Genomic DNA, 57,671 nt, shown 5'->3' on the forward strand with positions numbered 1-57,671 from the left:
CGTCATCCATGGTTTTCAAGTTATTTTCTTTTACAAAAGCCTTCACTTGGTCTTTGTTAAATCGAGCCATTTCAGCCATCCTCTCAAACCAACCTTTCTTCCATTTTAATGTATGGTTTGAGAGTTTACACAAAATATTTTACAGACTCGGTTTTAACCAACTAATACAGAACCCAAACAACGTCCACATGTTCCCGCATACGGTGCATTTGTTCTTCTTACCAACCTGTGACTGGAACTACACGTCTGGTCTTACTAATCCCGGCCGACCTCGACTAAATCAATAATCTCACGAATATCGCTGATGCATAAGGCTTCAGCGATTTTTTCTATGTGTGAAAAGTTAATATTGGAACGTTTGCCGCTAGCCAGTTCACTGAGTGCCGCGTGCCTAACGTCAGCTAATCGAGATAGCTCCCGCAATGATATGCCTCGTTGCTTTGTTAACGTCTGTATTTTTACTTCAACCTTCTTCACTGATCACAGCACCTCCGCACAGACATTGACTATACGCGATAACGTACCATATAATTGTTTCCAGGTTGGTACGCAAATACGTATCGCATTAATGCATAGTTAGAAGGAGTGATCATGTGCACGGACTAATCAAACAGATGGTGTTGGACAGATTCGATGTGCTCTCGCACGAAGTTGAAACATTACCACAATACGCGGCAATAAAGGAGGAATCAAACGCAATTGAGCACATCATCTTCGCCCAGGTGTCCCCAGACACAACAGATAAGCTTAAAGCCTGGCTGGAGCTCCAGACCCAGATGGATGCGCTGCAAAGGGAATGGCTTTACATAAAAGGAGTAAAGGACGGCATTGAAATGCTGATGTATTTGCTTCATGCTGACGAGACTCTGGTTTCAAAATAATTCATGCTCTGTGAAGAGCGAGGGATAGCCATTTCCGAAATTGTGTACCTGACTTCCGTGATGATACATCTTGCTACTAGGTTTATCCACAACGTTATCCACAGAATCAACAACATTTAGGATGCTGATGTGCATATCTTTTTATATGGTTATTAACATATCCACAAAGTAACTTATCCACACATTGTTTAGCTTCAAATGAGAAGCTATCCACAACATTGAGCCGATATCATGTAAGCGAGTTGGAGCCGCGCTCCCCGTTTTGTTAATTCGAAATTTTCCATTCATTCTATTTGCTAGTGTTATACAAACCGCTCGGCCATGATATGGACATTTGCCACTCAACATGAGCGAATGAACGCACAATGAACAATGTGGATAATTACATTAACTGCGGCTGAGGCAAGATCACGTGATGCCGATGTGACGAATCAGATGTTATACGCAATCGAACATACTAGCCCAAAACTGCTCGAGCTATGCTTGCCGAGGCTAATCAGAACCGCAAGCAATTTTGCAAGTCCACCCAGCTGCACTGGAAGCAATGTTAGGCACTGGTGGAGTGCCTATTTTAATGCACCCCTGCCAAATGAATGATTTCACGCGATTTAAACGCCTGAATCCAGGCTTCAACCGACTGTAACACAGTCTACCAGAATCAGACTAACTCGCCATGCGATACCGAAATTGCGTTCAGTTAGCACAATCGAGATGAAATACTATATACAGAGTGAATACCGGGCGGTTGCCACATTATTACCATATCTCAGTGAAAAACACCTACAGCGAAAGTAGGTGTCTTTCATTTCACCACTGTCGGTCACGGGCCAGAATATCGGAATTCGTTTTAACATAGAATTCCTTTATTAATGGATTCAAGAGTTGGGATGGGGGAACAGGACAGATACGGTATACATAATGTCCATCTGGTGAGCAAAAGCATTGCAGAAGCATAGCCACAATTTCATTACAGCGAGCGCTGCAGCTGTCCTTTCAGAAAAGACCAATGTAAAGAACCTTCCCTTTGCGCAGAAAACATCAGCCAGTTATTGTCAACCTATGATACAATAGTTGCATAAGCAGGCGTCAAACGAATGCTCGATTTCAACTTTGTGTAATCGGTTTCAATCCCTCCCTTTGGCGGTCAGCAAGCAGTTCACGCATCTTTGAGGCTGCGAATTGATGTTGAAACTCAAGCGAAATCTTAAATAAGGAGCTATAACCAATGAACGTATCTTATCACTTCGATGAAGTCGGTAGACTTCCCTTACCAGGAGATAATGTTGCTATTGCCACTCGACAACTGGACGCGGGCACCATCGTTCACTATCAGGGTCAAACCCTGACTTTGGATTACACCGTCATGGAAGGTCATCGCTTCGCGGTGAAGACGGTCGCCCCAGGCGAAGACTTACTTTCCTGGGAATTACCCTTTGGTGTGGCTCTGCGCGCGATTCAGCCCGGCAATTATGTGATCAACAAGGATGTGTTGGAGGCGCTTAGTGTGCGTTCGCTGAAATTTACGCTGCCGGAGACGCCCAATTTTGCGGACCAAGTGCCACCGTATGTCCTTGACGAGGGGAGTTTCCAACCGGCACCAGCATTGCCCGCTTACCCGGAAACTCGCACCTTCATGGGCTATCGGCGCAGCCAAGCCCGCGGTGTCGGTACCCGTAACACGATAGTTTTGTTGGGCACCACCTCACGTACGGGCAGCTATGTGAAGCAGCTTGCCGCTCGTTTACAAGGAGAATTGACGAATTATCCCCAAGTGGATGGGATTGTCCCCGTGGCACATACGGAGGGCGGTACGGAACAACCTAACAACCGAGAGCTGTTGCTGCGCACGTTGGCTGGTTTTATCGTCAATCCCAATGTGGGTGCGGTCTTGATAGTAGATTACGGTATTGAATCCGTGACGAACGAGATGGTAGAAGCGTATATGCGCGAACACAACTATCCATTGGAGGATGTGCTGCATCGGTTCCTGTCCATTGCAGGCGGCTTTCAGGATAACTTGACCATAGGGGAAACTATTGTGCGTGATTGGCTGCCAAAGGTTAACGCCATGGTTCGGACACCAGAATCCATTAGCAATCTAAAGATTGGACTACAATGTGGCGGCTCAGACGCATTTTCCGGTATTTCTGCTAATCCGCTGCTGGGCTGGATCGTGCAGGAATTGATACGCTACGGCGGCGCCGCCAGCCTGGCTGAAACCGATGAATTAATTGGTGCTGAGCCCTATGTCTTGCAAAAAGTGCGTGATGTTGAAACCGCTCGTAAATTCTTAGCACTTGTAGCACAATTCAAGGAGCGTACGTCGTGGCATGGCGCTAACGCTGAAGGAAACCCATCGGGTGGTAATAAATACCGTGGCCTGTATAACATTTACCTCAAGTCCATTGGTGCTGCCCGCAAAAAAGACCCAGCCACTCGCCTTGACTATGCGATTGATTATGGTGCGCTCATGAAAGAGTCTGGATATTATTTTATGGACAGCCCCGGTAATGACCTCGAGAGTATTGCGGGGCAGGTGGCTTCCGGCTGCAATCTGATTTTTTTTACGACAGGCAATGGCTCGATCACTAATTTTCCTTTTGTGCCGACGGTCAAGGTGGTGACAACGACGCGTCGTTTCCAGTTACTAGCCAATGATATGGATATCAACGCCGGCCAGTACCTGGATGGTGTCTCCATGGATGAGCTGGGGAAGCAAGCATTTGAGCTCTCGATAAAAATAGCCTCCGGTCAGCGCACTGTTGGTGAAAAGGCCGGCCATTCCCAGGTACAGATCTGGCGTAACTGGCGGCAAACCGATTCCAGCCAGCTGGACACGCTGCTGAACGCGCCTCAGCCAACGGGTGAACCGATCGCCATTCGGACGGATGCAGCGGCCGTGGATACCGGCTCCATCCGATTCACATTAAAACGGCACCAAAACCATCGCGCGAGTGACCACATTGGCTTAATCCTGCCCACCAGTCTGTGTGCCGGGCAGGTGGCGAATATGATTGCACTACGACTGAACAAAAAGGGGCTTGGGCAGCCCTCGAATATCTCGCGCTTTGTGGCCTTGGCTCATACGGAAGGATGCGGTAATTCGGCTGGTCAACCCGAGCAGTTGTATGCCCGCACTATGATCGGCTATGTTACCCACCCGCTAGTCCAGCACTGTCTGCTACTGGAACATGGCTGTGAGAAAACACATAACGACTATATGCGTCACGAGATGGAGCAGATGGGGGTGGATCCAAGCCGCCTTGGCTTTGCTAGCATCCAGCTTGACGGCGGGATTGATAAGGTCACTAAGAAGGTGGAAGCGTGGTTTGCTGAACGTCTGGCAGCAACTGGACCATCCACGAAAGAGACTGTCGGGCTGGACGCGCTGCGAATTGGGATATTAAGCGACGGCTCGGTGACAGACGCAGTTGGTGAACAACTGTCGATGTTGACGAAAATGATTGTCGGTGCAGGCGGTATGGTGGTTGTCCCCGAGAACAGCGGATTGCTTGCAACTGCCGCTTACCATGGCAATTTATTCGATACAGCCAACGTCCCGCCGTCATTGGCTTATGGCGAACATGCCCGTCGCTCCGGTTTCCACATCATGGAGACGCCGACCGAGCATTGGGTTGAGACCGTCACGGGCTTAGCAGCAACGGGTGTGGAATTAATGATAGCGTTGGTCCACCGCCCGATGCAGACGCATCCGTTCGTGCCTATGCTCCAAGTGGCTTCGGAACCGACTATGCCGGAAGCGTATGCGACTGATTTGGATCTGCTGCTCAGTGGGAATCCCGCTACCTGGAACGACCAGATTGTCGAGAGCTGTAAGCAAACCATCGAGCATAGTTATACTCCTCGTCTGTTTCAACAGGGTAACGTGGATTTTCAGTTAACACGTGGGCTCCTGGGCGTCTCGTTGTGAACAGGACATAAGCTGAGGTTCACTCCTGGCTTGAAAATGCGTAGGGGATGCAAGGGTGCAGTAATGCACCATCTGGGAACCGAATGTGAACAGGCTGTTCAGTAATAGATGATCTTGCTCGAGGGCAGCTCGGCGTGAACTGAGTTATTTGTTTTCGATAGGGAAGGGGAAGCAGAGGGGTTATTTCTGCTCGCTCCTTTTTTCGTTTTATCGATTGCCATGCAAAGTTTTGAGTAAAGATGGAAAGGAAACAGCCGACCTGTGGCACTTTGGTAAGCCACAGCGCCGGACGTTTTGTGACCTTGGGCGGCATTGCCGCATTACACGGTCCGCTTCCAGTCGCGGATTTTATCGCCTTAGTAGGGGCAGCCGCGGTAATAAGCTATGCTATGGCTGATGTAGCGGCCCATGACACGGCAATCGTGGACAACAGTGGGGTGTACGAAGCTAGTACTTACAAAGCCGACGCCGCGAAGTCTACGGCTCAGACAAGAACACTGGTCTACACTAGCAGTAACCAGTATAGGCACTTTGTAACAGAACCCAGATGGGCACCAGGTGACGGCAATCTGATTGGTTCACCAATCTCTTCGGAAGCCGCGGCGCTAAGGGCATTTTATGACATGAACACCTACTCCCCTGTGTTAACAAATGCGAGAACCGTTGCTAGTACGGCGACAGGGGCGGGCTATTGTCCGCTGTGGGACAGTGCACATCTCTACGCCGATAGGCGTTATGAGCCATTAAATAAGCCTCATTGGCACACAGTCCAATTTGGTCAAAGAGTGAGAGCACATCACTGGCACTCAGTCCAATTTGGTCAGAGAATAGACCACATCACTGGCATAATTGAGTGGAAATAAGGGATTAAATCCCGCAAGGCATAGTCTACGGCTACCCCTTTATCATTGTAAGAGGAGGTGGATATTCACATGAACAGAGATTTCTCATTAAATCGCCTAAACAAAGTGGAAACACCAAAAACAGACGTGCTCAGACGGACATATATCACAAAATTCATAAATACCAGCAGCGTATATTTCAACGATTATACATATGTCAAGTGTGGATATTTCCTGTGGTGCTGCTACAAGCAACAAGAAGGACAGCGTGCCATTTTTCCTATCAGTGCCCTTAGCACACTCTTAGACGACAAAAACATTCAAAATTTTATATTGTTTTGGGATTATGATATTTCGGATGAAATAATGGAGCTAGGTCGCAATCATATGTTCTATTGTTCAAAGGGCGTATTGTTGAGCAACATAAACGCCTTTCCCCAAGATATGTATCTGCTCGATGAGACGCTCACATGGACAATTGCGCTTACGCATGAACAACAAAATGAATCTGGTGACACCGCGATAATCATTGAAGATGAATGACAACGCAGCCCCGTCACGTGCAGGGAACATAACAATTAGATGTCGTAATAGACATATTACTAACATGATTGGATTTATCTTTTTTGTTTTGCCCTGTAAGTCGACCTTCGCCTTGGCCGGTGATTTCACAGCAGCACAGAATGTTCTTGCTGAGGGTGAGCACGCCCTCTCGTACTGCATACAGGGCCTCATTTGTGATAATACGCGTGACTGTATCCATGGTCTGATGCTTGTTGTTCCACTCCCTGTAGACAAATCATCCTCCAGCTCTCGGTGCTCTTTTCACATCGGGTCGGACATTGTTACATCTCTGTTTCACGCGGGTTTACACAAATGTTTCATCGGAAAAGCTTACGCATTCCATTTCAACGCTTCTTTTATATGTTTAATCTGACCTCTGGTATACTCGTATCCGGCATCGATACAATGGCCAAGCTTTGCAAAATCGAAAACGCCGATAGGACCGACCTCCGGACGTAATACGATGTCAGCACTTTTTGTATGCTGCTTGGACTTCAGGGCGAGGTTGATCGTTACCGACCGGGCGACAATCGATCTTAATGAGTCGACCGGCACTTTCGACGGAATCGTACTAATCAAATCCACCGCGATGACCTGGTCAGCTCCCAAAGCACGCACGGCATCAACCGGGCAATTATCCATTAGTCCGCCATCGATTAATACGCGCTCTTTGAAAAAATACGGCTTGAACAATACCGGTATCGACAAGCTTGCCCGCACGGCATCAGCTACCCTAATATCATGGACAACATCCACATCTGTGTAATCCCGCTGTAAAGGCCGCGAAGCGAACAGAATCTGCTTGCCATAGCTCAAATCGGTGGCCGTGATCGACACAGGCAGCTTCAGATCGCTCATGTAGGCTTCTCCGGTTTTGTCCGCAATGAAATTTAGTATTCTTTCTCCTTTAATTAGTCCCTTCAATTTTGGCCGGCGCTTGATCATGGCTGGTATGAAATTGAAGTAGTCATAATCAAGGCACTTGCGGTTAATGGTTGGAATCATTGTCATAAGTTCGCCGGCGGAATAACCATACGAGTACAATGCGGCGATTATGGCACCGGAGCTGGAGCCCGCAATGCAATCAATACGGATGCCGGCTTCCTCCAAAGCGGACAACACCCCGATATGGGCGGTACCGGCGACGCCGCCACCCCCTAATGCAATTCCCACCTTACCCATAACAACAAACCCTTCGCATTGTTTTTTTTATTATGCACTGCCAATTTGAAGGTAATCCCCACATATATAAAAATTTAGCATGCGTAATAACAACATGTTAAAAGTGGCCATTTTTACTGATCAGAGGGATTTTACTGTAAAATAATAGCACACAAAAAGGGGAGCAATTGCCCCTTTTCTTAATATAAAAATATGGGCGGTGGGAATCGGAGCACGCCGACGGCGGAAAGTTAAGCGGAAGATGTGGCACAGATAGAGCCGGTTGAGCCTAGGATCCGTGCGTATTTGAGCAGGAGACCGTCAAAAATGGCTTCCCATGATTGGGTTGAAGCATACAGCCTGCCCTCATGTCCAAAGTTCATTAACTTATCGGGCTGCTCCAGCACGCTGACAATGGCACGGACGAAAGAATCCGTATCGCGCGGCGCACAGAGCAGGCCTGATTTGCCGTGGTGTACAATCTCCTGCACGCCTCCGGATCTTGCGCCGATGACGGGTGTGCCCGAAGCCAGCGCTTCCAGCGCAACATTGCCGAACGTTTCGGTGCTGGACGGAAATACGAATAAGTCCGCTGAGGCATATAACTCGGCTAACGACTCGCCCTGCAGACATCCGGTAAAAGTGACATTGGGTGGTGCCGCGGCTCGCAGCTCTTTTAGCAGGGGGCCATCGCCCACGATAAACCAGCGGATCCTGCTGCCAAGAGCGGCGGGCATCCGATTCCAAAGCTCAATCATGATATCCAAGTCTTTTTCCGGTGCGAGCCGGCCTACATATAGGCACATAAACTGCTCCTGAAAGTTATATTTCTCACGAATGGCGGGGTTCTTTCTATCGGGATGGAACAGACGGCAGTCGATTCCCCTTTGCCATAGATCCAATCCCTGTATGCCCTGCTGCTGCAGCTGCTCGGCTGTTTCAAGCGATGGAACAAAGGTCACGAGACAAGATTGGTGGAACCAGCGGATATAGTGGCGAAATAAAGGAGCGGCAAACTGAAGGCGATAATACTGGAGATAACGATCAAAGTGGGTATGGTAAGAGGCAACGTGAGGTACGGCATGCTTTCTCCCATAGTGCAGACCACACAGTCCCATATTAAACGGGGTGGCGATATGAATCAGGTCCGGCTGAAACGTTTGTAGCTGCTTGTAGATTTTAAAATAGTTCGGCAGGGCGATCCGGCATTCCGGGTAAAGCATAAAAGGAAGACTGGAAAAACGCTGGATGCCATTGGTGAATATGTCCTCCTCTGTGCATTTGGGTACGAACGTCCGAAAAGGCACGTTACGATGCTCGAGATGTTCGGTGAACCTTTTTAACGTCAACGCTACGCCATTTACTTCAGGGGAAAAGGTATCGGAAAATAGAGCTATCCGCATCTGAACTCTCCTCCTTGCTGACTTCGGCTTATCGGATAACTCTAGCTTACCGTGCATTTATTACTCCATTGTCAGATGAATATAAATAAAAAATGAAATTGTGAAGCAGGGGGTGACAAACGCTCCGTGCGGCTGAGTATGGGATGGGGGCAACTCCGCCAGGTGTTAATTTTGTCCAGTAATTAGGTGTACGATATGGATATTTTTTGCGGTCGTGCTATAATGCACATGCAAAAGCTTTTCCGACCGTTTCCAACGATGTGATGGAGACGGGGCGGAATGATCTATTATATTGTCAAAACAGGTGCTCATAAGAAAGATGAATGCTTTTCCGCAGTGTTTGACGAGACATTATTATACTATCGCGCTAACGCGTGAGCAGCACAATCAGCATGGTGACACGGCCATTCTGCTTGAGCGTTAACCGGCTGGCGTTATCCGCCAAACTTTACCAGCAGTTGAACTACCAATTTTCTTTTTGCCACGGCCGTACAATCTAAGAACGCTGCGGGCCCACGATATTTTTACACTCTCTCCACCGATCACTCACTAGGATCACTCCCAGCCCACGGTAAAAACGCCCTGTGATGGCTGAAGCGTCAAAACAGTTGACACCCAAAATCTCAGTATGTTATATAAAAAATAAGAATTAGCACTCGAAACTGCAGACTGCTAACGCTGAGGGCAGTTGACTTTAGAAAGGAGATCCACTCATGGCAAAAAAACAGTTCAAAGCGGAATCGAAACGATTGCTGGACATGATGATCAACTCAATTTATACGCAGAAAGAAATCTTTTTGCGAGAACTCATTTCCAACGCCAGTGATGCGATAGACAAACTGTATTACAAGGCTTTAACCGATGAGCAGCTCGTGTTCAACAAAGAGGATTATTACATAAAAATCGCCGTGGACAAGGCCGCCAGAACGTTAACGATCACTGACACGGGGATCGGCATGACGCAGCCAGAGCTCGAGAACAATCTGGGCGTGATTGCGAAGAGCGGATCGCTTGCTTTTAAGAAAGAAAACGAAGTGAAAGACGGCCACAACATCATCGGCCAGTTCGGGGTTGGCTTCTATTCGGCGTTCATGGTAGCGGAGAAGATCACTGTTACCAGCAAGGCGTTGGGCAGCGACGAGGCGTTTAAGTGGGAATCGACGGGCGCGGACGGCTACACGATTACACCGCGCGAGAAGGATTCGGTTGGAACCGAGATCGTTTTGACAATTAAAGAGAACACCGAGGATGACCAGTACGATGAATTCCTCGAAGAGTATCGGCTAAGAGCGATCATCAAGAAGTACTCCGATTTCATCAGATATCCGATCAAAATGGACGTGACGAAGCAGCGGCCGAAGGAAGGCAGCGACGATGAATTCGAAGAGTACCACGAAGAGCAAACGATCAACAGCATGGTCCCTATCTGGCGCAAGAACAAGAATGAGCTGACGCAAGAGGATTATGAGAATTTTTACACCGAAAAACGCTACGGCTTCGATAAGCCGCTCAAGCATGTTCACATCAGCGCGGACGGTGCGGTGGTGTACAACGCGATCCTGTTTATCCCCGAAAACACGCCTTTCGACTATTACACGAAGGAATATGAGAAGGGGCTTGAGCTGTACTCCAACGGCGTGCTGATTATGAACAAATGCGGTGACCTGCTGCCGGATTATTTCAGCTTTGTCAAAGGTATGGTGGATTCGGACGATTTGTCGCTTAACATTTCCAGGGAAATGCTGCAGCACGACAGACAACTGAGCCTGATCGCCAAAAACATCAAGAACAAAATCAAGAGCCAGCTGCAAAGCATGTTAAAAGACGAGAGAGAGAACTACGAAAAATTCTACAAATCGTTTGGCAGACAGCTGAAATACGGCGTGTACAGCGACTACGGAGCCAACAAAGACGTGCTTCAGGACCTGCTGCTGTTTTACTCTTCCAAAGAGAAAAAGCTGGTCACTCTCGATGAATACGTATCTAGAATGCCGGAGGATCAGAAGTACATTTATTACGCGGCCGGAGAATCAATCGAGCGCATTGAGAAGCTCCCGCAGATCGAGGTTATCTCCGAGAAGGGCTACGAAATCATGTACTTTACCGACGATATCGATGAGTTCGCGATCAAAATGCTCATGAGCTACAAAGAGAAAGAGTTCAAATCCGTGTCCAGCGGCGACTTGGGCATCGACTCGGATGTGGAAAAAGATCAGGCTGAGGCCGAGGACAGCGGCAACAAGGACCTGTTCGAATCCATGCAAACCATCCTGTCGGGCAAAGTGAAAAAGGTGAAGACGTCCAAGAGACTCAGATCGCATCCGGTATGCCTGTCCGCTGAGGGCGAGCTGACGATTGAAATGGAGAAAATACTCAAGGCTATGCCGAACAACCAAGACATCAAAGCCGACAAGGTGCTGGAAATCAACGTGAATCATGAGGTGTTCCAGGCGCTGAAGCATGCTCATGAAAAAGACCAGGACAGACTGAAGCTGTATACTAATCTGCTGTATAATCAAGCGCTGCTGATCGAAGGTCTTCCGGTGAATGATCCTGTCGAATTCACAAACGACATTTGCAAGATCATGGTGTGAAAAAGGGTAGATAGAATAGGAACGTGTAAAACCCAAGCGGCTTTCCGGTACGCTTGGGTTTTTGGGCATTACATGGAGGGAGCCAGCTCTTTTTTGCAGTAACCGACAGGATACTGCTTTTTTTCGACATAGGTGAATCCCGTTTTGAACACACTAGAGTGCTCGTTGATTTGTACTAACTTTCGACAATGGAGGCAGTAATAAAGTTCGCTACGCGTCATTTGGCCGATACCTCTCACAGATATGGAATTATGTCCTTGTAAAATCTATATTACATCAGGTGAAACGGGATAAAAAGAACTAATTTTAGTTTTTGCATTTTTGTCGATTATTGTTGTATTATGTAGAATTCATCATTAGAACAATGAATTAGGGGCTACTTTCATCCATCTGCATTCGGATTCCCAAAAACCAAACCGGTTAAACTAACCAAAAAGCCGAGGGTGGTTAGTCTAGAAAATGGTAAAAACTTTAGTGCTATTGCTTTGCGTTTGCCTACCTCACGTAGGAACTGTGCATGCTCAAACACAACCGCAAGTATCGTATCCGTGCAGTGTGGTTCTTCATGCGGTGAATGATATACCTAACGCTCAGGGTACTGCTCTGATTACGCAAGTAAGAAAAACATATGCCGAATTGCCCACAAGTCCCGTCAGAGAAAGGCAGAGTGTCGGCATTTACGCCGATTGGCTGCCCTTGCCTTCCTCGTTTGGAGATTACGACCAGTATGAAGGTTTCGCGCAGATACCTGGAGTTATCAGTTGGCGATTCAAAATGTATTTGGTTAAGGAGGACGTGCCAAGTTGGTTCGGCGGCACGCCTTGGGTCGGCAAATTTGACGAGATATCAGCCGAGCTGCCTGTTAACACGATAGTTGAAGTGCGCCTTTCTAACTCGATGACCAATCAGTTAGGACCTGCTATTTTACAAAACACCCTGCAGGCATGCCGTTAACGAGGGAGAATAAAACATAAGCCACCGAGTAGGTGGCTTAGAGTTTACACTTTCGCAGATGCATGTATAGCTGGCAGCGCTTCTCTCTATGCGGGAGTATTACCGATCGGCGTTACCGTACAGGCGGAGGATTGTGACCGATCGGCGTGCCGTTCGGGCCGCGGGACTACTAGCGCCCGGCGTTGCTGTCCGGGCCGCGGGACTACTAGCGCCCGGCGTTGCTGTCCGGGCCGTAGGATGTCATTGATCGGCGTTACCGTCCAGGCCGTAGGATTGTCACCGATCGGCGTTGTCATGCGGGCCGCGGGACTGTCATCGATCGGCGTTGCCGTCCCGCCCGCGGGATTGTCACCGGCCGGCGTTACTGTCCGGTCTGTTCAATGTCGCTCCCCGGTTTAACACATCCGCTCGATCAGAGGTCTCACCTGTGTCGAACAGGCCGCCGGGATGAAGTGTGGCCTCCGCGTAGTTCTCCATCCGGCTGGCGGGCCCGTGTTCATCTTCAGTTTGCCTAGGCGGCGTGGTGTCTGCAGCCAGTGGCGGCGAGCCGACTTCCGGGTTTGACTCCAAGTCATAGTTGCGGGCCCCGACATCTGCATTTGGGGTAACCACAGCATCCCCTATTACAGGAATATTTTCACGTCTGAGTTGTTTTTCCGGCATGACGGCCACCTCTTTCTTCTCAAGTTGCTGCTATTTTTGGTCAGTTACACCTTTTTTATACCTCACATGACGTGTTGTTATGTTCACAAGCTCATGTCTGGTCACATAGCCACCGCATCCGCTACGGCTCTGCACGATATGACATTATTTTTCGCTCGCATGACGAGGGCCTGTCATCACTGGATGGTGTCGAGCCAACGCATCGTGTGACCATGTACGAGTGAAAAAGGCAGCTCTACTGAATGATCCATTTCGAATGCCATTGCTGTAACCATTTTCTTTGGTGTAAACTAAGAGGAAAGGACAAGAAAGTAGTGGGGCACTTGAACGCAGACGGTTTGATGGCAAACATCAGGAAATTATTCGTGAATTTAACGGTACGTCGCTTTTTTATTCTCACTCTGCTTTGCGTGCTGTTGTTTAGCATCAGGGACATGTTGAATCTCGTTCTGTTAACCTTTTTGATAGCGTACATCATGAACAGTCTTCAGAAATTCGTCACCAGCAAAATTAGCAGATACATCGTCATCAACAGTAAGGTTATCATCGTACTGCTGTACTTGATTATGGTGGCGACGTTCTCTATGGGCATCATTCATTATTTTCCGCAGGTTTTTCTTCAAATCATAGAGTTAAAAGATGTTTTGGTGGGTCTTTCTCACATGCCGGAGCCGAAGGATGAGTTCTCCCGGTATGTATACCGGACGGTGAAAGATTTGAATCTGCAGGATTACGCAAAACAAGGGTTCGAATACATTTTGCGCATCAGCAATTGGGGAACCACGTTTGTGCTGGCGATCGTTCTGAGTCTGGTCTTTATTCTTGAGAAAAATAGAATTATCGCATTCACCACCAGGATGCAAGCGAGCAAGCTTTCCTGGTTCTACGAGGAGCTGCGTTACTTCGGCACCAAATTCATTAAGTCTTTCGGCAAAGTCATTGAAGCGCAATTTCTTATTGCTTTATGTAACACCGTATTTACCGTGGTTGGACTTTGGATTCTCGGCTTTCCGTACCTTTTCGCTTTATCGATCATGATCTTTCTGTTAAGTCTGGTGCCAGTGGCAGGGTTTCTGGTGTCGTTGGTACCGCTGTGTATCATCGGCTACAATATTGGCGGCTTCACGATGGTCCTCTATGTGCTGGCCATGATCGCGCTGCTGCATGTGCTGGAGGGGTACTTCTTAAACCCGAAGCTGATGTCCGCTAAAATGAACCTACCCATGTTTTACACGTTTCTGGTCCTCATTTTTGCCGAGCATTATCTAGGGGTGTGGGGTTTGATCGTCGGAATTCCGATTTTCATCTTTTTGTTGGACGTACTTGAGGTCGATACGACGGATGCCAACAATAAGCTGGTCAGCAGGTCAAGTCCATAGCATTGCATGCAGCATATGGAAGCAGTGGCATAATTACAAATGACAAGGTCAACCTATAGGGTTGGCCTTGTTTATGTTGTCCAAGCAAACGGCACGAAGCGCCGCATTTGTGCTCAGTCGCGCGGTGTACTGCGACTTCTTACTCAGACCGCGCACTCAAATCCGCCGCTCGGGGTAAAGTCTCACTGAGATAAATCCGAACATTTTATAGCCGATTATTATGAAAGTTCGGAAAATAGCTGAAAAAACGCTCAAAAACCATTGACACCGCGCATCCGCTGGAGTAATCTAGTGGAGGATTTTAATTGAATACCGTGCAATGCGAAATTCGTATATCCTCAATAACATGGTTTGAGGGTCTCTACAAGGAGCCAAAGAATCCTAACTACGAATATAGGATAAGTGTAGCTGTGTCCTATGTTCGCGGTTAGGATATTTTTATTTGGAGGCGAGGATGAATGGACAGCTTTTTTAAACTGAAAGAACGGGGCACATCGGTTTCGACGGAAATCATGGCTGGGGTTACCACATTTTTGACCATGGTTTACATCGTAATTGTGAATCCCGGGATTCTGAGCCAAGCGGGGATGGATTTTCAAGGCGTGTTCATTGCAACTGTTCTGGCAAGCATATTGGCTACGCTGATCATGGGTCTATTTTCCAATTATCCTATTGTTCTGGCGCCTGGAATGGGGTTGAACGCTTTCTTTGCTTTTAGTGTGGTGGGCGGAAGCGGCGTTTCATGGCAGACAGCGCTCGGCGCGGTATTTGTGGCGGGAGTGCTGTTTGTGCTGTTGTCTCTCACGTCATTCCGCTACATGCTGTTGGATGCGATTCCTACGAGTTTGAAACACGCCATAACCGCGGGGATCGGACTGTTTATCACGTTTATCGGGCTGCAAAATGCAAAGATTATCGTGGATTCTCCGGCTACGCTGCTGACGCTCGGCAATTTGCGGGAACCAATGACCCTGCTGACGATTGTCGGCCTGGCGATTTCTCTTATTCTGATGGCCTATCAGGTAAGGGGCTTTCTGTTTGTCGGAATGCTTATTACCGCCGTTATTGCGTGGTGTGCGGGTATGCTTCATTTTCCAGACAGCTTCGTGGCGCTGCCCGGTGGTCTTTCCACCACTGCGTTGCAGTTAGATATTGGCGGCGTCTTCACGAATGGTTTGTATGCGGTTGTGTTCACGTTTTTACTCATCACGTTGTTCGATACGACGGGAACGATGCTCGGGGTAGCCGAGCAGGCAGGACTATTGAAAGATAATAAATTCCAGCGTGCACGCGGAGCGCTTATGGCAGACGCGGTTGGGACCACGGTTGGCGCTGCTCTAGGCACAAGCCCGACATCCGCGTATATCGAGTCGAGCGCAGGTGTAGCCGAGGGCGGACGGACCGGTCTGACCGCAGTAACTACAGCCGTGCTGCTGAGCTTGACGCTGTTTTTCTCACCGACGGTGGCTGTGCTTGCGAATATTCCGGCGATCACAGCGCCTGCACTCATTATAGTTGGTTTTCTCATGATGAATGTGCTGCGCAAGATTGATTGGCAGGATCTTGAAGAGGCTTTTCCCGCATTTCTGATCGTGGTGCTTATGCCGCTGACATATAGTATCGCGACGGGCATTGGCATCGGATTCATCGTATATCCGATCTTGAAGTTAGTTCGCGGTAAGAGGAAAGATGTGCATCCTATTTTTTATGTGTTTGCGGTGCTGTTCTTTGTTCAGATTGTGTTCTTTAGTCACTAAGGCTGGCCGGACGGCACAGGTGAGTGCAGGGGAGGCAAGGGCCACTGCCTAAAAAAATAGCTTTGTGGCAACGTTATGGAGGGAAGGGAAATAGCTATGGGGCTCCAATCGCTGTTGCAATCTTATTCCTTAATCTTTATATGTCAGTAGTGGGAATAAGATTGCAAAGGCGACCACTGGTGCTTTTCCACCCCATACCCATTTCCGTTGTGAACCGGATGAGCTGCCGTCTGCGGTTTGGTCTTTTGTCCAGCCGCTAGACAACGTGTATCTCCCGAACGGCGATCTCTGACGACGCAAGCTTGGCCAATGGCCAAGCTTTTTTTATATCCCCCGATGTTCCCGTTAAACCTCTGTCATTCCGTGGTCCGTGACGATGCAAAAAATACAGCCCATGGATACTAATTTGTCCCAGATTCTCGTATACATGTCATTTGGTATGTAGATGGTGACTGCGGCTGTTGCCGCCGGGATGCAGATTTAGTAAGCAAGTCCATTCAAAATTGAAAAACATGGGAGGTAGACACGCATGGCTGAGTTTAACGGATTGGAAATGAACTTGGGGAACTTGTCTCTCTTGTCCAATGCTAAAACCCGCTCGATTAGCGCAGAGAACTTCAACGGGGACAAGGGAAAAGGCGGCATGGCTGCGGAAGGCACCGGCGCGCATTGTGCACGCGATCTAGGTGTCGGATGGAAAGTTTCGCCCAGTGTGAGCATCAAGCCGGGTGAGGTGTTCACACTTGCCGACATCCAGGGGCCGGGGGCGGTGCAAAGCATGTGGATCACCGGTTATGTGGGCCGTGATTTTATACTTCGCATGTACTGGGACGGCAACGAAAATCCAGCGGTGGAATGTCCTTTGGCGGACTTCTTCGCCAGCGGTTGGATGCAATCCAGTGAACTCAGCCATTTTGGCGGGCCGCACGGTCAAATCAGCTCCCTGCCGGTCGCCGTGAATCCAAACAAGGGGCTCAACTGCTTCTGGGTCATGCCGTTTAGGAAGCACTGCCGCATTACACTGGAAAATCTGCATCCCGCGAAGGAACGGATTTGCTACTACCAGATCAACTACACCTTAACCGATGTGCCTCACAATGCGGCTTATTTCCACGCCCAATTCCGGAGGTCCAATCCGCTGCCGCATTTGCAGGACCATGTCATTGTGGATGGAGTGAAAGGCAGAGGTCATTATGTAGGCACGGCGCTGGTTGTCGGCTTGAACGGGGCAAACAACTGGTGGGGTGAGGGGGAAATCAAGTTTTTCATGGATGGGGATACCGATTATCCAACGATTTGCGGCACAGGGACCGAAGATTATTTCGGTGGTGCGTACGACTGGGATGTCGAAGGCAAATATACTACATACACCACACCGTTTCTTGGCATGCACCAAGTGATACAGCCGGACGGGCATTATATTTCCCAACAGCGCTTCGCCATGTATCGGTGGCATGTAATGGATCCGATCCGGTTCGAGCAGGATTTCAAGGTAACGATTCAGGATTTGGGCTGGCGAAGCGAAAAAGGCCCTGACCGGCGATACCTGGCGCGTCAGGATGACATCGCCAGCGTTGCGTATTGGTATCAGGTGGCGCCGGCCGCGCCTTTCCCGCCGCTGCCAGATCGAGATGGTTTGGAGATCATATAAAGAGGAGAGAGATCACCTGACAACGCTGGAACCGCCAGGTTTGAGACAATAGCAGCTCTGCTTGGGGCATGATTAGCTGTGGGAGAAGGGAATGGACATGGGCATCCCACCATTCCGTCTCCTCGCAACACCACTCCCTCGCTCCCTCTGCCGTAACGGCGGAAGGGAGGCGAAGGGGTAACGTCGCAACAGGCAATCAGTTCTGTCAGACCAGTCTGACAAATATAATAAAAGCAGATGGACGCGTCCGGCAGCATGACTCTGGGTTGGGTGGAGGCGGCGAAGCAAGTGTCGCAGCCAGTTTTCGGGAGTTTTTGTAAGCGCTTCCTATCGCGGGCATGGAAGGGGGCTACAAGCGCTGAGCATAACATGAAGCTGCATATCAAAATCTCTGCGAATAGATGATGCACCTGACTGGCTGGCGGTAGCGCACTGTTCCACACCGCTGTTGAAGCATCTGGCCAAACATGCCATTGGCACAACGCTAACCACACAATTGAGGAGGTATTGGCGATGGAAACGCAAAAACAGGCTCAAATCGACAATACAGGGTCCCTTCTGCAAAAAATGATTACCGCGATGCGACTTTATGGCCCAGGCATCGTGCTGGTGCTGACGATGATGGGCGCTGGTGATCTCATCACCTCGTCAGTGTCCGGGGCCAACTACGGCTACAGCCTAATGTGGCTGCTTGCCGGGTCTTTGCTGATACGCTACGTAATCGTAAACGTCATGGCCCGATTCCAGCTTTTCAACACCAGCGGCATGACGATTTTACAAGGATATGCCAAAATACACAAGGTATTTCCTTACTTTTTCGCGGTTGCGGCGTTTGTTTGCGGGCATCTCATTGTCGCAGTGATGATCAAGGGATCCGGTGAAACGTTAAGTGTAATGTTTAACTTTGGGTCTCCTTTCCTTTGGTCTGTTGTTGTACTGCTGGTCAGCTTTTTCATTCTCGGGCGTGATGTATACAACAAGCTTGAGATCGTGATGAAAGTGCTGCTCGCCGTACTGACATTGTCATTCCTCGGATTGGCGGTCTATTCCGTTCCCGATGTCGGGGCAATGCTGATCGGCACCATTGGTTTCGGCATGCCGGAGAACACAGGGGCGTACGGTACATTGTTGGTCGGCATCTCACTGGTTGGAGCGGTGGCCGGTTCTATGACGAATCTGATCTACCCTTATTTCTTGCAGGATAAAGGATGGGTGACTCCATCCCATAAAAGGATTCAACGGAATGACTTGCTTTTCAGTTTTTCCGTAGCTATTGTTATTAACCTTTCGGTTTGGGTGGTCGGTGCGGAAATACTGCGGCCCAACGGCATTCAGGTGGAGACGATCGACGATATATCCAAGGCATTATCTATTCATCTTGGCGCATTCGGTGCGTGGGTGTTCTATCTAGGGGTGTTCGGCATCCTGTACAGCACCGTCATCGGTACCGCTAACGGCTACGCAAAAGTCATCACAGACTGCATTTACAAAATAAAGGATCTGAGCTTCGATAAGAATCATAAGATAGAAGATGATAAAATTTTCAAGTGGTTCAGCTTACTGCTGTTGGTTACCCCGATCATTTGGTCGATACCGGGAGCGACCGGCTTCGTCGCGCTGACAATTTTCGTGAACGCGTTGAACGTGGTGGGTTTACCCGCGATTGCGATCGGGTTGTTAATCATTTCGAATAAAAGGAGTTACTTGGGCAGCTACACAAACAACTGGTTTGAGAATGCAGTTCTGGCGCTGACGACCATCTTAACCATTTGGTCCGCTTACGAGCTTCTGATTGGATTTTTTAGTTAAGACTGCCTGCATAGCGCAAGCAAAGAGAAGGCATACGACCGCGGAGAGCGCACAGTGTGCCTTTTTCTCTCATCAGTGTGCGTTCTGGTTTATAAACACAAGCGTTGCATCTGGTAAGTGTTAGGGGGGAAGCATCTGCATGTTAAAAACGTAGTTTTGTCACCAGCCGTACTGGCGTTTCTCCTGGGGCAGAAGTATTTTATTCAAGGCATAGCGATGACGGGGTTAAAGGGATAACTAAGTGGGAGGGGAACAAAATCATGCCGAATGCACAGCAATGCAATGAGGAACTTGCCAGACACATTATCACGGAGATTCGCCTGAAAAGGTTACGCAACCGGTATCCGCGATTATATGGTAAAAACGCGAGGCTTCCGGAACACGCCTACGGGAGCGAGTTTATGATCTACGAAGTCACGACCAGCCAGGGAGCTGTCGGATGGGGGATGCATCGCCACCGCATGCCGGGCGGGGTGCATATTATAAAAGGTACCACTTTCCCGGCCACGGATCATTTGATCGGGAAAGCGTTGGCTGAGCTGTTTGACCCTGCGGTTGGGGTTATCGCTGACGAGGCAATAGCGCTGGATTTCGCACTGCACGATCTGGCAGGGAGAGTGCTCGGCGTTCCAGTGTATGAAATGATGGGCAGTGGCGGACAGTTATCCGTTCCATGCTACGATGGTGCCATTTATATGAATGATATCAGTCCTGGCCAGGTGGATCGGGGCGTGGGCATTATCCTGGATGACTGCCAACAAGATTACGATATGGGTTATCGAGCGTTCAAGGTGAAAATAGGTCGCGGCAACATGTGGATGCCGCTGGAGGAGGGGATACGGCGGGATATTGAGGTGACCACCGCAATCCGCAAGCATTTCCCGGATTGTGATATCTTGGTGGACGCCAACGACGGTTACTCCGTTGACGATTTTCTACGGTACTTCAACGCGGTGGCGGACTGCGGTTTGTATTGGATCGAGGAGCCTTTTAGAGAGAACCGCGAGGATTTGCTGCGATTGAAGGAACAGATAACAAAAAGAAGTCCTAGCACCAAAATTGCCGATGGAGAAGCCAGACCTGATGTGCAGCAGCTGTTTGCACTGGCCGGGGAACGACTGGTTGATGTGCTGCTGATGGATATCGATTATTACGGATTCACCGAATGGCGCCGGCTCATGCCGCGGGTGATCGATTCCGGTGTACAAATTTCTCCGCACAATTGGGGATTGAAGCTGAAAACCCATTACACGGCTCAGTTCGCCGCGGGTACAGCGGGTGTGCTGACCATCGAAGGCGTACCGGACGAAACTGAAGGTGTCGATTTCAGCGGTTACCGCCTGCAGGACGGACTGCTGCATATTCCATCAGCGCCCGGATTTGGGATGGACCTCCACTGGGCTTTGGAGCTCAAGCCGTTGGATTAAGGAGCGCCGTGGTATCGGGGACAAGCCTTCACCGTTCCGCGGCGAAGGTTCTTTCTATTGTATGCCGACAATTACCTGCTTTGATGCACCAATCTGTGACCGGCTTCACTTTACAATTTGTAGTCGGAGATCTCTCCCAGCTCCCATAGGCCCAGCTTGCCTTTTGCGGGTATGAACTGCTCCAACATCTCGACATCCCGTACCCTCCAAGCAAAGCGGCCGACGCCAAAGTTGCCCAACATAAATTCATTACCGCTCACGACACTCCCGTCGTCCAATGTGGCTGACGTGCCGTGGTTGTCGATCACCTTATTGCAATCGACAAGCCGACAGGTGGCGATGACGAATCCGGTGGGCAAATTTTGCGCGGTGTAGCCATGCTTCGCCAGCAGAGAACGGACCGGTTCGTATTTACACACGGCTTTGTCCATAGTTTGGCTGGAGTGGATACCCAGTTGGCCCCTATACTTCGTGCGCCACGACCTGGTTTCGTATTGCTTTTCACCCAGAGCGACCAGTGTTGCCCAGGGCTGTCTGATCGATATCGCTTTCATTGCACAGTGCCTCCCCCTATCAAAAGTAGTGCCTGCTAACCGGCAGTCGCATACATCACCAGCATCCATAATATGTCACACAATCACCAAGATAACTCTGCAATCGTCCGGCGCATCTCGCCGAACGCTTCCTCGAACTGTCTATGCCGATGTCCGTTGGCACCCGACGGATGCGGGAATCCCCACAGGCATCGGCGCTCTTGGATCACTCCTGCCGCTGCCAGCAGGCGCAGTATATCCTGCACCGCCCTGCCCAGTGGGATGAGCAGCGGGTGCTTGATCTGCGTGAGTTCATCAGTCATCTCCGCCACCGCCCAATTCTTCAAAAAAGGGACGGCCTGCAGCGCCGGACTATGGCCGTTGTAGTTCCTGCCCGACACGAAAACGGGGTATCCCAGAATGGCTGTTGAATACAAAAGATGATCGGCATCGTCGAACAATTCTGCACAATCGCAGATACCGAGCCGGGCATGCAAGCCGAGCTTGTTAAGCATGGTCACAATGTTGGCCCTTGTCGGTCCGACGAACTGTGAGGCCATTTTTACCCGCTTACCGATCTCGTCTAAAGCAAGTCCCTCTTCCAGCCCGGCTCTCGCTGTGCGATATGCGAGCTCCATCTCATGCCAGCCCGGTGTAATTCCGATCAGCACGACCTTCGCGTCCGAATTCACATACTCATTATGGGGAGCGTAATACATCTCGATCGTGCCTTCGCGGCGCAGGAGAAATTGCTCGGTGAGTAATTGTTCCTTGGTATACGGCTGTCCGACGGGTAGTTCCATGATCGCCGGCGCGTATTGCAGGAAGAGGTTTGTGGCGCGCATAAGTGATCCTTCCTTGCATCGTATATGGAACTATAATAGGCAAAAATCAACGTTGAAATACACATGCTCGAAGCGCGATTGTGGCACCGGCAACAACGCATCCCGAATACACGGGTGATCGCGGTTGTATTGCCGGAAAGGGAACTGGGGGAACCGATAAGAGGCGACAGTTTTTTTCCTTTTTTGGTTTTTTTTCGCGAATGAACGTAGATATCGTGTATAATTTGTGTAACAACTCCAGGGGGATACATGGATGCTTTTCGAGCTAATCATCTACATCAGCCTGCTTCTATCATTGCTATTTCTCATCTCACGATATGTTCTCAACCGCAAGCAGCCATTAAATCGTCAGTCTCCTACGTCGATCAAACTATTGATGGGTTTTTTTTACGGGTTAATCGGCGTTTGCTTGATGTATGTGCATGAAGCGGTAAAGGGTGATACGGCGGATCTGCGCCAAATTGTCATTCTGCTCGCCCTGTTTTACGGTGGATGGATTCCAACGGTGATCGCCAGTTTGCTGCTAATTGTATACCGCGTGATTTTAAGTGATGGGAATACCTTACTTTCGGTATCTATTTTCATCATGAGTCTAATGAGTACGGTCGCAATCGCAAGCATCGTTATGAGATCGCAAATGCCACGACCCCGGCAGTGGAACCTGATCGCCGCGGCGGCAGCGGTTGAAATTTATATATTTTTGTGGCTGCGGGGCGATTATTCGAGCTTTTTTGACACGGATCTGCTGCATTTCGCCGGCGCATTCATACTCGGCTGTGTGTTGTCCTATCATTTTATTGAATCATTGTGGAATTCCTACGAGGTGGTGGAAGAACTGCGCCAGTCCAAAGAATATCTGCAGCAGAGCGAAGCCAATTATCGTCTGATCGCAGAGCATTCGTCCGATTTGATCGGAGTGTTTGATGTCAACGGGAATGCATTATATCTTTCCCCGTCCTTTCTCCCGCTGATTGGTTTGCGTACCGAGGAATACATAGGGAGAACCCTGGTGGATTTGATACATCCTGACGACCGTGATCAAGTGATTCAGTGCCGTACGCAATCGCTGCAGGCGAACAAGCCCGGCCGGATCGAGTACCGTTATCGTCACGCCGACGGTCACTGGGTATGGATTGAATCACATTACATGCCTGTTGCCGGAGACTCAGGCCGCGCAGAGAAGGTTATTCTCATCAGCCGTGATGTTACGGAAAGAAAGCAGGCGGAGGAGATCATCCGGGACGCGGAGAAGCTATCGGTCGTCGGCGAACTGGCCGCCGGGATCGCTCATGAAATCCGGAATCCGTTGACGACGCTGAAGGGCTTTGTTCAGCTCATGCGCAAAGGCACGTCCGACAGCTACTATTTGGAAGTCATGCATGAGGAACTGAATCGGATCGAATCCATCACCAGCGAGCTATTATATTTAGCGAAGCCGCAAGTGCTAGACATAAAACAAACGAACGTGAATGCTATGCTGGAGCAAGTGATCACCCTGCTGCAGCCTGAATGCTTACTGCACAGCATCGTGTTAACCAGGGCATGGGCAAACAGCCTCCCGCCGTTGTCGTGCGTGGAAAACCGTCTCAAGCAAGTTTTTATCAATCTGCTGAAGAATGCGATAGAGGCGATGCCTGGTGGCGGAGAGATTGTGATAGCAACCAAGCATGGAGAAGAGGGTGCAATGATAGTCTCAATCCGAGACGAGGGTCCGGGCATCCCGAAAGAGCGCATCGAAAAGCTGGGCCAACCCTTCTACAGCTTGAAAGAGAAGGGCACCGGACTGGGGCTCACGATATGCAAGCAGATTGTCCAAGAGCACAACGGCAGTATGATATTCAACAGTGAGTTAGGTGTCGGAACGACCGTGGAGGTGCGGCTGCCTGTTGTACATTCCGCGGCGATTCTCAGTTCCTGAGCTTACGCAGCGCATCCAAAGTTTACACTGCCTTTACGTGCACAATACACCGGCTTAATGCAGCTTTGTTACGATCGACTGCGGGAATATTGTCAGGCTCATCGCCGATAAATGGCGTGTGAACAATTTGTAGAAGGGTGATGCTTACATGAACAACCGGATCAAACTCTCCTCGCTAAACAAGATTTTATCTGCGGCAGTTGTTATCAGCCTGCTGTCCGCGCCTGTGCTGTCGAACCCGGTTTCAGCAAAAGGGAAGTTCGGCTCTTCCGAAGTAAAGCTTCGTATTATGGAAACCACCGACATCCATTCAAATCTTTTGAACTATGACTACTATAAGAACCAGCCCGCTGAAAAGCTCGGATTATCCAAGACCGCCTCACTCGTCAAGCAGGCGCGCAGCGAGGCCGCCAACAGTGTGCTGGTCGACAACGGCGATTTAATCCAAGGCACCCCTCTCGGCACATACAAAGCGAAGATCGATCCGCTGCAGGAAGGGGAAGTGCATCCTGCGATTCAGGCGATGAATCTCATGGGATATGACATGGCCACTCTGGGCAACCACGAATTCAACTATGGTTTGGATTTTCTGGATGAAGTGTATGATGATGCGAAATTCCCATTTATCAATGCGAACGTATATGTAGATGATCAAGACAAAAATCCTTGGAACGACCGCACCAAGTATACCCCATACAAGATCGTGAACAAAAAAGTGGTAGACGAAAACGGCCGTACGCAACACATCAAAGTTGGGTTCATTGGCTTTGTGCCGCCACAGATTAATGAGTGGGACAAGGCGCATTTGGACGGCAAAGTCATTACCAAAAACATCGTGTCCACAGCAAAACGATTCATTCCCGAAATGAAGCTGAAAGGTGCGGATATCATCATCGCGATGGCCCACTCCGGCTTCAGCGCCAGCGATGAGAGCACGGAAGACACAGTGTATCAACTGAGCAAGGTGTGGGGTATTGACGCGATCACCTTCTCACATACCCACAAAGTATTTCCCGCCAAGAGTGAGGGGGCCCTCGATGGATTATTTTTAGGCCCCGACAAGAAGCCCTTGCCTGGCGTAGACAATGCAAAAGGCACGATCAACGGGGTGGCGGCAGTACAGGCAGGATATGGCGGCGGCTCGTTAGGCCTGATTGATTTGACTCTTGAAAAAAGTCTATGGAACTGGCGCGTTACCGACTCGCAATCCTCGACACGCGAGACATGGACGACCCATCCGCTGGACGCTAAAAAAAACATCAGCACAGTCGAGCCTGATCCAGCGATCGTTGAGGCCGTAAAAGCCGAACATGATGGAACCGTCGCCTACGTCAACACGCCCATTGGCACAACAACTGATGATATTCACAGTTATTTTGCGTTGGTGCAGGATGACCCGGCCATTCAAGTGGTGACTAACGCACAGAAATGGTATGTAGAACAATATTTAGCAGCCAATAAGCCGGAATACAAAGATCTGCCGATCCTCTCTGTCGGCGCCCCTTTCAAGGCAGGACGGAACGGGGTGGATGAATACACGGAAATCAAAAAAGGTGACTTGACGATTCGCAGCGCGGGGGATTTATATCTCTACGACAATACGTTAAAAGCGGTGAAGGTGAAAGGCTCCGTTGTGAAAGAATGGCTGGAGATGTCCGCGGGCAAGTTTAATCAGATCGATGTGAACCAGAGCCAGGAACAGCCATTATTGAATCCGGATTTTCAGGTGTATAACTTCGATGTCATTGACGGAGTGAAATACCAAATCGACGTAACCAAACCCGCAAAATACGATCCGGCGGGCAAGTTGGTCAACGCGGAAAGCAGCCGGATATTGAACTTGACCTATCAGGATCAGCCAGTCGATCCAAATCAAGACTTTATAGTGGTGACGAATAATTACCGTGCCGGCGGAGGCGGTAATTTCCCCGGCGTCAAAGGCAGCGAACTGGTAGTTGATTCGGCAGACGAAAACCGCCAAATTCTGATGGATTACATCTCTGAAGTAAAGGAAGTGGTGCCCACTGCTGACCGCAACTGGTCTGTCGCTCCGATCGAACAGAACGTAAATGTTACGTTTACCACATCGCCTAAAGCAGCGGCGTACATTGCTGAAGGCAGCAGGATCACGTATACGGAGAAGATGGATGACAAGGGATTCGCTATTTTCAAGTTGAATATGGGCGGGACGGCAGGGGGACCGCAGCCTCAACCAGAGCCGCAACCGGAGCCCCAGCCAGATCCGAATGTAAAAGTGCAGTTGTTGGGCTTAAACGATCTGCACGGACAGCTGGATACGGACACGAAGTTAGGCGCCGACTTGGCGGGGAGCATGGAGTATACGGCCGCTGCGATGAAACAGCGTGAAGCGGAAAATCCGAACACCTTGCTGGTGCACGCCGGCGACATGATCGGTGGCAGCCCCTTGATCTCCGCTTTGTTCCAAGACGAACCGACTGTGGAGGTCATGGAGGCGATGGGCTTCGATGTAGGTACGCTCGGCAATCATGAGTTCGATGAAGGTATTGCTGAACTCAAGCGGATGCTGCACGGCGGACAGCACCCTAAGGGCACGCAAGGCTATGACGGTATGAATTTCCCCGTGGTTGCTGCTAACGCTTATGACACTGCGACAGGCGAGCTGATCACTGAACCCTACGCAGTGAAAGATGCGGGCGGCAAGAAGATCGGATTTATCGGGGTGGTCACTCAAGAGACGCCGAACATGATCGTGAGAAAAGGAAATGAAACGCTGCAAATCAGGGATGAAGTAGAGGCAATCAACAGATACGCCTCAGAACTGAAAAGCCAGGGAGTCGAGGCGATTGTTGTTCTCGCCCATAATCCGGCTACACAATCGGGGAAGACCGAGTCGAACGATGCTGCCGATATCGCGCAGCGAGTGGATGACGAGGTCGACGTGATTTTTGCAGCCCATAACCATGTCAAAGTGGATAAAGAAGTTGACAACAAGCTGATTGTGCAAGCCTACTCATACGGTTCCGCGTTCTCAGATGTGGATCTGGAACTCGATCCGGTTACAGGCGAAATCGTGAAGAAGGATGCGGAAATCGTAACTGTGTATCAAAAAAATCATACTCCCGATCCAGCCGTAGCTGCGGTCATGAAAAAGTATCAGGATCTGGTGGCACCTATCAAGGCGGAGGTCGTAGGTGCATCCACCTCACCGCTCAAGAAGGGCTATCCGTCCATAGCAGGGGAGTTCGGTGACGTCGCGCTTGGCAATTTGATCGCTGATGGCATGAAAGCCGCTATGGGTGCTGACTTCGCGCTCATGAACGGCGGCGGCGTTCGTGCGGATCTGCCCGCCGGCAGCATCACATACGGAGACTTATTCGCTGTACAGCCGTTTGGCAATGTGCTGAACAAAGTGAAGCTGAGCGGTGCCGATCTGGAGACGGTGCTGAACAACCAGATCACCGGAGGGCTGGATTTCCATGTGGCGGGCTTCAAATACACTTACACGTATGACGATGCCACAAAAGCAGGCAAAGTGGTTGACATCTTTTTGCCGGATGGAAGCAGGATCGATAAGGAACAGGAGTATACAGTCGTAGTCAATAATTATATGACGGGCAACCAAAAGTACGCCATAGGTGAACTGGGCACCGACATCGAGGTCGGTTCCGAAGATTTGACGGCAACTGTGGATTACGTGAGATCACTTCCTAAGCCTTTTGAATATCAGCCGGAAGGCCGAATTCAGAAGGTAGCGGCGCCGGTGGCAGCGCCGGTTCCTGCGCCGGCTGCTGCGCCGGCTGCAGCATAGCAACGTGCTTCGACGCCTGAACCAAAAAATCCCCTGCACGCCGAGAACTAATTGTTGTCTGCGTGCAGGGGATTTGCTTTTCACTGCTACCCGCTCACTCTCAGAAAATCTGCGACGAAAGATACTCCGGCGGGATTGATAGGACCGCTGGTGACATAGTTCAGAGCTTCCACTGTGATGACGATTGAACTCCCCGCTTGGACCGGATTGAACACCTTGGTATACTGCCGCAGCCGCTGCCAGTTATATGGCGGCGCAGCATCTGTGGTGAGGCTGCTGCCTGGCACCATGCTGCCGTCATTTAATCCGCCGGGAGGTGTGATAGATTGAATAAGCGTTCCGGCGGCGTCATATTCTTCGATATATAGTCTGTGGGCGTTGTCGGCGAAGACTGTCGCGGCCACTACGTGACTGTCAATACTAGGAGCCGCAAATGCCTGGGCAAAATAGCTCAGCTCTCCCGGATCCAAACTCAAATCCGCCCATACAATCTGAGGAGAGCCAAAGAGCGTGGCATTGTTGGGTGCTTCATAATCATGGATTTCCGGCCATACCGCATTAACGTTACCAATGTCCTGAGCAAGCGTCCCCGTGCCGGACATTGCCGCGAGAACCGCAGCTGTCTTTGAGGCTGCTGCAAAGGTAGTTGTTGATGTACTGGCCTGCCTTGGCACGGACGGTACAATCACCGGTTCCGGTGGCGGCGGGGGAACCGGATCGCTGCTAAGGAATGGGACAAATTCAACCACACCGTCCGGGTCCACAACCTCATCCCCTGTCCCGATCGGACCCGGTCCAGAGGGACTGCCCCACCAGTTGTTGGTGGCGTCCAATCTGCGTGGCGTGGGGTTGTACGCACCCGCATCAACTAACAGTCCTGCGCCTGCGTTTCCCGCAATACTGTTATTTTTAGCCCGAATGGCAGCGTTAGGCACCGGAGTGGTCGTAAATACGGTATTCACAGAGATCCCGTTGCCGGTGCTATTTGTAATTCTGTTGCCTTCAATCTCCGTTAGCGTTGTACCTCCGGCAATGAAGATCGCCGTGCCCTGCGTGTTATTCATCATGTTCTCCGTGATTTTCATATTGGTTGTGAAAGTCAGCGCGATTGAGTTATCGTTCACCATTTGGTTGTTTGCGATGACGATATTCCGTTGGGGTGGCGGCGGTGGCGCCGCTGGCGGTGCGTTGGAGCCTGCGGCAAAATTAATAGACGCGGCCGGCGTGTGTACTTCGAATCTGTTACTTTCAATGTAAAGATTTTGGGTGCCCATATCCGTGTAAATGCCATTTCCTCCAGCGCCGCCTCCGGCTTGATTGTTCGCCTGAAGGAGATTAAATTTCACCTGCGAAAATGTTGTGTCCGGTGTGCTGGTATTTGAGTTCAAGTATATACCGCCGGCGTTATTTTGGATGATGTTATTGAATATCCAGTATCCCGAGAATAGCGGTGAGGTGTTAATTCCAACCCCGACGGGGTTGTTTCGGATGGTAAACCCATCGACAACAACATTTTCCCGATTCACTTGAATGCTGCCGGAACCACTCATAATCTCAATGATCGACTCCGTGCCCGGTACTGCCGAACGCAACCGGGCGTCAACCCCCGCTTGTGCGCCGAGCAATTGTACGAGTTTAGTGATGACGATGGGGCCGCCTTCTGTCGCATTGTTATATACCCCGGGTCCGACACGAATGGTATCATAATCGACGACGGCAGGATCAGCCAAAGCCGAATTGATTGTAGGAAAATCAGTCGGCACAAACCAGGTAGTAGCCAAGTAAGCCCACCTCCGTCTAAGCTTCTGGTAACTATGAAGAAACTAGAAACCTTGCATGATTACCATATTCATCGGAAGAGGTCGCTGACCGGGTTGATGCAGTGCTTAATGTTAACCAGATTTTGAGACCAATACACAGATGCCATGGCTCTTCATCTCCATGTTAGCTAGTTCACCACGTGCACATTCGCCTGCATCGCCCCAAGTTCAAGTGGACCTCACGCAACGCGTGTTACTCCTTGGCGTTTTCGATCTCCTCAAGCAGCTCTTTGAAATCTCCCCGGTACTGGTCGATCACAGGTTTCACTGCCTCTTGCCATGGCTTTAGGTCGGATACCTCTGTGATCGTAGTGCCTGCAGCCCGCACCTTGGCTTCGGCCTCTTTTTCATACTGCTCCCACGCCTCACGCTGTTTGCTGACTGAGTCGAGAGCAGCCTGTTTAATAATTTTCCGGTCTTCGTCCGATAGCTTGCTCCAAACCGCTTCACTCACCAGCAAAATTTCCGGCAGACGTTGATGTTTATCTAAAATAACGTGTTTCGCCACTTCGAAGTGGTTCATCGCGACCATTGATTTTCCGCGGCATCGATGACACCCGTTTGGATAGCACTGAAGGTTTCACCATTCGGCATCGGTGTGGCGCTCGCACCCAGGGCACCCACTAGATCGACATTGATTTTGTTTTGGATGACGCGGATTTTCTGGCCTTTGAGATCGTCGATGCTGTTGAGCGGCTTTCTGGAATAGAAGCTGCGCGCACCGGCGGTATAATAGCTGAGCCCCCGCATTTTGGCAGAGCTTAAGTCATCCAACAGCTTCTTTCCGGCGCTGCCTTCGAGAAATTTCCACATGTGCGCGTCGCTTTCGAAAATGTACGGCAAACTGAACACGCCAAACGCCTTGTTAAACTCCGCCACAGGACCTGTGCTGACTCGCGTGAATTCGATTGCGCCGAGCTGGACTTGCTCCAGCACTGCTTTTTCCTCTCCCAGCTGCGCGGACGGATAGACATCGATCTTGATCCGGCCTTGCGTGCGTTCTCCCACCAGCTCGGCGAACTCTTTATCGCCGATCGTTGTCGGATAATCCGGGGGCTGCGTCTCTGCTAACCGGAACGTGTACTTCTTGGCCTCCGCTGCCGTGCCTCCGGCTGTTGGAGCAGCTTTATCACCCGTGCTGCAACTGGCTAGGGCGGACGCGGCAGCGATGGCACCGATGAGCAAACAGATGAATTTACCGCTTTTGGTCATGTTGATTCTCCTTCGTTCTCAGGATAGTTGGCATGCAGCAGGCACAACAGCCCAATAATAGCCGGCATGCCGCCGATTCCGAGTCTATGCACTTTGGACAGGTGATATGATAAAATTAGTATGATTAAAATTCACATAACACAGGAGATCTGGTGTATGAAACTACTACCTTTGCAAAAGAGAGGTCTCGCCGCCAGCCGGCTCGTGCTGGGATGCATGTCTTTGGGCGGGGGCTGGAACCGAGATCCCATTACCAAAGAAGATTTGCTGCAGGCGGAGCAGGCGGTGGACGCCGCGTTGTCCATCGGCGTATCCATGTTCGACCATGCTGATATATACAAGATGGGAAAAGCGGAGGAAGCATTTGCGCATGTCATGAAGGGCAAGCCCGGGCTGCGGGAGCAAATTGTGCTCCAATCGAAATGCGGTATCCGGTTCAGCGAGGGCGCGATCCCTGGGCGGTACGATTTCTCACGGCAGCATATTGCTCAGGCGGTGGATGGCATATTGCAGCGTCTCAGCACAGAATATTTGGATGTGCTTTTGCTGCATCGGCCGGATCCGCTGATCGAGCCCGAAGAGGTGGCTGAAGCCTTCGCGAGGCTCAAAGCCGAGGGTAAGGTGCGTTACTTCGGGGTGTCCAACATGAGCGCCGCCCAAATGCGTTTTCTGCAGCAGGCGCTGCCCGAGCAGCTTGCCGTCAACCAGCTGGAGATGAGTTTGGGCCATCTGGATTGGCTCGATCACGGCGTGCATGTCAACCAACGGGCAGGCACCGGCGTAAATTTCCCCGAGGGACTGATCGAGCACTGCCGGATGCAGCAGATCCAACTGCAGGCCTGGGCCCCCCTCGCACAGGGCAGGTTCACCGGCAAGCCCGTGGATCACGAGCCGGACAATATTAGGCGAACCGCCGAATTGGTCCGGCAAATGGCGGCCGAGAAGGGGACGACGCCGGAAGGCATCGTACTTGGCTGGCTGATGAAGCATCCGGCCATGATTCAGCCCGTCATCGGGACTGCGAACACCGAGCGCATCATCGCCTGCCAACATGCAGAGGCCCAGTCGGAGCTGATGACCCGCGAAGAATGGTACTCTCTGTACGTCAGCGCTAGAGGAGAGAATCTACCATAACCGGCATGTTTGACTGGAAAAAGAGTGGTGTTTGCTCAAACGATGCTTGGACTCGAGCCGGATGCACTCGCCAAGCAGATCCGGATTGATCCGTTTTGCCGGAGCAGATGGACGAGCTGCTAGCCGAGCGGATCCGAATTGGAGCGGGCCATCTGTCACTGAAAGTTACCCGTTCAAAATCTTCGTTCGATTGCTTCGACGTGCTGGTTCTCGAGAATACGACGGGCTTTGAAATCATGAACAAAGCAGACCGCAGCTAATACATAAACCATCTCAAGTTGCGCCGGCAGGAAGTGAAACTTTTTGCTGCGGGCAGCTTTTTTTCTGCAGACCATTACAGGGATCCACGCTGGGGACAAATTCCAGTGCGGCATTATTGTGCGGCTGTACTACATCTGGCTGTTGTAATAATTAGGCGGAACGTATATGGTTGAATTAGACGAACTAGTATTGGAGGCACCGGGAATTGAAACGTTTTGTGTGGGCTTCATATGGGATGTACAGTCTTGGCGGGATGGCGGGTGTGCTGTTCGGTGCCATCATGCCCCAGCTGCTGCAGCATTACGCGGTGAGCTATACGACAGGCGGCTTTATAGTGTTTTTGCAAGCGGTAGGGTTTATGTCCGGGGTGCCGTTGGTGTCATTTCTGATGGGGCGCAGCCATTACAGGCACATTCTAATTGCGTCCGCTGCGGTCGTGGCGATCGCACAGTTGGGTATGCTGACGCTGCCCCCTATCGAACTAGTGTACGTGCTGGCCATATTAAACGGTATCGGCATATCGGCGGTGGAAACAGCGGTCGCCTCCTATATCATGGAGGCTTTCATAGGGCAAAGAGCGGTGTTTATGAGCCGATTGGAAGTAGCATACGGTTTGGGGGCGTTGGGCATGCCGTTACTGGCGAGCGCTGTTATCGTATGGGATGCGTGGCGCATTGCATTTCTTATCATTGGCGGCTTCGCACTGCTGCTGGTCTGGCTCTGGAACACAGTCACATATGCCTTAGAGGACGCACAGGGAGGTGTGCAGCTGGACGCCCGCACTGCGGCCCCGCCCAACTTCAGCACACGCCGGTCAAAGTACGCCGTCCTTTCTTTTTTCCTGTTTATGATCTTTGTGTATGTAGGCGTAGAGGGCAGCTTGAACAGCTTTCTCTCTTCCATCTTCGTCACCTATTTGGACGCTCTTCCGTATTACGCATCACTCAGCGTGTCGGTATTTTGGCTCGCTATGGTACTTGGCAGATTGGCCATCGGCTGGGTCGCGCAGCACCTGAATTATGAGCGATACTTGTTGTACAGTATCCTCGCCTCACTGCTCAGTCTGATTGGGCTGTCGCAAGTGCAGCACCAGTTTGCCGGCTTTGTTGTGATATTTTCCCTGGGCGTCGCCATGTCTGCCGTGTATTCCATCACCATGGTGTATGCGAATCACACGTTCCCCGGCATGGAGCGCACAGTCACGAGTCTCGTGACCGCCTTCGCCGGTATCGGCGGAGCTGTTTTCCCGGCCGTGGTCGGATACGCTATGGATCATCTGTCCCCTGCGTCCATCTTGTGGCTCTTTATCGGATTCGCGGGTCTGCTGCTAGGGGCGCTGCTTGCCATTTTCAAGGCTTTGCATGCACTGCGTAGGCGCGCCTTGAGTCCGGCTGTTGATGTGCAGAGCTAGACCATCTAACCCAAACCCACCTTTTGCGCAGTGCAGAAACTGGAAAAATGGTGTGTCCCTAGCAGATCAGGAGAACAGTAGGGCTCGCGCTGTGGATTGCCGTTGATAGTGGAAGTTTTGTATCGGGCTAAGACTGGAGTCTCAGTCCACTGTGGTATTCCCGGCTGAAAATGACGGATACATGTGGTAGGAGCATGGTGCTTCAGACGCAGTCGAACACCCACTGACAAGTGACCAGGCATCGCTAAAAAAATGTAAATAACAGGATAAAAGACGCTGTACCTTCATGGAAAATAAGTACTATACTTGGATGGAAATGTTGGCCAGCTTCATGGTATTTTTTGGCGGCCAACGCAGCTGTCTGGCCATGCCTATCATTTGAAAAAAGAGGTGTTTGAAAAAATGAAGTCTGGTTTGAAACGTAACATGATGGTGGCTATCACCGCATTATCGGTGACAGTGGCTGTCGGAGCCGTTGGCTACGCCGATTCAGCGCTGAAGCAGATCACCGCCTATCAAAACGCCGCGCTTAACATCACTGTCAATGGCAGCAAGGTGGACTTGTCCAGCGAAGAAGGTATGAAGAAGGTATGAAGAAGGTATGATGTACCCGCTCGTATATGAAGGGCACAGCTATGTGTCGGCACGGGCGCTTGCGGAAGCACTGGGAGCCACGGTGAAGTGGAACAACGATACGCAAACCGTGGAAGTGACAACGAGCGGCGCACCGGCCACTGCGGGCATGCCCGACAAGGATAATTCGACCGGCACTACGACCCCAGCCGCACCAGCTGCTGCAGGGAGTGGCTTCTTAGCGAAATTGGCCGCAGACTTCACGATGGAAACGGCACAAAACACAAACAAGCAGCAGGCTCTCGCCTTCATGACAATTTACGCCAACGCTCTTAAAACCGGTCAGACCGCCGAACTCGACGCGTTTCTCGATGCTTCCATGCTAACTCCTCCTGATGACCAATACTGGACCGGCGTAGAAGACACAAAGGAGAGTTTGCGTAAAAAAATCTCAGGAGACAGAGCGGCGAACAAACAGGAAATCTTGGACGATTACGCAGCAGCGGTAAGTAAAATGACGGTAAGTAACGTCGAGTCAGGCTCTACATATAAGTCAGACCTCACGGCAAACATGCAGTATTACGTCCGTCCGGAAGGCTTTGACGCGTTTTCCTCACTCTCCGTGTCCCTGCACTACAGCGTGCCTTATAAACATACGGAATACTATTTAGAAAACATTTTCGTGCAATAAACGGATCTAGCTATGTCGTGAGATATATCTATCGCCGTTACCTGCATGCCTGGTACACAAGGGCAGTAGGTATTTTTTTATTCAGTTTTTTGTATACAATGTGCAATACACCTATTCTTCTGCATAATAATATGTTACTATACATGTAATCGCTTCCATTATTTGATTTTCATATTTTCGAGTTTCATAGGGAGGTGAGAGTATGATAATCGCACCATAATGTCTGTGTATTCGTTGGCGGTACACAGGAGGAGGCAACTGTAGTTTTAACACAAAGCCCGGCAATGTAAGAATAATTAACACAATAGTGTGTTGAAAACCACTTAATTCAACCATTTGAAGGATTGTATTAATACTAATTGTATACCAAAAACCAAAAATACTGTTTCCCAACCAGAAAGTATGCTAAAATTATGAAAAAGTATATTTTTCAGAGAGGCGGGGATTGGAATTTGATCACATTATCACACCTTATGTATGCTTTTATTACATTATCCGTTATTGTCGTCATGTTGTTCAGGCGCGGGGTTGTCATACCGACTTTGGTCGGCACCTTTTTGGTAGGTTGGATGTACCAGGGGAACGTAATAAGCGGATTTAAGGCTGTGTATAATGCCAACCTCACGGCGGCCAAAGAGCTGTTCACGATCTTCTTGATCATCACCTTCATGGTGGCTTTACTGGCGTCTTTACGGGATATCGGCGCGGATCATCGGATGATTCGTCCTATCCAGAAGCTGATCGTCAACGGTCATGTCGCCTTCTTCGTGCTGGCCCTGGTTACATATGTGATTTCCCTGTTTTTTTGGCCGACTCCGGCGGTGCCTCTTATTGGAGCACTGCTGTTTCCCGCCGCTATACGGGTCGGGCTGCCCCCGATGGCTGCGGCAATGGCCGTTGCGCTCGCGGGTCAAGGGATGGCGTTGTCATCCGACTACGTGATGCAGATCGCCCCGATGCTGAGCGCCAAAGGCGCTGGCGTAGCCACAGAGCTGGTTGCTGACAAGGCGATGATGCTTTCGCTGATCACGGGAGGCGTCTCCATCACAGGCGCTTACCTTATGCACCGCAAAGCCATTCGTAAACCTTCCGAGCATACTGCACCTCAAGATATTACAACCGTCGCCGCGCCTCAACCCGCCACAGCCGAATTTGCGGAAGCGGCCGCTGCGGTCGAAACATTGCCGCCGTCGACTGTCCGGTGGTCGAAGATCTTTGCGCTGCTTGTCCCCTTGTCCATGCTGGGCGTGATGACAGTGATGGCGGTAAGCAAATTCGGCAGCTCTAGCATGGGCGGCTTCGAAGGAGGGGACGGCGCGGCATTTATCGGTGGGGTAGCGATCATTCTGCTTATTCTGTCCTGTACCGTGTTCGCCAAGATCAACGCCTTGGACAGGATCAGCGATCACTTGACGGAGGGATTTATTTTCGCCTTTAAAGCCATGGGACCGGTTATTCCAATCGCCGGATTTTTCTTCCTCGGCAACGCCGACTTTTCCAAAAGCGTGCTATCGCTCGGCGAGAATGCCGCTGCGCCGGCGTTTCTGTATGATCTGGTGATGTCGGTGCAGCACGCTATTCCAACCAATGGCTTGCTGACAGCTTTCGGTATCCTAATTATCGGCATTATCGCCGGCTTGGAAGGGTCTGGATTTTCCGGGCTTCCTTTAACGGGATCCCTCTCCGGAGCATTAGCTCCGACGGTAGGCGTGGATTCTTCCACACTAGCGGCTATCGGTCAGATGGGGTCGGTTTGGTCGGGCGGGGGAACATTGATTGCCTGGTCGTCTCTGGTTGCGGTAGCGGGGTTCGCCGGGGTATCGGTGATAGATTTGGCGCGTAAAAACTTCCTGCCTGTGATGCTGGGTCTATCGGTTTCAACTGTGGCAGCACTTATGATTTGGTAGGCGACGGTCCGCCGCAGGTCACCGCGTGGCGATCCTGTGCGCGTCGCACTGAGCGGAGTCCCATACCTTTGTTAGCGCGTGAGATTTGCAGAATGCAGGCAGGTACTCTATGACCGTTTTCCTGGGACAGGCTCTGGGCGTTTGCACCGCTAGTACACCGGCTGAACTACGGTGCAATTCGCAAGTCGCGCGGCACCCAACCTGCTAATCTCTTTCACCAGCGGTAGGCCGGAGCTTGGCCGTTGGCTAGCTTCCGGCAGATAAATGGTCACTTGCGGGTGCGTTCGGAAGCTGCCGGCTGACCAGTCTGGGCAGGATATCCTGACTTGCCTTAACAAGAATACGGCTGATCACGGCGGACATCTCTTGCACGAAGGTTAAGCTGGTCTGCTCAAGTACTTTATGGTTTAACGGACCGTAATTGTTAATAATGCCCTTGAGATGAATATGTCCGATGGGCGGCAGCTTCTTATTGAGGCTTACGCCTGGCTCAAGCGGCCCTTCCACAAGCTGCAGCGTGCCGATTTTGTAGAATTGCCCGAGGCAAGCATCCACGGCGACCACGTACGCTTGGCTGTGTTTTAAGGCGATATGGGCTAACACCTTCTGCATGTTCAAAGCGTGAGCAGGGCGCTCAAGTGTGCCGTAAATATGAATTCGCTGATGTCCGTCCAGCCGCTCCGTCAGTCTGCTGCCTACCAGCGGACCAAGGGAATCGCCGGAATACCGGTTGGTCCCTATGCAGACAAAGACGATGTCGGTGTACACCGGATGCTTCATGTAATGCTTTATAAGTAAATCCGAAATGTAAGGGACTGATTTTTTGTCCAGGTAATGTTTGTGATACATCATGAGTTCTTCACCTTCCTTCTCGCTGTGCATGCTGAGGAACGCCACTCCAGAAAGCGAATGTTTTCTCTTTTTATAATATCGGAAATGAGTTGCGGAAAGCAAAATAATATGTGTCAATTTTGTCGTCATAATGGTATACCGAATACCATATTCATCAATGGGAGAGGAGTGATATGGTGTCTAAAGCATTTTTGCTAACCGAGATGACCTGGCCGGAGGTGCAGCAGGCGCTGCACACTGTAAAAATCGCCATAATCCCGCTTGGAGCGCATGAACAGCATGGGCCGCACATGGTCGAAAGCTGTGATGCCGTACTCGCAGAGGAGATGGGCAAACGATTGACAGAGCGGCTGTATCCGCAAGCTATCCTAGCACCTACTATTAATATGGGGGTGTCCACGCACCATATCCGTTTTCCCGGTACCATTTCCCTGCAGCCCACTACCGTTATTGCCATACTGCGGGATATGATCACATCATTGCAGCAGCACGGCATACAACAATTTCTCATTCTCAACTCCCATGGAGGCAATCAGGCGACGCTGGGGGTAGCGGTAGATATGTTGACCAGCGAATTGAACGTCCGCATTTATTACGCGAAAACGACGGCATCGGCCAAGGATGTGATGGACCGGAGAATCGAGTCCAAAATGTATGGGCACAGCTGCGACCGTGAGGTGTCCGAGGCACTGTATCTGGCACCGCAGTTGGTGCGGACGGAGAAGCTGGAAAAGGCAGATTATCAGGAAGGGCGATGGCAGCATCTGCGTCCGGGCAACCCGCTGCAGGGCTTCTATTATTATGATGAGATGACACGCAACGGCTGCATCGGCGATGCCACCAAAGCGAGCGCGGATATCGGCAGGGAAATCGTGGAGACCGCGTTAGACCGGCTGGCGACGTCTATTAAAGAAGTGATGTAACCTTGATAATGTGTATTTGTGTATGTCAGTGGCGCTGCCGTTTATTTTGAAAAAAATGGGTTGACAGATGGGCCCAGCTGGACAATAATAGGGACATAAGGTGTTTGGTATACAATATACCAAACACTACAGTCAACTGAACGGTCCTGGCGTAGCCCGGATCGGCGTAAAGTCAGCGCACTTATTCTACATTTTGAGAGGAGTGTTTTAAAGATGGCAGAAACGATGACAAAACCACGTTTGATGAACAAAGAGGAGTTCCGTCACGCATTAGAGCAGGCTATTGAAGGCAATGCCGTAGCAAAAGCCCCCTTCACAACCATGTGGGCGAACGGTGAGCTGAAGAAAGAGCATTTTGCCCGTTGGGCGGAGCAGCACTACGCTTATGTGGGACCGTTCGCAGAATACCTCGGTTACATTTATGCCAACTGTCCGCACGAGGACGCCAGAGATTTCTTGCTGCAAAATATGTGGGAAGAAGAGCTAGGCGGCGACCGCCACACGGATCTGCTGATTCGTTTCGGTGAAGCCTGCGGCACTACTCGCGAGCGCATCGAATCGATGTCAGCCCTACTGCCGGAAACAATCGGGCTGCAATCTTGGTGTTACCGGATGGCGTTTAGAGAAAACTTCCTGTTTGCCACCGCGGCGCTCGTTGTCGGCCTGGAATCTCAGGTGCCTGCCATCTATCGCAGACAGACCCCGACCTTGCGTGAGGTTTACGGGTTTACGGATGAAGAGGTGGAATTTTTCGATCTTCACATCGTGTCAGATGAGATTCATGGCGAGCGAGGCTACCAAATCGTACTGGAATATGCGAAAACACCGGAAGACCAGCAGCGCTGCATCGAAATCGTCGAAGAAGCGACAAAAATGCGCAGAATGTACATCGCGGCCCTCTCCCGCGAGCTCGGATTACAGCCACAATCAGCGTAATAGAGCCCTATCTAACCATGGAAAGGGGATACACATGACGATCGAAACGGCGGTACACACATACAACAATTTAATCGATGGGCAGTGGGTGGCGTCGGCAAGCGGTGAAACATTTCACAGCACAAACCCTGCTAACAACGACATTGTGGCCAGGTTTCAGTCTTCTGTCAGCGTGGACGTCATCCGGGCGATCGAGGCTGCGGAACGGGCTTTTCAAACCTGGCAACACGTGTCTCCCAGTAAACGCGCAGAGATTTTGTATAAAGCAGCGGATTGGCTGGAGGCCGGGCTGGAAGCCTACGCAGAGGAGCTCACCCGCGAAGAAGGGAAAACGCTCGCCAGCAGCCGGATGGAAGTGAGACGGTCGGCTCAGACATTGCGCTACTATGCATCCGAAGGCTTGAACGTAGCAGGCGAGACGATCCCTTCAGACGATGCGACTACGTTTGTTTACACGAAAAAAGAGCCGTTAGGTGTTGTCACCGTTATCACTCCGTGGAATTTTCCGCTTTCCATTCCGGTACGTAAAATCGCTCCTGCCTTAGTTACCGGCAACACGGTAGTGTTCAAGCCTGCATCGGACACACCGCTGATCGCGCTCCGCTTGGTGGAAGCATTGCATGACGCGGGCCTGCCGGCGGGCGTCATCAACTTCGTCACCGGTTCGGCGTCGAAGACCGGGGTGCCGCTTGTCACTCATCCTGCAGTCAAAGCCGTCACATTTACGGGCTCTACCGCCGCAGGCGAGAAAATCAATCAGTCCGTACGGCTGTCGACGCGTGTGCAATTGGAATTGGGAGGAAAAAACCCGCTGATCGTGATGGAAGATGCAGACATCGGTCAGGCGGCTGAGCTTGCGATCAAAGGCGGGTTCGAGCTGACCGGCCAAGCGTGCACCGGCACAAGCCGCGTGATCGTAATGGATTCTGTGCATGACCGCTTCCTGGATGAATTGGTTGCAAGAACGCGCAGGCTCTCGATCGGCGGGGGCCTGGAGCACGGAACCGAGGTTGGTCCTTTGGCCAACGCCAGCCAGTTGCGGAATGTGTTGGACTATATTGCGATCGGTAAAAGCGAAGGCGCAGAATTGGTGTTCGGCGGCGAGCAATTGACGAATGGCAGCTACGCGGACGGCTTTTTTGTCACACCGGCCATCTTCGCCAATGTGAAACCGGACATGAGAATCGCTCAGGAGGAAATTTTCGGTCCTGTGATCTCGGTCATTCGTGTCCGCTCATATCAAGAAGCCCTGCAGATTGCCAACGATGTGCAATACGGTTTATCTGCGGCGATTTGCACGCGTGATCAAAACCGTATTCAGCATTTCATCCATAACATTGTCGCCGGAGTGGTGAAGGTCAATCGTCCGACAACGGGCAATGCAATCAACGCTCCGTTCGGCGGGATGAAGATGTCCAGTACGGCCACCTATCGCGAGTCAGGCCGCGGGGCGCTGGACTTTTACACGCAAATAAAAACTGTTTACCATGGCGTGCAGAGCGTCGATTGATTTATGGCAATAGCGCAAGCATGCGGAGGAATGCAAAACACACGTGTGAGATTGCGCAAAAGTGGAGGAGTCCTCGACATATGAAAACAACGTTGAAGCTGGAGTTGGAAGAAGCCAGAGTTATGTTGGAGGCGGCGCGAGCTGCGGCCGAAGAAGTTAACGCGTTGGAGACGATTTGCATAGTCGACGACGGCGGTTATGTCATAGCGATGGAGCGCATGAACGGCGCCCGCATCACCGGTCCTGAAATCGCAATGGCCAAGGCGTTCACGGCAGGCGGACACAAACGGTCCACCCATTTGTTCAATCAAACGGGGGGACCTGCATCCACCACGGGTGAAGCGTTCGGTATTCATGCCATGCTGCCGGGCAAGTTTGCGATCTTCGTCGGCGGATTCCCGATCGTCGTGAACGGAGAGGTCGTCGGAGGCGTTGGCGTAAGCGGCGGTAACGGAGAACAGGACACGGCGGTCGGCACCGCAGCTCTTAAGGCGCTGCAGAATTACCTGGGAAATGATTATGAAGTCATCACGCAGGCGGACATCAAAAAATAAATCACAGCTCGCATCCTTGACCTCTAATGGATTGGATGGGGAGGGAAGATGGAATATCGGAATCTGTTCCTCGGATTTTTCCGGATCGGCGTGCTGGGCTATGGCGGAGGACCAACCATGATTCCGCTGGTGCATGCTGAAGCCGTGCAAAAATACGGGTGGCTCACGGACGAGGAGTTCACAGACGTGCTCGCGATGGGCAATGCGCTGCCGGGGCCCATCGCTACCAAAATGGCCGGGTACATCGGTTTTAAAGTGAAGGGGACCGCCGGCGCGTTCATTGCGATCCTGGCCATGGTGATACCGGTGTTGGCCGCGATGATTTTGCTGCTCGGACTTATTTATCAGCTGAAGGATTCCGGAATCGTGGGCGGCATGACGCACGGTGTGCAGCCGGTGATCGGGGTGATGATGGCGGTGCTGGCTTATCAATTTTTCGTGAAGTCGTGGCAAACGTGGGCGAAAAGCCGCACGATTTCATGGACTGTCATTGCGTTAATTGCTCTTGTGCTGCTGAATGTGAACCCCGGACTGCTTATCGGTGTCGCCCTAGCCTACGCTTTTATCGAATCCACCTACCTGGTGAAAAGGCGGAAAAAACAGCAGGTCGAGACGGACAGGGGATATTCGGCATGATCCTAATTCAAATATTTTGGGCTTTTTTTGTCGCTAACATATTGGGCTATGGCGGTGGGCCTCCCATTATTCCCCTTCTGCAAGCGGAGGTAGTCGACCGTTATGGCTGGATGACCCTGGAGGAGTTCGGGGATGTTCTAGCACTCGGTAATGCGCTGCCAAGCCCTATAGCGACCAAAATGGCAGGTTATATCGGCTATCAGGTAGCTGGCGTGCCCGGAGCCATCGTCGCCCTCATTGCGACCATCGCTCCAACGGCGATTGCCATGGTAATTTTGTTTAAATTTCTGCAGTTTTTCAAGTCCGCGCCGCAGGTTGCAGCAATGACCCAGATTGTACGCCCGATCGTCGCGGTGCTGTTAGGCACGCTCGCTTATCAGTTTTTCGCCAGCGCTTACCAATCGGCAGGAATCTGGCAAACGGCGGCGCTCACAGCGGTTAGCCTTGTTGCGTTGGAAAAACTCAAGCTTCATCCGGGTCTTGTCGTAGGCGTGGCCTTGCTGTATGGCGGAGTATTTTTGAGCTAAGTATCGGTTTCGGAGCCGCCGAAATGAATGTTGTAAACACAAGAACAGATCGATTAAACTAAGGGAAACAACATTCGGGGGTATACCAGATGCCAGATACACCGGTCATATGGAAAGATGAAGAGCTGAGTCCGATACGCGACAAGGTCTATCAATATATTAAACAGGCGATTGTGCAGGGCGTATATAAGTCAGGTGAACGTATCATTGAACGAGAACTGGCGGATCAACTCAATGTCAGCCGAACTCCGATCAGGGAAGCGTTGTTTCGTCTGGAGTCCCAGGGCTTCGTCAAGACGCTGCCGCGCAAAGGTGTGGTCGTCTCGAAGCTCTCTCCGGACGAGATCATTGAGATCTTTACCATATTGTCGGCGTTAGAAAGCCTGGCGATGAAGATGGCTGCACAAAAAGCAGAGCCGTCCCACCGCGAGGAGCTTCAGAGCATCATAGATAATATCGATCGTTCGCTCGCCAAAGAGCAGTTTGACCAAGAGGACCGGATGTTCCATTTTGCCATTCACGATGTGATCTGCCGCGCGGCGCAGAGTCCGAGACTTAAGCAGATGCTCGACGGGCTGTCTGATTACATTCGTGCTTTCGCACATGTCGGCTATGAGGTTCCGGGCCGTATGCGTAAAGCAATGGAAGAGCACAGGAACTTGGCCATGGCCGTGCGTAACGGCGAAGCGGAGCTTGCGGAAAATTTCACGAAGATACATTTGGAAAATTCAAAAAAGGCCTACCTCGAGGCATTGGAAAGAGAGTAGCAATCACACGCTAAATTGCTGCATATGGAGGTTTGCGCTATGCCCTATGTGAAATTACATCATAATGGACAATTGTACGAGCAGGAGGTGGCTGCAAACAGCAATTTAGTTGTCTTAGCCGGAGTCAAAAAGTTCTCCCATCTGAAGTACGGCTGCGGAATGGGAAAATGCACCAAATGCATGGTCACCGTGATCTCGGGTGCCGAAAACCTTCCCGAACCGAATTGGAAGGAAAATAAAATGCTGGGCGACAAGCTCGCAGACGGCTGTCGTCTGGCATGCCAATTGTATATCACGAACGATCTCGAAATCCGGCAGGAATAACACTGCTTACGCTCTGTCGGCGTAGATCGACGCTGGGGGGAACGCTGGTTGGAGGCATACGGGAAAGCTGAGGCAAAATTGCAAGAGCTGGGCATCCGGTTGGAGTCCGCTCCCAAGCCGAGCGGGAATTACGTGGCGTACACTATGGCTCCGCCATTGTTGTACTTGAGCGGGGTCACTCCCAAGGTAAACGGCGTTCTGCAATATCAAGGCAAAGTCGGCGCAGATTTGACCAAAGAGCAGGGATATGAAGCAGCTCGCCAGTGCATCGTCAATCATCTGGGAACGTTAAAGGGTGCACTGGGAGACCTCGACCGGGTGAAGGGTGTACTCAAAATGGCAGGCTTTATCCGTGCTGCCGACGATTTTTGCGAGCTGGCCTACGTACTGAACGGTGCGTCCGACCTTCTCGTGCAGGTATTCGGTGAACAAGCCGTTCACGCAAGGTCAGCCGTCGGTGCAGCGGCGTTGCCCGGAGGCGCGGCCGTGGAAGTCGAGCTGATCGTACGTTACGCATGACACCAAAATTACATATAGTGGGAGGTTTTGCAATGACCGAATATATCCTGGTATCCTCAACGGAACGTTACAAGACCGTGACAGACAACCCTGACCTGGAAACAGTGGCGGAGTACGAGTATCTTTTTTTCGGCAAGAAGAAGACGACCTTCTCCATTTGCAAAATCAAAAATCCGGGGACCCGAATCGTGATTCAGGGCGTGGCAGAAGTGTTTCCGGACAACAGCATTCCACTGAAGGTATTTCCGAAATTCGACTCCACCGAGGCCATAGAAAAGGAAATCTACGAGCTCGACATGGACGAGGAAAGCAAGATCGTAAAGGTGCATTGAGCGTGAAAAAAAGGGCGTAGGCGATGCCCCATCACAGCCGATGCTGTGCAACACACACGCTGTCGCATGGCTTCGGTCGGGTCGCCCGACGACAGGTGGGCGCCCAGCCCCCCTGCCTCATAGCTCATGCGTCAGGAAGCACGCATCGCCGATATTGCTCAGACAGCAGAATCAGATCGTCGATGAAATGCTTCATCATCGCGGGCCGTCTCCTGACGGCCAGCGGATGGTAGGACACAGCCGTTGGAATGCCGCCGAACTCATGCCATCGTCCTCTCATACTCTTCACGTCCGTCCTCTCATCGTCCCCGAACAAAAAGTGTACAGTGGTATTCCCGAACGCGAACAGGAGCAGCGGCCGCTTTGCTTCTATCTGGTCCCGCAGATGTTGAAAACACAATCGCCGCGCCAGCGGCTTATCGTATGCACGATGTGGACGGCGTTTGAGCAGATAGGTCACGTAGACGTCGGTTGTGTCGATGTGCACTTGTTGCAGCCCGGTGAGCAGCGTGTCACGTGTCCCGCACAGCCAAGGGTTACCGTGCTTGTCCTCACGCGCGCCGGGATTGTCCAGCAGCAGCATGATTTTTGCATTCGGGCGGCCCTCTCCCCAAACGATCCTGTGCTGCAGCCCAGCCTGTATGCAATCTTGGCAGTTCAAAGCATGCGCTGGAGCCGACTCCTCCGGCAGGAGCTGGTTATCATCTCGCATAGTGTGCTAGCTCCTTTGTTTGGGAACTGGAACATATCGGCCTGCCTAACTGAGAATTTGCCCGCCGCTAATATGTTAGAGCTGCCAGCCTCACTGGGGCGACCAAAATACCAGTGCCGTCAGCCGGGTTTTATGGCACATGTTTGTGCTATGATGAAAATACATTTAGAGGACGCGCATTAAGGCTTATTCGGCTTGTAGTCAGCGTCTTTCGCCTCTTTATACGCTTCTTTGAACAAACCTGCCGGCTGCACCTCGGTGACCTTCTTTTCAGTGATACGAAAGCCGTTTGCGGCTAAAACATCAAGGATGGTCTGGATATCCTTCTTTGTCGCGCTGCGCTGTTCCGGCTTCAGCAGAGTGGAAAATCTGCCGCTTGACTCGAAAATTCCCACATCTACATCTTTCAAATCGCTTACTTTTACTCGGCGAAGGGCTACTTCCACCTCATCGGTAGTTAACTTGGCCCGTTTGATCTCGTTCAACTTCATCTTGCCGTCTTTGATGACGACAGAAGGCACTCCTACCATCAGGTCCCTAAATCTAGGGATGTATTGCATCATTTTCGTTATCAGCACGATACCGACGGCTAACAGGATTCCTCCATAAATCGCTTCCCACTCATTTTTCAGACTCAGAGGTTGAATTAGTACAGTACCGAGCGCAATTCTCATTACCGCTTCGGCTACGGTCATTTCTGCGAGTGACCTTTTGCCAGCAAGCCGGAGCAGCGCAATGCCAACAAACAGAATCACGAATGCCTTTAACGGATAGGGCATGGTTGGCAGCTCACGCAGCCACGCTCTGAACGATGGTACACCGTTCAGCCAGTCCCACGCACCCTGTAGCCAGTCCATGTTTCCTCACTCCTGTCAGTTTTTTTCTTAGTGTTTTCTAGCTCCAATGGAAATATGTATGCTGCGTGTGGATGGGACGGTGGGGGACATCATCATTATTAGCCCGCAGAGAGGAAGTGCATCAGTGGTGGAGTTATACGATGCTATTGGAGTCAACTATGATACGTCACGCAAAGCAGACCCGCAGATCACACAACGACTGATTAGCCACCTTGATGCCGCTAAAAATTCACAGGTTCTAGATGTAGGGTGCGGCACAGGGAATTATACTATTGCCCTGTCACGACTGGGTCTAACTATGACGGGCACCGACATATCGGAAGAGATGCTGCATACAGCACGCAAAAAACCAAGTCAAGTGACGTGGGACAAAGCGGATGTGCTTCATTTGCCGTACCAGGACGGCGCATTCTCAGGTGCAACATGTATTTTAGCGATTCATCATTTTAAAAATTTGCATCAGGCGTTCCAGCAGGTGTACAGGGTCATTAGCCAGGGCAGGTTTGTTATCTTTACTTCCTCCCCGGAGCAAATGGAGCGCTATTGGCTAACCGAGTATTTTCCCGACGCTATGCACGCTTCGTGCAGGCAGATGCCCGAGATTCCTCTGGCGGTCGATCATCTGAGGAAGCTTGGGTTTAGCATCGTGGGAGTGGAGAAATTCTTTATCCAGCCGGACTTGCAGGACTTTTTTCTTTATAGCGGTAAGCACGAACCAAGCATTTATCTCAACCCCAACGTGCGCGCAGGCATTTCTACCTTTCCCAATTTAGCTTCGCGTGATGAGATACATATAGGCTGCACAAGGCTTAAAATCGATATTGAGAGCGGAAGGATACAAGAGGTGATGGACCGATACAGAAGCGATTTGGGTGATTACTTGTTCGTGATAGCTGAGAAAAGGTAGCGGCGGAAGCCGCTGCCGAATAAAGCAAAAGATCTACTTAGAAGCTCTCACTTCGTGATTCGTTGGGCGGCGGCAAACGACCTGCCTTTACCGTGTGGCACACACAGAGGAGTGCCGAATATCGGATCAGAAATAATCTTGCACTTAAGGTCAAAGACTGCATTGATCATGGAGTCTGTTACGATCTCGTGAGGCGTGCCTTCCGCGTAAATGCGCTGATTCCTGATGGCTACAATATGGTGAGCATATCGGCAAGCTAAATTAATATCATGCAGAACCATGACGATCGTGCGCCCTTCTTCCGAATTCAATTGATAGAGCAGGTCCAATACTTCGATTTGGTGGGTCAAGTCAAGGTAGGTGGTTGGTTCATCCAGCAAAATAATGTCCGTTCCTTGCGCGAGCGTCATTGCGATCCATGCGCGTTGCCTTTGACCACCGGATAAGGAATCCACGGCACGATCCGCAAGTTCGGTCAGGTTGGTAGCCTCCAGTGCGAGCCCCACCGCTTGCTCATCCTCTCGGGACCACTGCTGAAGCCAGCTCTGGTACGGATAACGACCCTGCTTTACCAGTTGCAGGACGGTTAATCCCTCCGGCGCGGTTGGACCTTGCGGCAATATGGCCAATTGCTTTGCGACTTCTCTGGTCTTCAGCGTGGCAATGTCGCTGCCATTTAGAAGCACAGCTCCCTGCTGAGGTTTTAAAAGCCTGGCCATGGAACGCAGCAGTGTTGATTTACCGCAGCCATTGCTGCCGATAAATACCGTGATTTGTTCCTTTGGGATCTCAAGGTTCAGGTCGCTAAAAATATAATTTCCACCGTAGGACAACGATAGTTGCTTGGCTTCCAATGCGGTCATGGGGATCTACTCCTTATCCATTGATAAATTGGTATTTACGTATGGCGCTGGCGGTAGAGTAAATAGATGAAGAATGGTGCGCCTACGGCAGCGGTGAAAATGCCAGCTGGCAAATCGAGCGGCGGGAGTATCGTACGGGCGATTAGATCGGCTAGGACCAGAATAAGTGATCCAATCAGAGCGCTAACCGGAAGCACACCGCCGAATGCCGGCCCCACGAGCTTTCGAGCAATATGAGGAGCAATTAAACCGATAAAAGATATGGCACCGCCGACCGATACCGCTGCTCCTGCCAAAGCAATGCTGAGCAGAATGAGAATAAAGCGTTGTACTTGGACGCTGCCGCCCACGCTAGCAGTAACCTCGTCTCCGAGCTGCTGCACATTAATATTTCGGGCTTGAATGCAGGTGAGGGGCAATAGGAACGCGACCCAGGGCAGCAATATAGCTACATCTTTATCCCAGGATGTGCCGTAGATGCTGCCAGTCATGAAAGTCAGCGATTTGGCCCCGATGAAAAAGTTCGGTGTAGAAATCATGAGCATGTAGGACAGCGATTTAAAAACGGCGCTCGTCCCAATGCCGATCAGTACGAGGCGGAGAGGTGACACTCCATGTTTCCATGCCAATAGATAGATTACCGCAGTTCCTAGAAACGCTCCTGTAATCGTAAATAGCGGCAGCATATGAATCGACACCGTCTCCGATAAGAAAAAGAAGAAGCATACCGCGCCAAGCGAAGCGCCTTCTGTAATACCAACGACGTCTGGCGAGGTAAGTGGATTGCGAATCATGCCCTGCAGAATTGCTCCGGCTACTGCGAGAGACGCCCCTACCAGCATGCCTATGACAATCCGCGGCAGCCGCAGCTTCATAACGATCATCTCTACAGACGGGTCTCCAACACCCAGCAGCACTTTTACTACGTCGAGCAGAGGTATGCGGATGGTACCTATACTTGCACTGATGACGCTAGCGGCAAAACATAATAGAAAAAGCACCAATGATATGAGTAATGTTTTCTTAGATAGCAGAACAGAGTAACCTTTGCCACGCAGCGTAATATATTGGCTCATACTAAACACGCGCTCCCTTTCTGGCAATGTAGACGAAGAAAGGCACACCTAAAATAGCGGTCATAACGCCGACCGGGACCTCGCTGGGCATTGCGATATAGCGGGAGCTGAGATCGGCGCTCACCAACAAAATAGCACCGAGGAGTGCAGAAAAAGGAACAATCCAGCGATAATCATTACCTACCAGATATCGGACGACATGTGGAATAATGATGCCAACGAAGGCAATCGGCCCGGCTACTGCGACGGAGGCCCCAGCAAGCAAAACGATGCCAACGGCTGCAGTCAATTTAACCAGAACAGTGCGCTGACCCAGTCCGGCGGCGACATCCTCGCCCAAGGCCAATAAATTGATGTGTTTGGATAAAAACAGGCAGATAGCGAGACCGGCAATCATGTAAGGATATACGGCATGCAGCATGGCGACATCCCTGCCCGCTACTGAGCCAACCAGCCAGATGAGAATCTGGTCGAACATTTTGCCGTCCGCGAGCAAGAAGCCCTGTGTTAGGGAGTGGAAGAAAGCCGTCACTGCTGCTCCAGCCAACGTGATTTTGATGGGAGTTAGACCGTCTCTGCCTAAAGAACCCAGAACGTAAACAATAGCGGTGCTTGTAGCAGAACCGATAAAGGCGATCCAGGTGAATTCCTGAAAACCGCTTGCATGGAAACAGGATGCTGCAACCACGATAAAGAAGGCCGCACCGGAGTTCACGCCCAATATACTGGGCGAGGCGAGTGGATTGCGGGTAATCGCCTGCATGACCGCTCCCGCGACGGCAAGACTTGCGCCGACGGCGGCAGCTATGACCGCTCTAGGAACTCGGGTGGTCTGAATGATCAAATGTTCGTTAGATCCGTTAAATCCAGTGTATGATTCGATCACTGTCTGAAAGCGGATATCCGTGACACCAAAGACAATACTGCAGCATATAGCGATACTCAAAACAATCAAGCAGAGAAAAAGTCCGAAGAATTTCATAAGACTCCTACTTTCGGTAATGGGTAGATATATTCACACAAAATTGTACAGGGCAGAATTACTCAGTGTCAATGAATTTGAAAATCATTCTCAATAAAAATGAGAATGATTTTCATTTTCATCTTGACAAATTTAGGTGAATTTTGTACATTCGTACTCGGAATGATAATCAATCTCAGTCAGGGAGCTGGTGTAGCGATGCATATAAAATTACATAATGCAAGAAAGCGCGGACTTTGGACTGCCCTTCTGCTGATATTTACCGTGCTGTTGTCTGCTTGCGGAGCGCAACCGTCTGCACAGAAGACAGCAGAAGGCGGCACAGGGAGCGCGGGAGCGCCCGCGGAGCAAGTAAGAAAGGTTAAGCACAGCATGGGTGAAACGGAAATCAAAGGAACGCCAAAACGTGTTGTTATCCTGACGAACGAAGGCACCGAAGCACTGCTGGCGCTGGGCGTGAAGCCTGTCGGCGCGGTAAGGGCGTTCACCGGCGACCCATGGTATAAGCATACGAAGGCTGAAATGGAAGGGGTTACGGTGGTTGGCGACGAATCCCAGCCAAATATTGAACAGATCATAGCACTAAAGCCGGATCTAATAATAGGTAACAAAATGCGTCAAGAGAAAGTATACAACCAGCTTCAGGCGATTGCGCCAACCGTCTTTTCTGATGTTCTCCGCGGTGAGTGGAAAAATAACTTCCTGCTCTACGCAGAAGCCCTGAATAAGAAGGCGGAAGGCGATAAAGTGATTGCGGATTTCGATAATCGTATTGAGGAATTCAAGAAGCAGGCAGGCGACAAGCTCAAAAAGAAAGTGTCGGTAGCTCGCTTTATGGCAGGCAAGACGCGTATTTATAACACGGACACGTTTACTGGCGTGATTTTCAAGCAAATCGGTATTGCCCGGCCGGAGACGGTGCTAAATGCTAAGAATACATTCGCGGATGAGATCACAAAGGAAAGACTGCCTGAACTCGATACGGACATTCTATTCTACTTTACCTATGAAACGGGCGACGGCACAGCCAATAAAACGGAACAGGAATGGCTGAATGACCCGCTTTGGAAGAACATGAACGTAGTAAAAAGCGGCAACGCACATAAGGTGAGCGACGTCATTTGGAATACCGCTGGCGGCGTAAAGGCAGCAAACCTGATGCTGACAGAGCTGGCTAAAATCTATGACGTGAAACTGTAACCTGTAAGTCTAAGCTTGATTAGACTGCCAGTGCAGGCAAGCCGATTCTTTGATGAGAGTCGGCTTTTTTTCATCCATTCACCCTACAAGGAGAGGTCGAGATGCTCACTGCGTTTTCCGAGGTACTGTTAGTTAATTATCGCATTATACATAAGGAGCATGACGAGCCCGCGGCAGAGAACGGTTCAGGCTTAAAAGTCAGGCATCTTATTTATTAAACTAGTGGGAGCACACTTTTGTTACGCAGCAAATGCTGCATGAACTATCGTCTTGTGGGAGAGGACCGATACTGGCATACGTGTCCGACAATTAGTGATACACGACGGATCGAGAAGTATGTTGCCACACATGCGGCTCGGGTTTCTGCAAAGTAAAGGTGAGCTACGATATGGAAGGGAGGGATGCTAATGTCCAGAGCTACACTACAAGAAGTCGTGCCACACGTACCCCAAGGTAACCGAGAGCCGGGCCATGCATGGCAGGTCCGAGCATTCCGACGTTTCCTGCTTGGCAGCTTTGTGTCCCGTACCGGGGATTGGATGGATATGACGGTGTTGAACTGGGTGGTGTTACAGATGACCGGCTCCTCAGTTTATTTGGGACTGATCAATGCATGCCGGCTGCTACCTACCTTCATTGCCAGTATCCCAGCCGGTATGTTGGCCGACCGGTATGAGCGCAAAAAGCTGCTGCTCGGAACACATATGGTTAGTACGGTTTTCACGTTCCTGCTTGCCGCTGCGCTGATGCTGCATTCGCCTTTTGGGTTATTTGCGCTGCTGGTGACACTGCGCTCCTTCGTCCAGGCAATGGACCCGGTCATTCGCGGCGCGCTTATCCCGAATCTGGTTCCTGAGTCGTGCATGAGCAGTGCATTATCTATGCATGTCGCGGTGTTAAACTTATCCCGAATGATTGGGCCCGCGGTAGCCGGCGGATTGTTATCCTTTCTGGCTGCGGACTCGATTTTTATATTAACAGGATTGTGCATATTAGGTGGCACGCTGTCACTATCAAAAATGCCGCAGCTGCCTGCAATAATGTCGGACAAAGCAAAGCAAGCAAGCAGTCTGAGAGAGGCCCTCCACTTTATCAAGCAGCAGCCGCTGATTCAGGCACTGCTGACACTGGCGGTGATCCCAATGCTATTCGCTTTTCCTTACACATCCCTCATGCCTTACTTTGCTCAGCAATTACTGCAGCTCGGTCCTGGAGGGTTTGGCATGCTCTTGTCCGTTTCGGCTATCGGGGCGCTCCTCGGCTCGGTTGGACTATCAGTGAAAGCGCCGCAAGGGCATACCGGCAAATGGCTTGTGACGTCCATTATTGCCTTTGGTTTGTCCTGGGTTGCATTCATTGAGTCAGTTAATTTGACTATGGCTCTCATCTCTATGCTTGCTGTAGGTTTGACAGGTCAAACCTACCGTACCATGAGCCGCATTACGCTACAAAAACAGGTGCCCGATGATCTCCGGGGGCGAGTCTTAAGTATAGCGTTGATGGACAGAGGCTTCATCCCCCTCGGTACGATTCTCATCGGGGCTGCTGCGGAGTTCGCCGGTCCTCATACGGCGGGGCTGATTATGGGTGGAAGCTGTATCGCTGTCACATTGGCCGTGCTTCTGTACAAAAAGGAATTATGGAGAATGTAATGTTGGTTTTTTCTGGACTATATCGAAAGAGCCGCCCCTCTATGATGAGAAAAGGGCGGCTTCTTTACGTCTATTATAGTCACGACTCCTGATGCAGCGGATTCGGCACCTTAGCATAGGTATACTGATGGGCCTCCCCTGTCATCCGCATCAGCGTGATGGCTTTGTAGTCGACTTGCTCCTGAAAGAAAACGCTTCTGTCTGACTTCGATTGTTCCCGGTACGCCGGATGTTGCTCGATACGGTCAAAGATGGACGCGGCGATTGTATGGACTAGATTCCACAGCCTGGTTTCCTCGATGCCGTAGTACGTAGACAGGCGTAACGCAAGCTCACCCAAATGATTTTGGAAGATAGAATAGAACAATTTATTGCGCACGCTCTTCAAGTCATTCACGATGATCCTGGACTTCGGGTGGAACATGCTCACATCCAGTCCGGCGCTGATTAGCCTGTCACGATGTACCCGAATCCCTTCCCAGTCACGGACCAGCATCTTTGATGGTGTTCCATCGGTCTTAAAGACAGGCACTGTGTTTTGTAAGTGGGCTTCGAGGCCGATACCGTATTTTACGAGCAAGGGCAGCAAGCCCCATAACGCTTGTGATACGTAAGCGTCGTAGAAGGAAAAGATAGCTTCCTCGGCGGAGCGGAAGGAACGACTCTGCTGATAACGGGCAATGAGTTCGGCAAAGACTGGCAGTCCGCTGCCGTAGGAGATTGCGACTAGTGCCGAGCCCACCACCGGAATTTCGTCGTCACCAACATACCGATACAGATTTTCTCTTAGCACACAAGCCAGATTCTCGCTACGTTCCGTCTGAACCGGTTCTTCATCCATTGGATGCAGGAAGTGCAGACCTCCCAGCTCGGCGACTGCTTGGAAGCGGTCGTGAGGTATAAGGGGATCCTGCTGGATAAGCCGCTGCAGAATACGCGTCATTAATGGGCCGTTATGTATAGTTTGCTCGGACAGGGTACGAACTTCACCGGTCAGGTGGACCTGAGCGGTAAGCTTCAGATGCGGCTGATCACGATCCGCAGGCACCAGCGTCCGAAACGACATGCTGGCGTAGTAATCCAAGTGAAAGCCAGGAATCAGAACGACGTCCTGGCTCTTGATTTCACTGTCGTACAGCTGCGGCACAATATGCTTCAGCTGCCAAGGGTGCACGGGTAGAAGGGCATACGCACCTACGGATAGACCTAAGGAAGATAGGTGCTCCGTGGCATGCTCCAGCAGCTTTGGTACTTCTCTCGTAATAAGCGCGTTCCAATCTACACCATCCTCAAGCGTGGCGAGGCTGTAGAGGGAATTATGCACTGCGAGCAAGTGCACCGCAATTTCGCTGCCGAATTCAGAAGAATAGGCGAGCGTCTCCTCCGGCGAAAGGCCTTTGCGCATTTTGGCGCCGGGATGGCAGGGGTGTCCCTCAACCACATATCGCTCCATACGTGTATAATCCGACACCGCTGCGGAAGATGTGGAGACATCGCCGAACCCCTGCTGATGATGTTGACGATAGGCGTAGGCTAGCGTGAGATTGGCGGTGCTATTACATACATCATCCGCAAACATGCGGAACGCATCCGCGTCCGCCTCCCAGCCCTCGTCATACAGCAACGCCAATACTTGCAGCGCATGATAGATACGCCTAGGCGGTTCGCTGTGAGACAAGATAAAGTAGGGCCCTTTCACTATGAGCCGACCGAAGCCGCTGATCCTTTGCACCGGTAATACCATATAGAGCTGCTGTTTGGGCAGCGGAAGTATCTCTATACGATCTGCGTCCCGGGGCAAAAGGGGATAGACTGCATTCAATAGCTCCTCCAAGCAATCGGTTTCGGTTGCCACAGAGTCAACGCACATGGCCCAACCGGATGCATCTCGAACTAAGGTAGAAGATTTCTTGGCGAGACCGCTAATATTCTCGCGCCATATCGAGGACACCAACCGGTTGAGAATACCTGCCCGGCCCTCAGGAATCATCGAGAGATAATGGTCAAACAGCTCGGGACGATGCTGCGCCAGAAAGGATCCAAGCTTCGCTTCTTCATCTTCCAATGTAGTTTCAAGTAAGCGCGACACGCGTGCATGATAAGGTTGGTTGCATACAGACACAGACATTAAATGATCACCATCTTTTCCAAAGTTTTACTTTACACGAATTGGAGGGTTGATATATATTATGAAATGTAATGATAATAATTCTCATTATCAATGATAATGATTCTCAAGTCGTTGTCAATGCATTTCGGAAAAACATGGTAGGGAGTGTAGATACTGTGCTATTTTCTCAGGAACGATTGCAGGGATGTTTAAGAGCAGAAGAAGGTATGCTGAATCGCTTGTTTAACGTATTGCTGAGGGAGCCAGTCCTGACTGGGGACTGGCGGGTGTCTGCTGCGAAGCCGGACACGATGATGCTAAGCACCTATTCGCAATCCAGCGGAGCAGCCGAAATCAAAGAGTGGTTACAGCTATCACACGGTGATAGCCAGCATGCGCTGCTCATGCCCATACTGCATCGAGGAGCTTTTGAACGTTATGAGCTGGCCTACCCGGTTTGGAGGAGGCAAAATACAGGTTGGGAACCAATCACTTGTGTAGAGCAATGGATCGAGTGGATGGCGGAGGCAGGAATGTCTGTTCCGACTTCTGTCGTTCGAGAATTGCTAAATAGCCGGGATAATCTGAGGATGGCATATGAAAGTCTGGAGCAAAAGCAGGTTTGGGCCCATCATCAGCAGTCTACCGTGCTTGCGTTTCATCATCAGCAACGAACGAATAACCTGCTTGCCTTTATCGATAGACTTAAACAATGCAAGCCGTTCGACGAGCTGGTTTATTCAGAGTCGCTTGCCATAGAAGGTCATCCTCTCCACCCATTGACTAAAACGAAGTGGGGATTATCCAAACCGGAAGTGAGAAGGTATGCGCCGGAGTTTGAACAGCCGCTGCACGTAAGGACGGTGCTCGTCCGCAAAGATAAGGTGCGTTGGACACAGACGTGCTTTGGCTCGGAGTGCGAACTTCTGCTAGGCGATACCACGGAGGTAGAGCGTTTGCTGCAAGGATTGGAGCCTGTACTTTCTCCCGAGGTGGGGAGCGATTATGTGCTCTTTCCCGTACATCCTTGGCAGTACGAGCATATGCTGCCACGTCTGTTTGTGGACGAACTCAGCCGGAAAGAAATTATTCCCATTCCTTACGTAATGAGCGGCAGTGCCACGTTATCCTTTCGCACTGTCGCATTGAACGAGGGCAGTGGACGCCACGTGAAGTTACCGGTTGCGGCTCAGGCGACTAGTGCGGTGCGAACCGTGTCACCGGAAATCACGGTTAACGGCCCGAAGTTATCAGCTATGCTGCGGAGGATTTGGGACCGGGAAGGCGATAAGCTGGGCAGGGCTGATTTTATTGAGGAGATGGCAGGTGCGTACTTTACCAATGGTTCAGAAGAGGATACGGCGCGTTCGCGACATCTCGCCTTCTTGGTTCGAGAGAATCCCAGGCGTTACATGCGCCAGGGTGATTTCGGTTTTGTGGCTGCCAGCCTCACGGCGTCATCGCCGCTCTGCGACCGGCCAGTAATCATGGATTGGATGGAAACTTACTACGGGGATCGAACTCCTGTGTCCCCGTCGCAGGTGCTCGATTATCTGAAACAATACGCCTTGGTCCTACTGCGACCTCTTGTTCGGCTGCTACAGCAGTACGGCATCGCACTCGAAGCGCATATGCAAAACACCATCATCTGCACTTCGAACGGAAAGGTGACTCAAGCATTGTTCCGTGATCTCGGTGGGATACGTGTACATAGAGGGCGCTTCGAGGCCGGCTACGGGACTTCACTGCAGACTGAGGGTTTGGCCGGAGCGAGCATATTTACTAATGATATGGAGGAGGTCTATAGTAAATTCGTTCATGCGGTGTTGCAGAATCATATGGGCGATCTGATCTTCTGCCTTCGGAGACAGTTGCAGATGGAGGAGACGCTGCTATGGAAGGCGGTCCGTGCAGTGCTGGAGGAATGCTTCGACAAGAGCCATCCTCACTTTGAAGCGGATTGGCAGGCGGTGACGCGTACGCTGGTTCGCACCAAGGCGCTGTTCAACATGCGGGTAAGTGACACGGCCAAGTCCTATCTATATACCGAGGTAACTAATCCGATCGCGGGGCTCGGGCTATGAGATATCCAGCGGTCTTCTTTGATTCATTTCAGTTGGAGCATAACGCCAGACTAATCCTAGCCCTCTGTCAGCGCCGTGGAATAAAGTGTTCATCGGTCACAAAGGGCATCGGCGCAGATGAGCGGATTGTGGCGGCTTGGTATCGAGCCGGCTTCCGTGATTTCGCTGACTCTCGACTGCAGAATCTAGCGGAAATACGACGCACCTACGGCCGCGACGTATCTCTCATGCTACTGC

47 protein-coding genes, 1 pseudogene and 1 riboswitch (1 of these 49 running past the window's edge) are annotated in these 57,671 nt (G+C 50.9%); of the genes and pseudogenes, 33 read left to right on the forward strand and 15 right to left on the reverse strand.

All coding sequences use genetic code 11. The features are described 5' to 3' along the window. Positions 1-255: 255 nt before the first annotated feature. Complete coding sequence (locus CBW46_RS15940; protein WP_089200997.1) at positions 256-477, reverse strand: helix-turn-helix domain-containing protein; 222 nt, start codon at positions 475-477, stop codon at positions 256-258. 116 nt (positions 478-593) lie between these two features. Between CBW46_RS15940 and CBW46_RS15945 the strand changes: the two genes are divergently transcribed. From CBW46_RS15945 to CBW46_RS15960, 3 genes are all read left to right on the forward strand, one after another. Then, positions 594-881 carry a hypothetical protein gene (locus CBW46_RS15945; RefSeq protein ID WP_089200998.1) on the forward strand — a complete coding sequence of 96 codons (288 nt, stop codon included), beginning with the start codon at positions 594-596 and terminating at the stop codon, positions 879-881. A 1,225-nt stretch (positions 882-2,106) separates the two neighbouring features. Then, positions 2,107-4,812, forward strand: coding sequence for a UxaA family hydrolase (locus CBW46_RS15950; RefSeq protein WP_089200999.1), 2,706 nt, complete (start codon positions 2,107-2,109; stop codon positions 4,810-4,812). 932 nt (positions 4,813-5,744) lie between these two features. Then, complete coding sequence (locus CBW46_RS15960; RefSeq protein ID WP_089201001.1) at positions 5,745-6,197, forward strand: hypothetical protein; 453 nt, start codon at positions 5,745-5,747, stop codon at positions 6,195-6,197. Positions 6,198-6,548: 351 nt separating this feature from the next. Here the strand turns inward: CBW46_RS15960 and CBW46_RS15965 are convergent, their stop codons facing one another. Together CBW46_RS15965 and CBW46_RS15970 are read right to left on the reverse strand one after the other, a co-directional pair. Further along, on the reverse strand, positions 6,549-7,400 hold the full coding sequence (locus tag CBW46_RS15965; RefSeq protein WP_089201002.1) for a patatin-like phospholipase family protein: 852 nt from the start codon (positions 7,398-7,400) through the stop codon (positions 6,549-6,551). A gap of 230 nt (positions 7,401-7,630) precedes the next feature. Then, positions 7,631-8,782, reverse strand: a complete 1,152-nt coding sequence (locus CBW46_RS15970; protein ID WP_089201003.1) for a glycosyltransferase family 4 protein — start codon at positions 8,780-8,782, stop codon at positions 7,631-7,633. A gap of 713 nt (positions 8,783-9,495) precedes the next feature. Here CBW46_RS15970 and htpG point away from each other — a divergent pair. Together htpG and CBW46_RS15980 are read left to right on the forward strand one after the other, a co-directional pair. Continuing rightward, positions 9,496-11,376, forward strand: a complete 1,881-nt coding sequence (gene htpG, locus CBW46_RS15975; protein ID WP_089201004.1) for a molecular chaperone HtpG — start codon at positions 9,496-9,498, stop codon at positions 11,374-11,376. 459 nt (positions 11,377-11,835) lie between these two features. Further along, a complete protein-coding gene (locus CBW46_RS15980) occupies positions 11,836-12,330 on the forward strand; it encodes a YoqH family protein (protein ID WP_089201005.1) in 495 nt (164 codons plus the stop codon). Positions 12,331-12,678: 348 nt separating this feature from the next. Here CBW46_RS15980 and CBW46_RS15985 read toward each other — a convergent pair whose 3' ends face one another. Then, on the reverse strand, positions 12,679-12,993 hold the full coding sequence (locus CBW46_RS15985; protein ID WP_089201006.1) for a hypothetical protein: 315 nt from the start codon (positions 12,991-12,993) through the stop codon (positions 12,679-12,681). Positions 12,994-13,358: 365 nt separating this feature from the next. On the opposite strand from CBW46_RS15985, the gene CBW46_RS15990 reads away from it, so the two are divergent. From CBW46_RS15990 to CBW46_RS16015, 5 genes are all read left to right on the forward strand, one after another. After that, positions 13,359-14,372, forward strand: coding sequence for an AI-2E family transporter (locus CBW46_RS15990; RefSeq protein WP_243633348.1), 1,014 nt, complete (start codon positions 13,359-13,361; stop codon positions 14,370-14,372). A 308-nt stretch (positions 14,373-14,680) separates the two neighbouring features. Continuing rightward, positions 14,681-14,780, forward strand: a riboswitch (purine riboswitch). A gap of 50 nt (positions 14,781-14,830) precedes the next feature. After that, positions 14,831-16,129, forward strand: coding sequence for an NCS2 family permease (locus CBW46_RS15995; protein ID WP_089201007.1), 1,299 nt, complete (start codon positions 14,831-14,833; stop codon positions 16,127-16,129). 529 nt (positions 16,130-16,658) lie between these two features. Next, positions 16,659-17,780: a glycoside hydrolase family 172 protein gene (locus tag CBW46_RS16000; protein ID WP_089201008.1), complete on the forward strand. Its 1,122-nt coding sequence runs from the start codon at positions 16,659-16,661 to the stop codon at positions 17,778-17,780. 513 nt (positions 17,781-18,293) lie between these two features. Next, positions 18,294-19,589: an Nramp family divalent metal transporter gene (locus CBW46_RS16005; RefSeq protein ID WP_089201009.1), complete on the forward strand. Its 1,296-nt coding sequence runs from the start codon at positions 18,294-18,296 to the stop codon at positions 19,587-19,589. A gap of 260 nt (positions 19,590-19,849) precedes the next feature. After that, positions 19,850-21,016: a mandelate racemase/muconate lactonizing enzyme family protein gene (locus tag CBW46_RS16015; RefSeq protein ID WP_089201010.1), complete on the forward strand. Its 1,167-nt coding sequence runs from the start codon at positions 19,850-19,852 to the stop codon at positions 21,014-21,016. A gap of 110 nt (positions 21,017-21,126) precedes the next feature. Here the strand turns inward: CBW46_RS16015 and CBW46_RS16020 are convergent, their stop codons facing one another. Both CBW46_RS16020 and CBW46_RS16025 read right to left on the reverse strand, forming a co-directional pair. Beyond that, the gene (locus CBW46_RS16020) at positions 21,127-21,570 is read right to left on the reverse strand and encodes an ASCH domain-containing protein (protein ID WP_089201011.1); all 444 of its coding nucleotides are present in this window, start codon (positions 21,568-21,570) and stop codon (positions 21,127-21,129) included. Positions 21,571-21,653: 83 nt separating this feature from the next. Next, positions 21,654-22,394: a uracil-DNA glycosylase family protein gene (locus CBW46_RS16025; protein WP_089201012.1), complete on the reverse strand. Its 741-nt coding sequence runs from the start codon at positions 22,392-22,394 to the stop codon at positions 21,654-21,656. Between the two features lie 253 nt (positions 22,395-22,647). On the opposite strand from CBW46_RS16025, the gene CBW46_RS16030 reads away from it, so the two are divergent. Next, entirely contained in the window at positions 22,648-24,312 is a 1,665-nt protein-coding gene (locus tag CBW46_RS16030; RefSeq protein ID WP_089201013.1) for an ATP-binding protein, read from the forward strand. 148 nt (positions 24,313-24,460) lie between these two features. Continuing rightward, positions 24,461-28,102 carry a bifunctional 2',3'-cyclic-nucleotide 2'-phosphodiesterase/3'-nucleotidase gene (locus CBW46_RS16035; RefSeq protein WP_089201014.1) on the forward strand — a complete coding sequence of 1,214 codons (3,642 nt, stop codon included), beginning with the start codon at positions 24,461-24,463 and terminating at the stop codon, positions 28,100-28,102. Positions 28,103-28,188: 86 nt separating this feature from the next. Here the strand turns inward: CBW46_RS16035 and CBW46_RS16040 are convergent, their stop codons facing one another. Both CBW46_RS16040 and CBW46_RS16045 read right to left on the reverse strand, forming a co-directional pair. Next, entirely contained in the window at positions 28,189-29,883 is a 1,695-nt protein-coding gene (locus CBW46_RS16040; RefSeq protein ID WP_089201015.1) for a right-handed parallel beta-helix repeat-containing protein, read from the reverse strand. 232 nt (positions 29,884-30,115) lie between these two features. After that, a pseudogene (locus CBW46_RS16045) lies at positions 30,116-31,134 on the reverse strand (TRAP transporter substrate-binding protein). Between the two features lie 156 nt (positions 31,135-31,290). Here CBW46_RS16045 and CBW46_RS16050 point away from each other — a divergent pair. The 6 genes from CBW46_RS16050 to CBW46_RS16070 all read left to right on the forward strand — a co-directional run bounded on the left by CBW46_RS16050 (position 31,291) and on the right by CBW46_RS16070 (position 37,111). Further along, positions 31,291-32,268, forward strand: coding sequence for an aldo/keto reductase (locus CBW46_RS16050; RefSeq protein ID WP_089201016.1), 978 nt, complete (start codon positions 31,291-31,293; stop codon positions 32,266-32,268). Between the two features lie 95 nt (positions 32,269-32,363). After that, entirely contained in the window at positions 32,364-32,528 is a 165-nt protein-coding gene (locus tag CBW46_RS21415; protein WP_165842348.1) for a hypothetical protein, read from the forward strand. A gap of 206 nt (positions 32,529-32,734) precedes the next feature. Then, entirely contained in the window at positions 32,735-33,940 is a 1,206-nt protein-coding gene (locus tag CBW46_RS16055; protein WP_089201017.1) for an MFS transporter, read from the forward strand. A gap of 402 nt (positions 33,941-34,342) precedes the next feature. Further along, positions 34,343-34,534, forward strand: a complete 192-nt coding sequence (locus tag CBW46_RS21905) for a hypothetical protein (protein WP_243633349.1) — start codon at positions 34,343-34,345, stop codon at positions 34,532-34,534. Between the two features lie 7 nt (positions 34,535-34,541). Continuing rightward, positions 34,542-35,204, forward strand: a complete 663-nt coding sequence (locus tag CBW46_RS16065; protein WP_243633350.1) for a stalk domain-containing protein — start codon at positions 34,542-34,544, stop codon at positions 35,202-35,204. A 473-nt stretch (positions 35,205-35,677) separates the two neighbouring features. After that, positions 35,678-37,111: a hypothetical protein gene (locus CBW46_RS16070; protein WP_424446617.1), complete on the forward strand. Its 1,434-nt coding sequence runs from the start codon at positions 35,678-35,680 to the stop codon at positions 37,109-37,111. A 246-nt stretch (positions 37,112-37,357) separates the two neighbouring features. On the opposite strand, the gene yyaC is transcribed toward CBW46_RS16070, so the two are convergent. Next, positions 37,358-37,963, reverse strand: coding sequence for a spore protease YyaC (yyaC, locus tag CBW46_RS16075; RefSeq protein WP_165842349.1), 606 nt, complete (start codon positions 37,961-37,963; stop codon positions 37,358-37,360). Positions 37,964-38,136: 173 nt separating this feature from the next. Between yyaC and CBW46_RS16080 the strand changes: the two genes are divergently transcribed. The 10 genes from CBW46_RS16080 to CBW46_RS16125 all read left to right on the forward strand — a co-directional run bounded on the left by CBW46_RS16080 (position 38,137) and on the right by CBW46_RS16125 (position 44,991). Next, positions 38,137-38,886 (forward strand): creatininase family protein, encoded by a 750-nt coding sequence (locus tag CBW46_RS16080; protein ID WP_089201020.1) that lies wholly within the window; start codon positions 38,137-38,139, stop codon positions 38,884-38,886. A 213-nt stretch (positions 38,887-39,099) separates the two neighbouring features. Further along, a complete protein-coding gene (locus CBW46_RS16085; RefSeq protein ID WP_089201021.1) occupies positions 39,100-39,822 on the forward strand; it encodes an iron-containing redox enzyme family protein in 723 nt (240 codons plus the stop codon). 34 nt (positions 39,823-39,856) lie between these two features. After that, positions 39,857-41,332, forward strand: coding sequence for an aldehyde dehydrogenase family protein (locus tag CBW46_RS16090; protein WP_089201022.1), 1,476 nt, complete (start codon positions 39,857-39,859; stop codon positions 41,330-41,332). A gap of 80 nt (positions 41,333-41,412) precedes the next feature. Continuing rightward, the gene (locus tag CBW46_RS16095; protein WP_089201023.1) at positions 41,413-41,886 is read left to right on the forward strand and encodes a GlcG/HbpS family heme-binding protein; all 474 of its coding nucleotides are present in this window, start codon (positions 41,413-41,415) and stop codon (positions 41,884-41,886) included. Between the two features lie 48 nt (positions 41,887-41,934). Then, positions 41,935-42,522 (forward strand): chromate transporter, encoded by a 588-nt coding sequence (locus CBW46_RS16100; RefSeq protein WP_089201024.1) that lies wholly within the window; start codon positions 41,935-41,937, stop codon positions 42,520-42,522. Then, positions 42,519-43,049 (forward strand): chromate transporter, encoded by a 531-nt coding sequence (locus CBW46_RS16105; protein WP_089201025.1) that lies wholly within the window; start codon positions 42,519-42,521, stop codon positions 43,047-43,049. Before CBW46_RS16100 ends, CBW46_RS16105 begins: the two co-directional genes overlap by 4 nt. 89 nt (positions 43,050-43,138) lie before the next feature. Continuing rightward, positions 43,139-43,816 carry a GntR family transcriptional regulator gene (locus tag CBW46_RS16110; protein ID WP_089201026.1) on the forward strand — a complete coding sequence of 226 codons (678 nt, stop codon included), beginning with the start codon at positions 43,139-43,141 and terminating at the stop codon, positions 43,814-43,816. Positions 43,817-43,855: 39 nt separating this feature from the next. Further along, positions 43,856-44,140 carry a 2Fe-2S iron-sulfur cluster-binding protein gene (locus CBW46_RS16115; RefSeq protein ID WP_089201027.1) on the forward strand — a complete coding sequence of 95 codons (285 nt, stop codon included), beginning with the start codon at positions 43,856-43,858 and terminating at the stop codon, positions 44,138-44,140. Positions 44,141-44,188: 48 nt separating this feature from the next. Next, positions 44,189-44,659 (forward strand): RidA family protein, encoded by a 471-nt coding sequence (locus tag CBW46_RS16120; protein WP_089201028.1) that lies wholly within the window; start codon positions 44,189-44,191, stop codon positions 44,657-44,659. Positions 44,660-44,691: 32 nt separating this feature from the next. Further along, entirely contained in the window at positions 44,692-44,991 is a 300-nt protein-coding gene (locus CBW46_RS16125) for a hypothetical protein (RefSeq protein WP_089201029.1), read from the forward strand. A gap of 124 nt (positions 44,992-45,115) precedes the next feature. Here CBW46_RS16125 and CBW46_RS16130 read toward each other — a convergent pair whose 3' ends face one another. Further along, entirely contained in the window at positions 45,116-45,703 is a 588-nt protein-coding gene (locus CBW46_RS16130) for a uracil-DNA glycosylase (RefSeq protein WP_089201030.1), read from the reverse strand. Positions 45,704-45,882: 179 nt separating this feature from the next. Next, positions 45,883-46,560 (reverse strand): DUF421 domain-containing protein, encoded by a 678-nt coding sequence (locus CBW46_RS21910; RefSeq protein ID WP_243633351.1) that lies wholly within the window; start codon positions 46,558-46,560, stop codon positions 45,883-45,885. 124 nt (positions 46,561-46,684) lie between these two features. Here CBW46_RS21910 and CBW46_RS16140 point away from each other — a divergent pair, with 124 nt between their 5' ends. Continuing rightward, positions 46,685-47,467 carry a class I SAM-dependent methyltransferase gene (locus CBW46_RS16140; RefSeq protein ID WP_089201074.1) on the forward strand — a complete coding sequence of 261 codons (783 nt, stop codon included), beginning with the start codon at positions 46,685-46,687 and terminating at the stop codon, positions 47,465-47,467. Between the two features lie 47 nt (positions 47,468-47,514). Here CBW46_RS16140 and CBW46_RS16145 read toward each other — a convergent pair whose 3' ends face one another. The 3 genes from CBW46_RS16145 to CBW46_RS16155 are packed head-to-tail and all read right to left on the reverse strand — an operon-like array spanning position 47,515 to position 50,388. Beyond that, positions 47,515-48,330 (reverse strand): ABC transporter ATP-binding protein, encoded by an 816-nt coding sequence (locus tag CBW46_RS16145; RefSeq protein WP_089201031.1) that lies wholly within the window; start codon positions 48,328-48,330, stop codon positions 47,515-47,517. 35 nt (positions 48,331-48,365) lie between these two features. Beyond that, entirely contained in the window at positions 48,366-49,406 is a 1,041-nt protein-coding gene (locus CBW46_RS16150; RefSeq protein ID WP_089201032.1) for a FecCD family ABC transporter permease, read from the reverse strand. A gap of 1 nt (position 49,407) precedes the next feature. Continuing rightward, entirely contained in the window at positions 49,408-50,388 is a 981-nt protein-coding gene (locus CBW46_RS16155) for a FecCD family ABC transporter permease (protein WP_089201033.1), read from the reverse strand. Between the two features lie 198 nt (positions 50,389-50,586). Between CBW46_RS16155 and CBW46_RS16160 the strand changes: the two genes are divergently transcribed. Beyond that, positions 50,587-51,588 carry an ABC transporter substrate-binding protein gene (locus tag CBW46_RS16160; RefSeq protein WP_089201034.1) on the forward strand — a complete coding sequence of 334 codons (1,002 nt, stop codon included), beginning with the start codon at positions 50,587-50,589 and terminating at the stop codon, positions 51,586-51,588. Positions 51,589-51,995: 407 nt separating this feature from the next. Further along, positions 51,996-53,240 (forward strand): MFS transporter, encoded by a 1,245-nt coding sequence (locus CBW46_RS16165; RefSeq protein WP_089201035.1) that lies wholly within the window; start codon positions 51,996-51,998, stop codon positions 53,238-53,240. Positions 53,241-53,319: 79 nt separating this feature from the next. Here the strand turns inward: CBW46_RS16165 and CBW46_RS16170 are convergent, their stop codons facing one another. Beyond that, entirely contained in the window at positions 53,320-55,368 is a 2,049-nt protein-coding gene (locus CBW46_RS16170; RefSeq protein ID WP_089201036.1) for an IucA/IucC family protein, read from the reverse strand. Between the two features lie 158 nt (positions 55,369-55,526). On the opposite strand from CBW46_RS16170, the gene CBW46_RS16175 reads away from it, so the two are divergent. Continuing rightward, on the forward strand, positions 55,527-57,434 hold the full coding sequence (locus CBW46_RS16175; RefSeq protein ID WP_165842350.1) for an IucA/IucC family protein: 1,908 nt from the start codon (positions 55,527-55,529) through the stop codon (positions 57,432-57,434). Beyond that, positions 57,431-57,671 carry the 5' end (the start) of an alanine/ornithine racemase family PLP-dependent enzyme gene (locus tag CBW46_RS16180; protein ID WP_089201038.1) on the forward strand. The gene runs 872 nt beyond the window's last position, so the window shows 241 of its 1,113 coding nt (coding positions 1-241); it begins with the start codon at positions 57,431-57,433; its stop codon lies beyond the right edge, outside the window. Before CBW46_RS16175 ends, CBW46_RS16180 begins: the two co-directional genes overlap by 4 nt.

The organism is Paenibacillus xerothermodurans (assembly GCF_002220865.2).
Classification (GTDB): Bacteria; Bacillota; Bacilli; order Paenibacillales; family NBRC-103111; genus Paenibacillus_S; species Paenibacillus_S xerothermodurans.

Coding starts and splice junctions, on each gene's coding strand:
- CBW46_RS15950 (WP_089200999.1), top strand. CDS start 2,107: ATGAACGTATCTTATCACTTCGATGAAGTCGGTAGACTTCCCTTACCA.
- CBW46_RS15960 (WP_089201001.1), top strand. CDS start 5,745: ATGAACAGAGATTTCTCATTAAATCGCCTAAACAAAGTGGAAACACCA.
- CBW46_RS15965 (WP_089201002.1), bottom strand. CDS start 7,400: ATGGGTAAGGTGGGAATTGCATTAGGGGGTGGCGGCGTCGCCGGTACC.
- CBW46_RS15970 (WP_089201003.1), bottom strand. CDS start 8,782: ATGCGGATAGCTCTATTTTCCGATACCTTTTCCCCTGAAGTAAATGGC.
- htpG (WP_089201004.1), top strand. CDS start 9,496: ATGGCAAAAAAACAGTTCAAAGCGGAATCGAAACGATTGCTGGACATG.
- CBW46_RS15980 (WP_089201005.1), top strand. CDS start 11,836: ATGGTAAAAACTTTAGTGCTATTGCTTTGCGTTTGCCTACCTCACGTA.
- CBW46_RS15985 (WP_089201006.1), bottom strand. CDS start 12,993: ATGCCGGAAAAACAACTCAGACGTGAAAATATTCCTGTAATAGGGGAT.
- CBW46_RS15995 (WP_089201007.1), top strand. CDS start 14,831: ATGGACAGCTTTTTTAAACTGAAAGAACGGGGCACATCGGTTTCGACG.
- CBW46_RS16000 (WP_089201008.1), top strand. CDS start 16,659: ATGGCTGAGTTTAACGGATTGGAAATGAACTTGGGGAACTTGTCTCTC.
- CBW46_RS16005 (WP_089201009.1), top strand. CDS start 18,294: ATGGAAACGCAAAAACAGGCTCAAATCGACAATACAGGGTCCCTTCTG.
- CBW46_RS16015 (WP_089201010.1), top strand. CDS start 19,850: ATGCCGAATGCACAGCAATGCAATGAGGAACTTGCCAGACACATTATC.
- CBW46_RS16020 (WP_089201011.1), bottom strand. CDS start 21,570: ATGAAAGCGATATCGATCAGACAGCCCTGGGCAACACTGGTCGCTCTG.
- CBW46_RS16025 (WP_089201012.1), bottom strand. CDS start 22,394: ATGCGCGCCACAAACCTCTTCCTGCAATACGCGCCGGCGATCATGGAA.
- CBW46_RS16030 (WP_089201013.1), top strand. CDS start 22,648: ATGCTTTTCGAGCTAATCATCTACATCAGCCTGCTTCTATCATTGCTA.
- CBW46_RS16035 (WP_089201014.1), top strand. CDS start 24,461: ATGAACAACCGGATCAAACTCTCCTCGCTAAACAAGATTTTATCTGCG.
- CBW46_RS16050 (WP_089201016.1), top strand. CDS start 31,291: ATGAAACTACTACCTTTGCAAAAGAGAGGTCTCGCCGCCAGCCGGCTC.
- CBW46_RS21905 (WP_243633349.1), top strand. CDS start 34,343: ATGAAGTCTGGTTTGAAACGTAACATGATGGTGGCTATCACCGCATTA.
- CBW46_RS16065 (WP_243633350.1), top strand. CDS start 34,542: ATGATGTACCCGCTCGTATATGAAGGGCACAGCTATGTGTCGGCACGG.
- CBW46_RS16070 (WP_424446617.1), top strand. CDS start 35,678: ATGTATGCTTTTATTACATTATCCGTTATTGTCGTCATGTTGTTCAGG.
- yyaC (WP_165842349.1), bottom strand. CDS start 37,963: ATGATGTATCACAAACATTACCTGGACAAAAAATCAGTCCCTTACATT.
- CBW46_RS16080 (WP_089201020.1), top strand. CDS start 38,137: ATGGTGTCTAAAGCATTTTTGCTAACCGAGATGACCTGGCCGGAGGTG.
- CBW46_RS16085 (WP_089201021.1), top strand. CDS start 39,100: ATGGCAGAAACGATGACAAAACCACGTTTGATGAACAAAGAGGAGTTC.
- CBW46_RS16090 (WP_089201022.1), top strand. CDS start 39,857: ATGACGATCGAAACGGCGGTACACACATACAACAATTTAATCGATGGG.
- CBW46_RS16095 (WP_089201023.1), top strand. CDS start 41,413: ATGAAAACAACGTTGAAGCTGGAGTTGGAAGAAGCCAGAGTTATGTTG.
- CBW46_RS16100 (WP_089201024.1), top strand. CDS start 41,935: ATGGAATATCGGAATCTGTTCCTCGGATTTTTCCGGATCGGCGTGCTG.
- CBW46_RS16105 (WP_089201025.1), top strand. CDS start 42,519: ATGATCCTAATTCAAATATTTTGGGCTTTTTTTGTCGCTAACATATTG.
- CBW46_RS16110 (WP_089201026.1), top strand. CDS start 43,139: ATGCCAGATACACCGGTCATATGGAAAGATGAAGAGCTGAGTCCGATA.
- CBW46_RS16115 (WP_089201027.1), top strand. CDS start 43,856: ATGCCCTATGTGAAATTACATCATAATGGACAATTGTACGAGCAGGAG.
- CBW46_RS16125 (WP_089201029.1), top strand. CDS start 44,692: ATGACCGAATATATCCTGGTATCCTCAACGGAACGTTACAAGACCGTG.
- CBW46_RS16130 (WP_089201030.1), bottom strand. CDS start 45,703: ATGCGAGATGATAACCAGCTCCTGCCGGAGGAGTCGGCTCCAGCGCAT.
- CBW46_RS21910 (WP_243633351.1), bottom strand. CDS start 46,560: ATGGACTGGCTACAGGGTGCGTGGGACTGGCTGAACGGTGTACCATCG.
- CBW46_RS16145 (WP_089201031.1), bottom strand. CDS start 48,330: ATGACCGCATTGGAAGCCAAGCAACTATCGTTGTCCTACGGTGGAAAT.
- CBW46_RS16150 (WP_089201032.1), bottom strand. CDS start 49,406: ATGAGCCAATATATTACGCTGCGTGGCAAAGGTTACTCTGTTCTGCTA.
- CBW46_RS16155 (WP_089201033.1), bottom strand. CDS start 50,388: ATGAAATTCTTCGGACTTTTTCTCTGCTTGATTGTTTTGAGTATCGCT.
- CBW46_RS16160 (WP_089201034.1), top strand. CDS start 50,587: ATGCATATAAAATTACATAATGCAAGAAAGCGCGGACTTTGGACTGCC.
- CBW46_RS16165 (WP_089201035.1), top strand. CDS start 51,996: ATGTCCAGAGCTACACTACAAGAAGTCGTGCCACACGTACCCCAAGGT.
- CBW46_RS16170 (WP_089201036.1), bottom strand. CDS start 55,368: ATGTCTGTGTCTGTATGCAACCAACCTTATCATGCACGCGTGTCGCGC.